The sequence below is a fragment of the Janthinobacterium sp. GW460-12-1-14-LB5 genome, from assembly GCF_059423585.1.
Window position 1 is genome coordinate 65,662 of record NZ_JBWKYD010000003.1, and the last position, 55,765, is coordinate 121,426.

A 55,765-nucleotide genomic window follows, 5' to 3' on the forward strand; every position below is an offset into this window, starting at 1 on the left:
CTGGAGCGGGAGAAGAGTCTCGAACTCTCGACCTCAACCTTGGCAAGGTTGCGCTCTACCAACTGAGCTACTCCCGCATACGAACCGCTATTTTACTGCCTTTTGCTACCGTTTACCAGTGCTGCTTTACTGCTGATCCAGTGTTCACTGGAGCGGGAGAAGAGTCTCGAACTCTCGACCTCAACCTTGGCAAGGTTGCGCTCTACCAACTGAGCTACTCCCGCAGTGGACAACATTGTATCAGAAGCTCTACTACATCGCCAGTACTACTTTTTACTGCATTTGCTGTTTTTACCTATGACACGATCCAGAAAACTGGAGCGGGAGAAGAGTCTCGAACTCTCGACCTCAACCTTGGCAAGGTTGCGCTCTACCAACTGAGCTACTCCCGCGTCATCAACAACAGGCCAGCATTATAGAGGGATTACAGGGGCTGTCAACGGGCAATATCTGGTCTTTTGCAAAATATTTGGGGTCAGACCCTTTGGGTCTGACCCCAGCTCTTGCGTTTGGGCTAAATACTTCAATGCAAGTTGCCGGCCTTTTCCTTGATCAGTGGCCATGCCAGGCGCAAGTAATAGAACATCGACCACACCGTCAGCACGCAGGCGATCCACAGCAGCTTCTCGCCCCACACATGGGTGTCGATCGCGCCGAAGATCACTTCGTGGTACAGCAGCAGGGGAATGGCCGTCATTTGCGCGGCCGTCTTGATCTTGCCGATCGAACTGACGGCCACCGATTTCGACGCGCCGATCTGCGCCATCCATTCGCGCAAGGCGGAAATGGTGATTTCTCGGCCGATGATGATGAAGGCCAGCACGGCATTGACACGGTCCAGCTGCACCAGCACCAGCAAGGCGCCCGCCACCATCAGCTTGTCGGCCACGGGGTCGAGGAAGGCGCCGAAGGCCGAGGTCTGGTTCCAGCGCCGCGCGAGGAAGCCGTCGAACCAGTCCGTGACGGCGGCAATGATGAAGACCAGGGTGGCGACCAGGTTCTGGTCGCCGTGCAGCAGCATCGACGGCGGCAGGTAAAACACGCCGACGACGAGCGGAATCAGGGCCACGCGCAGCCAGGTCAAAAGGATGGGAATATTAAAAGGCATAAGAAGCAATCGGCCGACGGGTAAATTGAGCATGAAGAAAGCGTGAAGAAAGCGCCACTAGTCTACATGGCCCCGGGGTATTAGCCTAGTCCGGTTGCCGCAGCGCTGGACCAGGCCTGTATGCATCAATGCAACTGCTTGTAGATTTCTTCCGCCAGTTGCGTGGAAATCCCCTCCACCGACATCAGATCCTCGACGCTGGCGTCGACCACGCCGCGCAAGCCGCCAAAGCGCGACAGCAGTTTCTGGCGGCGCTTGGCACCGATGCCTTCTATCTCTTCCAGACGCGAGGTCTGGCGCGTCTTGGCCCGCTTGGCGCGCATGCCCGTGATGGCGAAGCGGTGCGCCTCGTCGCGGATCTGCGCGATCAGCATCAGGGCCGCCGATTCCTTGCCCAGTTCCTGCGCCGCGCGGCCATCGACGAACAGCAGGGTTTCCAGGCCAACTTTTCTGCCCTCCCCTTTTGCCACGCCGACGATCAGGCTGATATCGAGTCCCAGTTCGGCAAACACCTGGCGCGCCATTTCGATCTGTCCCTTGCCGCCGTCGATCAAGACCACGTCCGGCATCACGCCGTCGCCATTCGCCACCTTTTCATAGCGGCGCATCAGGACCTGGCGCATGGCCGCGTAATCGTCGCCGGGCGTGATGTCGTTGATGTTGTAGCGGCGGTATTCGCCGTTCTGCATGGCGTGGTGGTGGAATACCACGCACGACGCTTGCGTCGCCTCGCCCTGCGTGTGGCTGATGTCGAAACATTCCACGCGCAGGCTGTCGAGGTCTTCCGTCTCCAGACGCAGCGCTTCGGCCAGCGCCCGCGTGCGCGACTGCTGCGAGCCCTGCTCCGACAGCAAGCGCGCCAGCGAAATCTCGGCGCCCTTTTGCGCCAGCTCAAGCCACTGGCGGCGCTGCCCCTGCGGCTGGAAGATCAGGTTGATGCGGTGGCCGCACTGCTCCATCAGCGCCACCATCAGGGCCGGCTGGTCGAATTCGATGTTCAGGATCAGGGTGCCGGGAATGAATTTTTCCGTGTAGTGCTGGGCCAGGAAGGCTGCCAGCACTTCCACCTCGATCGGTTCCTCGGCAATCGCCGCCGCGTCGCTGAGCTGGCTGGGGAAATACGCGCGGTCGCCCAGGTGGCGTCCGCCGCGCACCATGGCCAGGTTGACGCAGGCGCGCCCGCCCTGCACCAGCACGGCGATGATGTCGACGTCGGCGTCGCCCGTCGTTTCCATGCTCTGCTGGTGCAGCACGCGCGACAGCGAGGCGATCTGGTTGCGCACCACCACGGCCTGCTCGAATTTCAGCTCGGCGGCAAACGCGTGCATCTTCTTTTCCAGGTCGGCCATCACTTCGCTCTGGCGCCCGCGCAGGAAGCGCGCCGCGTTTTCCACGTCGTTCTTGTAGTCTTCCTTGCTGATCAGGTCCACGCACGGCGCACTGCAGCGGCCGATCTGGTGCAGCAGGCAGGGCCGCGTGCGGTTCGCGTACACGCTGTCCTCGCAGGTGCGGATCAAAAACACCTTTTGCAGGATCTGCATCGATTCCTTGACGGCCCAGGAACTGGGGAATGGCCCGAAATACTGGTTTTTCTTGTCCACCGCCCCCCGGTAATACACCATGCGCGGCGCATCGCCGTTGGTGATTTTCAGATACGGATACGACTTGTCGTCGCGGAACAGGATGTTGTAGCGCGGCTGCAGCGCCTTGATCAAGTTGTTTTCCAGGATCAGCGCTTCCGCTTCGCTGTGCGTGACCGTCGTTTCCAGGCGCGCGATGCGCTCGACCATCATGGCGATGCGGGGGCTGGCCAGGTTTTTCTGGAAATAGCTGGAGACGCGCTTTTTCAGGTCGCGCGCCTTGCCGACGTACAACACCTTATCGGCGGCGTCGAAATAGCGGTACACGCCGGGCAGGTTCGGCAGCTTGGCGACGGTGGCCAGCACCTGCGCGCGCGGGTCGGGTGGCGTTTCCGCCAAGGAAGATTCTGGGCTTGCTTCGGTCATTGCTGGCTCATTCTTGCACTGCTTGCTCCACGATCACGAACGCGACCGCATATTCTTCTTCATCGCTGATCGTCACTTGCGCGCTCAGCCGGTTTTTTTCCATGAATTCCGCCAGCACGCCGCTGCAGACGATCATCGGCTTGCCGCTGGGGTGGTTCAGCATCTGCGCGGCGGGCCAGGTCATCGGCATGCGCAAGCCCAGGCCGATGGCCTTGGAAAACGCCTCCTTGGCCGCAAAGCGGGTGGCCAGGAAACGCACGCCGCGCACGGCGTTCTTGGCGCTGCGGGCGCGGAATTTCTCCAGCTCCTGCGGCCCCAGTATTTTCTGCGCGAAACGTTCGCCATGGCGCGCCAGGGCCGCCTCGATGCGGGGAATCTTGCAGATATCGGTGCCGATGCCGTAGATCATGGCGCTCTCCCTTGTACGCGCTTATGCTTTACCAGCCAGGCGCGTGGCCACCATGATGGCCTTCATTTCGCGCACGGCGTTTTCCCAGCCGACGAACACGGCATGGGCGACGATGGCGTGGCCGATGTTCAATTCGGCAATATCGGGAATGGCAGCGATCGCCTGCACGTTGGTGTAATGCAAGCCGTGGCCCGCGTTGACCTTCAGGCCGCGCCCCACGCCGAACAGCACGCCAGCCTTGATGCGCTCCAGTTCAGCCTGCTGCTCGGCGCCTGCCGTATCGGCGTAGCGGCCCGTATGCAGCTCGATCACGGGTGCACCAAGCTCGGCGGCGGCGGCGATCTGCTGCTCGTCGGCATCGATGAACAGGCTCACGCGGATGCCCTCGCCCTGCAATTGCTTGACGGCAGCCTGCACTTCCTTGAAGTAGCGCACCACGTCCAGCCCGCCTTCCGTCGTCACCTCCGTGCGCTTTTCCGGCACCAGGCAGACGTCGGCCGGCTTGATGCGGCAGGCAAAATCGATCATCTCGGCCGTTACGGCCGCTTCCAGGTTCATGCGCGTGAGCAACTGCGGCGCGATGGCGATGACGTCCGCATCCTTGATGTGGCGGCGGTCTTCGCGCAAATGCAGGGTGATGGCGTCGGCGCCCGCCTGTTCGGCCAGCAGGGCCGCGCGGATCGGGTCCGGGTAGGCGGTGCCGCGCGCATTGCGCAAGGTGGCCACGTGGTCGATATTGACGCCCAGGTCGATGACGGGGCCGGAAGGCTGCAAAAAGCTCATAGTGATGGTATCCGTAAAGTGCCGTAGCGCAACAATCCAGCGCTACAGCTGCATTAAATCGATCAGTATCTGGCGCGTATTCAAGGTGGCGCCACCCAGTTGATGGGCCAGCAAAAAACGCATCAGCAGCTTGCTTTGCGCCTGCGTGGCCACGTCAAGATAATCTTCGCGCTCCATGTCGAGCAGGGTCTTGCCCGTGATTTTCGGCCAGGCGTCGCTGGCGCGCGCCGGGCGCGGTCCCCGTTCCGGGTCGACCACGTACACCTGCCCTGCCTCGACGGCCTGGCGCGTGCCCGTGCAGCGCGTCAGGTCGGCCGCCACGCCCGTTTCCTTGAGCAGCGCGCGCTCGAACTTGCGCAGCACGATGGGCGGCGGCTCATTGTGCGCCAGTTGATTCAAGGTAGCAACGTAGTGGTCGAACAGGACGGGATGCGGGTCGTCGCGCGCCAGCAGTTTGACGAGCAATTCGTTCAGATAGAAGCCGCACAGCAAGGCAGTCTTTTCCAGCGGCAACATGCCGCCCACCCATTCGGCGCCCGTCAGGATGCGCAGCTCGGATTTGCCCGTCCAGCCCGCCTGCAGCGGCTGGAAGGTCTGCAGCACGCCGCGCAACTGCGAATGGGGCCGCTTGGCGCCCTTGGCAACGAGCGCGATGCGGCCGTACTCGCGCGTAAACACGTCGACGATGAGGCTGGTTTCTTTATGCGGGTAGCTGTGCAGCACGAAGGCGGGCTGGCCCGTGATGCGGCCGTCGCGCGCGGGCGGACGGCTGCGCCGTGGCGCTGTGGGAGGTGCGGCCGGCGGCGCGATGGCCGCCGGCGTGGAGGCGGCGAGTGAAGCTGGCGCGAAATCAGGCTGCGCTGGCGTGGTGGTGCTCATGCGTGTAGCGTCGCCCCCGGGTTGCCGATTACTCGTAGCCGTAGGCGCGCAAGCCCGCCTCGTTGTCAGCCCAGCCCGACTTGACCTTGACCCAGATTTCCAGGTACACGGGGCCGCCGAACAGCTTTTCCATATCCAGGCGGGCCTGGGTGGAGACTTCCTTCAGGCGCGCGCCCTTGTTGCCGATAATCATGGACTTGTGCGTATCGCGCTCGACCAGGATGGCGGCGAACACGCGGCGCAAATCGCCTTCCTGCTCGAATTTCTCGATCAGCACGGTACTCGTGTATGGCAGTTCATCGCCGACAAAACGGAACAGTTTTTCGCGCACGATTTCCGAGGCGAGGAATTTTTCGCTGCGGTCCGTGATGTCGTCCGGGCCAAAGATGGGCTGGTTTTCCGGCAGGAAACGCTTGATTTCGTTCTGCAAGCCTTCCAGTTGGAAATGCAGCTTGGCGGACACTGGCACGATGGCGGCGAAGTCGCGCATGGCGGCGATCTTTTGCGCAAACGGCAACAATACAGCCTTATCCTTGACGCGGTCGGACTTGTTGATGACGAGGATGCATGGCACTTCCTTCGGCAGCAGATCCATCACTTGCTGGTCGGCCGGGCCGAAGGTGCCCGCCTCGATCACGTACAAAATCACGTCCGAGGAAATCAGGGTGTTCGTCACCGTCTTGTTCAGCGTCTTGTTCAGCGCGTTCGAATGACGCGTCTGGAAGCCGGGCGTGTCGACGTAGATGAATTGCGCGTCCGGCACCGTCTGGATGCCCGTGATGCGGTGGCGCGTGGTTTGCGCCTTGCGCGAAGTGATGCTGACCTTCGCGCCGATCAGCACGTTCATCAGGGTCGATTTGCCCACGTTGGGGCGGCCCACGATGGCGATATAGCCGCAGCGGAAGTTGTCGGGCATTTTGGTGGCTGTCATGCTAGTGTCGATTCTGTTTAATGTGAGCGGCGATCGCCGGGGCTGCTGGAGCTTGTGCGTCGTCGCTCTGGATGGTGGCAATGCCGGCCAGCTTGAGCTGGGCGGCGCGCGGTTTGGGCTTGCGGCTGGCGGCAGGCGACTTCAACAGTGCCTGCTCGGCCACGTCCAGCGCCAGTTTGGCGGCGGCTTGCTCACCGGCGCGGCGGCTTCCGCCACGGCCGTAGACCTGGATGTTCAATTTCGGCACCAGGCATTCGATCTCGAATTCCTGGCTGTGGGCGGCGCCATGGGTGGCCACCACGTTGTACTGTGGCAGCGAAATTTTCTTGCTTTGCAAAAATTCCTGCAGCAGGGTCTTGGCATCCTTGCCCAGGGTTTGCGGATCGACCGAGTCGAGGATGGGGATGTAGAACGCGCGGATCACCGTGCTGGCCGCGTCGAAACCCGTGTCGAGGAAAATCGCGCCCAGCAAGGCTTCCAGCGTGTCGGCGAGGATCGATGGACGGCGGAAGCCGCCCGATTTCAGTTCGCCTTCGCCCAGACGCAGGAATTGCGACAATTCCAGCTTTTGCGCGATTTCATACAGCGACTGCTGTTTCACCAGGTTGGCGCGCAGGCGCGACAAATCACCCTCGTCGATGGTCTTGAAGCGTTCGTACAGGATGGAAGCGACCACGCAGTTGAGGATGGAGTCGCCGAGGAATTCCAGCCGCTCGTTATGCAAACTGCTGTGGCTACGATGCGTCAAGGCTTGCTGCAACAGGCCAGCATCCTGGAACGTATAGCCTAAACGGGTTTGCAATAGCTGAAGATTCATTATTGTTTCTGTGTCATCTGATTGATTCGGCTGGCCGCCGCGCGGGGGATTGGCGCGGCAGCCATGGGTATTACATGCAAGAAAGACTTAATGGATGCCGCCCACTCTTTTCGGGTTGCTGAAGTTCATCCATACGAGGAAAGCCTTGCCGACGATGTTTTCGTTCGGTACGAAGCCCCAGTAGCGGCTGTCCGCGCTATTGTCGCGGTTGTCGCCCATCATGAAATAATTGCCTTGTGGCACTACACACGTAAAGCCGTCTTCGTTGTAGTTGCACGCCTCCTTGTGCGGGAAATCCTTGACTTCGCGCAAGTTCAACGTGGGAGCAGGCTCGTCGTTGAGGATGCGGTGGCTCACGCCCGTCAGGTTTTCTTCCAGCTGCTTGTGGTAGACCGTGCTTTCGTCGTCCAGGTAGTCGTCCAGCGGCGTGTACTGCACTTCCTTGCCGTTGACCGTCAAGCGCTTGTTTTCATAGGTGATTTTATCACCGGGTACGCCGATCACGCGCTTGATATAGTCTTGCGACATATCTTTCGGGTACTTGAACACCATCACGTCGCCGCGCTGCGGATCGTTGACTTCAATGATGCGCTTGTTGACGATCGGCAAACGAATGCCATAGGTGAACTTGTTGACCAGGATCAAGTCACCGACCAGCAAGGTCGGCACCATCGAGCTCGACGGGATCTTGAACGGCTCGTACAAAAACGAGCGCAGGCAGAACACGAGGGCGATGACGGGAAAGAAGCTGCCCGAATACTCGACCCAGGTCGGCTGGCGCAGCAGGGCCGCCTCGATGGTGGCACGGCTGCCGCCCGCATCGGACTTGATGCCCTCGGCGGCCAGCTTGGACTGGCGCGCATCGAACTCGGCCAGGGCGCGGTCGGCCGCCTTGCGGCGCTGCTTGGACAGATAAAACACATCCAGGCACCAGACCAGGCCCGTCAACACCATCAGCACGAACAGGATTAAAGCGAAATTTCCTAAAATCACTTGCAGGTTCATTGATCAACCATCCACTTGTAAAATTGCCAGGAATGCTTCTTGCGGGATCTCCACGGAACCCACTTGCTTCATGCGTTTCTTACCCGCTTTTTGTTTTTCCAGCAATTTCTTCTTGCGGCTGATGTCGCCGCCATAGCACTTGGCCAGCACGTTCTTGCGCAAGGCTTTCACGTTCTCGCGCGAAATGATGTTCGCGCCGATGGTCGCCTGAATCGCCACGTCGAACATCTGGCGCGGGATCAGTTCACGCATCTTGGCAGCCACCTGGCGGCCGCGGTACTGGCTGTTCGAACGGTGGACGATGATGGCCAGCGCATCGACTTTTTCGCTGTTGATCAGCATGTCGACCTTGACCACGTCGGCCGCGCGGTATTCCTTGAACTCGTAATCCATCGAGGCATAGCCGCGCGACGTCGATTTCAGGCGGTCGAAGAAGTCCAGCACGATCTCGGCCATCGGCATTTCATACACGAGCTTGACCTGGCGGCCGTGGTAGCTCATGTCCATCTGGATGCCGCGCTTGCCGATGCACAAGGTAATCACGGAGCCCACGTACTCCTGCGGCATGTACAGATTGACCGTGACGATAGGCTCGCGCACTTCCTCGATGCGCGATGGATCGGGCATCTTCGACGGATTGTCGACGTTGATCATGGTGCCGTCGCGCTGGATCACTTCGTACACGACGGTAGGCGCCGTGGTGATCAGGTCCATGTCGAATTCGCGTTCGAGGCGCTCCTGCACGATTTCCATGTGCAGCAAGCCCAGGAAGCCGCAGCGGAAGCCGAAGCCCAGCGCCTGCGACACTTCCGGCTCGTACATCAGGGCCGCGTCGTTCAGTTTCAGCTTTTCCAGCGAGTCGCGCAGCGCGTCGTACTGGTTCGCTTCCACCGGGAACAGGCCGGCAAACACTTGCGGCTGCACTTCCTTGAAGCCGGGCAATGGCGCGGCGGCAGGACGGTTGGCCAGGGTGACGGTATCGCCCACTTTCGCCGCCTTCAATTCCTTGATGCCGGCGATGATGAAGCCCACCTGGCCTGCCGACAACTGCGGCAAGGATTGCGAACGGGGCGAAAAGACGCCGATGTCTTCCACCAGCTGCACCGAATCGGTGGCCATCAGGCGGATCTTGTCTTTCGGCTTCAGGGTACCGTTGATCACGCGCACCAGCATGACCACGCCCACATAGGCGTCATACCAGGAGTCGACGATCAGCGCCTGCAGCGGCGCATCGGGATCGCCCTTCGGCGGCGGCACCTTGACGATCAGTTGTTCGAGCACGTCCAGCACGCCGAAGCCCGTCTTGGCCGAGCAATGCACGGCGTCGCCCGCGTCGATGCCGATCACGTCTTCGATCTCGGCAATCGCGCTCGGCGGGTCCGCGTTCGGCAAATCGATCTTGTTCAGCACGGGCACCACTTCCACGCCCAGGTCCAGCGCCGTGTAGCAGTTGGCCACGGTTTGCGCTTCCACGCCTTGCGATGCGTCAACCACCAGCAGCGCGCCTTCGCAAGCCGACAGCGAGCGCGACACTTCATAGCTGAAGTCGACGTGGCCCGGCGTATCGATCAGGTTCAGGTTGTAGATCTGGCCATCGCGCGCCTTGTAGTGCAGGGCCGCCGTTTGCGCCTTGATGGTAATGCCGCGCTCGCGCTCCAGATCCATCGAATCGAGCACCTGCGCCTCCATCTCGCGGTCGGACAAGCCGCCGCACAATTGAATGATGCGGTCAGCCAGGGTCGATTTACCGTGGTCAATATGGGCGATGATGGAGAAATTGCGTATGTTGTTCATTAACTAATATAAGTGCGAAGTTGACGACACTGCTTTAACAGGAATCAGGGGGATCATGTCCGGGCCAAACAGGGCCAAAACCAGGCGCCCCACTCATGATGAAAAAAGCGCTCCGAGCAGGACATCTGCATGCCCAGGCGAGCGCTTTTGAAGCGACAGAAGCTGCTGCCTCGGACAGTAGCTTTTTCGACCTCCCCATTTTACCGGATTTCAGAGCGGAAAGCCCGTCTTATGAGGCCGGCACCGGGCCAAGCCCACATTTTCGGCTGATTTCAGCACCAGAATGGTGCAATGCAGTGTCAATATTGACAGTTAAGCTACACCAGGCAGCGCCGCACGGCCGCTTCGTCGAGAAAATAATGGCATAGCTCGGGCTGCGCCAGGTCGGCAAACAGCACCGGCACCAGCTCGTCGAAACGGGCCAGCAGCGTGGCATCGGGCGAGGCGTCGATATCGATCACGTCCACCGTGAACGGTTTTTCAGGCGGCTGCAGCAAGAGCAAGGCGTCGAGCATGTCCTGGCATAAATGGCAATAACTGCGGGAATAGAGGGTGAAGTGCATGAAGAAAAGGGAAAGGCATCCCGGCCGGAGCCGGGATGCAGGTGAATCAGAAACTTACTTGGCCGACGGACGCAGCGAAACGAATTGCGCCACGTCGCCGCGGCGCACCAGCACGGCCGACGACTTCTTCGGATCGAGCTTGGCCACCAGGGCATTGAATTGCTTGGCATCTTTCACGGCAACGTTGTTCAATTGCAATATCACGTCGCCAGGCTGCAGGCCGGCCTGGGCCGCCACACCATCCGCATCCTCAACCAGCACGCCCGCGTCGATCTTCAATTCCTGCTTCTTCGCGGCCGGCACGTCGCTGACCTTCAAGCCCAGTGCATTGACGGCTTGCGCTTCCGGCTCCTTGGCGCCCTTCTTCGCCGTTTTCTCGCTTTCCAGCTCGACGACGGTGACGGGAATATCCTGCTGCGCCCCCTTGCGCCAGACGGTGACCGTGGACTTGCCATTGACGGCGGCGCCGCCTACCAGGCGCGGCAGGTCGGACGAACGCTCGATCGCAGCGCCATTGAATTTCAGGATGATGTCGCCCGGCTTGATGCCCGCCTTGTCGGCCGGACCACCTGGCTCCACCATCGACACTTGCGCGCCCTTGGCGTTCGGCAAGCCCAGCGATTCCGCCACGTCCTTGCTCACTTCGCCGATCTGCACGCCGATGCGCCCGCGCACGACCTTGCCCGTCTTTTTCAGCTGCTCGCCCACGCGCATGGCTTCATCGATGGGCACGGCAAACGAAATGCCATTGTAGGCGCCGGACAGGGTGGCGATCTGCGAATTGATGCCGATCACTTCGCCGCGCATATTGATCAAAGGACCGCCCGAGTTGCCGGGGTTGACGGCCACGTCGCTCTGGATCAGCGGCAGATAGTCGCCCGTATCGCGCGATTTGGCGGAAATGATGCCGGCCGTCACCGTGTTTTCCAGGTTGAATGGCGAGCCGATGGCGATCACCCACTCGCCCACGCGGATCTTGTTCGAGTCGCCGATGGTCAGGCGCGGCAGGTTGGCGCCTTCGATCTTCAGCAGGGCCACGTCGGTGCGGGCGTCAGCGCCGATCACCTTGGCCTTGAACTCGCGCTTGTCCGTCAGGGTCACGTAGACTTCATCGGCGCCGTCGACCACGTGGGCATTGCTGAGCACGTAGCCATCGGCCGAAATGATGAAGCCGGAACCGACACCGCGCTGCACTTCCTGTTCCTGCGGCACGGCACGTCGGCCGCCGCGCGGCGCCTGCTGGCGCGGCGTCGGCATGGCGCCGCCGAAGAAGCGGCGCAGGAATTCCTGCATTTCCTGCTCATCCTGGCCGCCCGCGCCGGGCGCAGCCATCTTCAGGCGCTCGGTGGTGCGGATATTCACGACGGCCGGGCCGACGGCGTCGACCAGATCCGAGAAATCAGGCAGTTTCACTGCCGCCACGGCGGCCTGCGCCTGTGGCGCCAGCCCCAGCATGGTGGGAGCCAGAAACACGCCAGCCGTACCGAACAATAAAGCGGAAAGTGTCTTCACTGAAAACGACTTGCTGGCGGCACACATGTTTTTTTTCATGGAAAGGATCTTTTCGAGTATGTAAACGGATCAAAACGCGGACAGGCGATTGCCTGCGTGCATGATTGGCCGTCATGAGGACATCCCAGGGGCAAACACACCTGGCTGCGCGCATGGCCAACAAAGCAACAATATATCGCAAAAGCAAGATATTGCCTGCACACAGTGTCAATCGTACCGAAGTCCAGTGTCAAGAGGGCGACAGGAACGTTAAGCCTGGCATAAGATGGTGCAGCGCTAGCGTTGCGCCAGCGGTCCCGCCTCCAGCGGCTCGGCCGCGCCCGGCGGCACGATGGCTGCGGACAGCGGGGGCAGCGGCTCCGCATGGGCAGCCGGCCCGTCAGGCGCCGCCTCGGCGGCCAGGCGGCCGGCCAGGCGCGCGTCGAATTCGGCGCTCAATGCATGGCCGCAATGCTCCGAGCGCAGCACGTCGCCGATGAGGCGATAGGCATCCCAGGCCTGGCGTCCCTCATCCGTGTCGAGGGCCGCAAAAGCCAGTTCGAGTTCGCTCGCCGCCAGCTCGCCATCGGCCAGCGCGGAAATAGTCTCGTGCAATCGTGTGTGCGTATCCATGATGGGTCCTGCCATTTCAAGAGAATCGGTGCGGAAACCGGACGCAGCCATGCCAACCTCATACTCTCCAGATTACCAGCGCTTGTCAATCGGCATGTCCAACAAGGGCTTCAATTTCTCCGCAATCACTTCGCGCGCGCGGAAAATGCGGCTGCGCACGGTGCCGATGGGACACGCCATGATCTCCGATATCTCCTCGTAGCTGAGGCCCTCGATCTCGCGCAGCACGATGGCCGTGCGCAACTCGAGGGGCAGTACATCCATGGCCGCATTGACGGTGGCCGCAATCTGCTTGCTGGCCAGCACCGATTCGGGCGTATTGTTGTCGCGCAATTTATTGCCGTCATCGAAGGATTCCGCCTGCTCGGCGTCGGCATCACTGGACGTGGCGGCGCGCCGCCCCTGCGTAACGAGATAATTCTTGGCCGTATTGATGCCGATGCGATACAACCAGGTATAAAAGGCGGCATCGCCGCGAAAATGGCGCAGCGCCCGGTATGCCTTGATAAAGGTTTCCTGCACCACATCTTCGGCCTCCGCCGGATCATGCACAAGGCGCGACACCAGGCGCATCAAGCGGCGCTGATATTTCGATACCAGCACATCGAATGCCCGTTTGTCGCCCGCCTGCACCCGCTCGACCAGCAACTGATCATACTCGCGCTCTGTCCTCACGCCCAATGTCCCTGTAGTCATGCAGCGTGGGCGCCTGTATGGATATAGAGTTGGCCCGCTGCAAGAAGTTCAGTGTTCGCCCCACTTTTATTCTTCCCTCTTCCGCGCCGCGATAGCCCGGCAAGCCACGGCCAGCGGGCGAAAGGCGGCGCAGCTCTTGCCACGCTGCACCAGCAACTGCGTGCGCCGCCCGGCGGCATCGGCCAGGCACAGCACCAGCAGCGACGGCCACAAGGTCGAGCCCGGCAACAGGCGCAGCTCCGGTGCCGTCAGGGGCTGCCGCATGGCCGGCGGCACCCGCTCGCTGGCGCCCGTCCCTGGCGCCCCGCCATGCTCCAGATATACCGCCAGCCGCAACTGGCCGACCGGCGAAATATCAAGCGCCTGCGGCTTTCTGCGCCTGCGCAGCAAAGCCAGCAAAAACACGCCGCCTGCCGCACTCAGCAACGCGGCTGGCCAGCCCAGCGCATAGCCGCCCACCAGTTGGCCAGGCACCGCCGCGGCACGCCACGCGCCGCTCAAGGGCCAGGCGGCGAGCAGGGCGCACAGTCCCAGCACCGCTTGCAGCAGGCGCAAACAGACAGGCGTGCGAATAACAGCCGCTACCGCGATCGACATACTTCATGGGAAAAAAAAAGGCGCGCCGGCAACATGCCGGGCAAATTCAGGCGCCAACGAACGTTGGCGCCGAATCAGCGCTCACTACGGTTTGACCGTAGCGAGCGCTTGAAAGTTCCTGCTTATTTCGCTTTACCGAAAATCAGCGTGCCATTCGTTCCGCCGAAGCCGAACGAATTCTTCACTGCATAATCGATCTTCATATCACGCGCCGTGTTGGCACAGAAATCAAGATCGCAAGCGGGATCCTGGTTGAAGATGTTGATGGTCGGTGGCGACACCTGATGGTGCAATGCCAGAACCGTAAACACCGCTTCCAGACCGCCCGCGCCGCCCAGCAAATGGCCCGTCATCGACTTGGTCGAGTTGACGACCAGATTCCTGGCGTGCTCGCCGAAGGTGCGCTTGATGCCCATCACTTCCGCCACATCGCCTTGCGGGGTCGACGTGCCGTGCGCGTTCAGGTACTGGATCTGATCCGCGTTCAAGCCGGCGTTGTTGAGGGCCGCGATCACCGATTTGCTGCCGCCGCTGCCATCTTCCAACGGCGAGGTCATGTGATAAGCATCTGCGCTCATCCCGAAACCATGCACTTCGGCATAGATCTTGGCACCACGGGCTACCGCGTGCTCGTACTCTTCCAGCACCATGACGCCAGCACCCTCGCCCAGCACGAAGCCGTCGCGGTCGGCATCCCACGGACGCGATGCCGTTGCCGGATCGTCGTTGCGGGTCGACAAGGCGCGTGCCGAGGCGAAACCGCCCAGGCCCAGCGGCGACACGGTCGATTCGGCACCACCGGCGATCATGACGTCGGCATCGCCGTACTCGATCATGCGCGCTGCGGCACCGATGCTGTGCAAACCGGTGGTACACGCCGTCACGATCGCCAGGTTCGGGCCCTTCAGACCATATTTGATCGAAAGGTTGCCAGAGATCATGTTAATGATCGAGGCAGGCACGAAAAATGGCGAGATACGGCGCGGACCGCGCTTTTCGTACTCGGACTTGGTTTCCTCGATCAGCGGCAGGCCGCCGATACCGGAACCGATGATCACGCCGATGCGCTCGGCGTTTTCCTCGGTCACTTCCAGGCCGGAGTCCTGCATCGCCTGGATACCCGCAGCCATGCCGTAATGGATAAAGGTATCCATATGGCGGGCTTCCTTACCGGAGATGTACTCTTCGATATTGAAGCCTTTGACTTCACCGGCAAAATGCGTGGTGAATGGCTGTGCATCGAATTTGGTAATCGTGGCAATGCCGGATTTACCTTCGACGATTGCGCCCCACGCCTCGGCAATAGTATTGCCGACAGGTGAAACGCAGCCCAGGCCGGTGACAACAACACGACGGTTTTTAGAACGGCTCAAGCGATTCTCCTGAAGTCGGTCAGACAGGCTTAGGCCTTGACGTGTGCGGTGGCGTAGTCGATCGCCTGTTGCACGGTGGTGATTTTTTCAGCTTGTTCGTCAGGGATTTCCATTTCGAATTCGTCTTCCAGGGCCATCACCAGTTCCACGGTGTCCAGGGAATCGGCGCCCAGGTCGTCGACGAAGGAGGATTCGATTTTGATGTCTGCTTCTGCAACGCCCAGTTGCTCAGCGACGATTTTCTTAACGCGTTGTTCGATATCCGACATGTTATGGCTCCAAAGTGTGTGTTACGGAAAGTGCGCGCATTTTATCAGGTTTGCGCGTCCGAATACTAATTTCGGTGTCTGCTGCTAATTCGACCGAAGCTGCTGCTAAAAGATGCGATTATAGACAAAAACGACCGTTGAATCATGCCACAAACGCCCGCCCCGTCTACCTTTCACATCAATTCATGTACATTCCGCCGTTCACGTGCAGGGTCGTGCCCGTGATATACGCCGCTTGCGGCGAGGCCAGAAAGGCCACCGCCGCCGCCACGTCTTCCGGTTTGCCCAGGCGGGACAGGGGAATTTGCGTCAACAGGGCCGCGTGCTGCTCTTCGCTCAGGGCCTTGGTCATGTCGGTATCGATGAAGCCCGGGGCGATGCAGTTCACGGTAATGTTGCGGCTGCCGATTTCGCGCGCCAGCGCGCGGCTCATGCCTTCCACGCCGGCCTTGGCCGCCGCGTAATTCATCTGCCCCGGATTGCCCGACGACGCCACCACCGACGTGATGTTAATGATACGCCCGGCTTTGGCTTTCATCATGCCACGCAGTACCGCGCGCGACAGGCGCCCGACGGCCGACAGGTTCGTCGAAATCACGCTGTCCCACTCTTCATCCTTCATGCGCATGGCCAGCTGGTCTTGCGTGATGCCCGCATTGTTGACCAGGATCGACAGGCTGCCGTAGGTTTTCTGCACTTCATCGACGACGGCAGCGCAGCGCGCCGCATCGGTCACGTTCAGGACCAGGCCCTTGCCCGCCACGCCTTCGGCGGCCAGGTAATCGGTGATCGCTTGCGCGCCGCTTTCCGAGGTGGCGGTGCCGACCACGGTGGCACCCTGCTTGCCCAGTTCGGTGGCGATGGCGCGGCCGATGCCGCGCGAGGCGCCCGTGACCAGCACGACTTGATTTGCTAAATTCATGAGTATCCTTAAAGATGGCTGACGGCAGCCACAACTGCACTGCCGTTTGCTGTTTATTTGAGCTGCGTCAAAATACGTTCCAGCGAGGCCTGGTCGACAATGGCGTCGCCCACCAGCACGGGGTCGATGCGCTTGGCCAGGCCCATCAGGACCTTGCCCGGACCGCATTCGATCACTTGCGTGATGCCATCGGCAGCAACCTTTTGCATGGTTTCCACCCAGCGCACTGGGCTGGCTGCCTGGCGCACGAGCGCGTCCTTGATGCCGGCCACATCGTTGACGATGGCCACGTCGACGTTGTTGATCAGGGCGATCTGCGGCGCGGCGAACGTCAGGCCGGCCATGTACTCGCGCAAGCGGTCCGAAGCCGGCTTCAGCAGCGACGAGTGGAATGGCGCGGAGACGGGCAGCTTCATGGCGCGCTTGGCACCCTTGGCCTTGGCCAGCTCGCAGGCGCGCTCGACGGCGGCCGTGTGGCCGGCGATGACCACTTGCGCTGGTGCATTGAAATTGACGGGCTCGACCACCAGGGCCGGGTTTTCCGCCGCCGCTTCCGCACAGGCGGCGCGCACGTCGTCGTCCGACAGGCCTAGCACGACAGCCATCGTGCCCTGCCCTACCGGTACGGCTTCCTGCATCGCTTGCGCGCGGAAACGCACGAGCGGCACGGCATCCTTGAACGAGATCACGCCGGCGGCGACCAGCGCCGAGTATTCACCGAGGCTGTGACCGGCCACGACCGTCGGCACGGGGCCGCCCGCTGCCAGCCAGGCGCGGTAGAAAGCCACGGCCGCCGTCAGCATCACCGGTTGCGTGTTGGTGGTCAGGTCCAGCTCTTCCTTCGGACCTTCGGCGATCAGTTTGCCCAGGTCGCATTGCAGGGCGTCCGACGCTTCGGCGACGGTCTGCGCCACCACGGGGTTGCCGGCGAAACCGTCGAGCATCGCAATCGCTTGCGAACCTTGGCCTGGGAAAACAAATGCAAATTGTGTCATGGTGACTCCGTTTTTTAATAGTATTGCGGGATTACATGCGCGCCAGCACGGCGCCCCAGGTAAAGCCGCCGCCCACGCCTTCCATCATGACGTTGTCGCCCTTTTTTACCCGGCCATCGCGCACGGCGATGTCGAGCGCCAGCGGGATCGAGGCGGCCGAGGTGTTGCCATGCTGGTCGACGGTGACGACCATCTTGTCCAGCGGCAAGCCGAGTTTCTTGGCCGTGCTGTTCATGATGCGGATATTTGCCTGGTGCGGGATCAGCCAGTCGATCTGGTCCGACGTCATGTTGGCGTGTTCGAGGGCTTCGTGCGCGACCTTTTCCAGCACGGACACGGCCAGCTTGAACACGGCCGGGCCATCCATGTACAGGAAGGCGCTGCCGGCCAGCGCGCCGCCGGCCAGGCTGCCGGGCACGCTGAGGATGTCCGAATGGCGGCCATCCGCGTGCAGCTTGGTGGCCAGGATGCCCGGCTCTTTCGACGCCGTCATGACGATGGCGCCGGCGCCGTCGCCGAACAGCACGCAAGTGCCGCGGTCGTCGAAATTGAGGATGCGCGAAAACACTTCGGCGCCGATCACCAGCACGTTCTTGTGCATGCCCGACTGGATGAAACTGTCGGCCGTGGCGACCGCATACACGAAACCGCTGCAGACGGCTTGCACGTCGACGGCGGCGCAATTGTTCGTGATGCCCAGCTTGTTTTGCACGATGCAGGCCGTGCTGGGGAAGCTGCCGAAGAAGTCGGGGGTCGAGCTGGCGACGATGATCAGGTCCAGGTCGTTGCCGTTCAGGCCAGCCATTTCCAGGGCCTTTTTGGCCGCTTCCACGCCCAGGTCCGAGGAATTTTGCGACGGCGCCGCGTAATGGCGCGCCGAAATGCCGCTGCGCGAGACGATCCACTCATCCGACGTCTCGATGCCCTTGGCGGCGAGCTGTTCGGTCAAATCCTGGTTCGTGACGCGCTTCTCCGGCAAGTAGCTGCCGGTACCGATAATTTTGCTGTAAGTTTTGCTAAAAACAGTCATGCAAATACCCGTCCACTAAATGGTAGAGCTTGTTGATGTAGGTTCGTCCGGTACTGGCGTGCGCGGCATCAGCTCGGCGATCAGGCTGGCCAGGTGCGCTTGCACGTCATTTTTTGCCGCATCAAAGGCGCGGCGCAAGGCCCATTCGAAGGAATAGGCATCGGCGCTGCCGTGGCTCTTGAAGACGAGGCCACGCAAGCCCAGCAGGCTGGCGCCGTTGTAACGCGAGGGATTCAAGCGGTTGCCGATGGCTTTCAAGGCACCGCGGGCGATCAGCGCGCCCAGCATGGTCAGCGGATTGCGCTTGAATTCGGAAGTGAGCACGTCTTTCACCAGGCGCGCCAGGCCCTCGATGGCTTTCAGGGTGACGTTGCCGACAAAACCGTCGCAGACGACGATATCGGTCGTGCCCTTGAAGATATCATTGCCTTCCACGTTGCCGTAGAAGTTCAGCGCGCCACGCTCGTGGTCGGCCTGCAGCAGCTTCGAGGTGAGTTTCACCACTTCATTGCCCTTGATATCTTCCGTGCCCACGTTCAGCAAGCCGATCGTCGGGCGTTCGATGCCTTCCATGGCGGAAACCAGCACGGAACCCATGATGGCGAACTGGTGCAAGTGATGCGGTTCGCAATCGACGTTGGCGCCCAGATCCAGCATATAGGTAGGACCGTTCTTTTGATTCGGCAAGATGCTGCAGATGGCCGGGCGGTCGACGCCGGACATGGTTTTCAATACATAGCGCGACACGGCCATCAGGGCTGCCGTATTACCGGCGGAAACGGAGGCTTGCGCCGCGCCGCTCTTGACCTGTTCGATGGCCACGCGCATGGAGGAATCCTTCTTGCGGCGCAGGGCCACTTCCAGGGGATCGTCCATGGTAACTTGTTCGGAGGCATGCAATACCGACAGGCGCGGATGCGTGTCGGCTTTATGTTTTTTCAGTTCGGCACGGATCACGTCTTCCAATCCAACAAGGATCAGTTCGGCTTCAGGCTCATGTTTTACGAAGGAAATTGCTGCGGGGATAGTGACTGAGGGACCGTGATCTCCGCCCATGCAGTCGATAGAAATTTTGATTGTCATTTGTTTTGATTCAGTACCGCTGTGGGCTTGCGGCAAGATGTGAATCGGACTGGAGCATATGCAGGGCGCAGCATGTCATGCACCGCCTGAGCAAGCTTGATTCAAAATGACGGGTGCGCAAGATGAATTGCAGCCGATAAAAAAGAAGAAGCGGCGCCACGCCGAATAACCACGCAACACCGCTTTCATCTTACCCAACAAAAACGTCGATTACTCGTCGTTTTTGGTCTTCAACACTTTACGGCCACGATAGAAGCCGTTAGGGCTGATATGGTGACGCATGTGTGTTTCGCCGGTAACTGGCTCGACGCTCAATTGCGGCGCGACCAGGAAGTCGTGCGAACGGTGCATGCCGCGCTTGGAAGGGGTTTTCTTGTTCTGTTGAACTGCCATGATGACTCCTAATACATAAGTTCTAAAATTTTAGCACAATCGATTAGCAAATACATGCGAATCGAGTATCCCAGCGGCAAAGACTACCCGAAAACAGTCCGTACCGACATCGTTTATTACAATTACATTTCACTACACTTGCCATACTCGATTACAACACGCGTTTGACACGTTCTTTAAGCGGAACCTCACAAACCTACGGTTTTTGAGGCCCCCTACAAATACCACTACTACTTAACTTATTCTCTTAACTTATTCTGGCTTCAAGTCTTTCAGTGCCGCAAACGGCGACTTCTTTTCAGTCTTGAGAGCATCGAGCTGCGCCGTATCGGGGCAGACATCGTGTTTGGGTACCTGCGGCAGGGCCAGCAAGGCTTCATCTTCGATCAGGGCCGCGGCATCCATGCTGCGGCTGCCGACGATCACGTCGATCGATTCATCGTTGATGATTTCTTCGATCTCGTCCGCGTGCTCGTCATCCTTGCCCAGCATCAGAACAGTCGAAGAATCAATTACGTAAGCATACGGAGTCAGGCAGCGCTGGCAAACCAGCTGAACGGTGCCGTTGACCGACAAGGTCAGTTGTGGGTAGCCCAGCTTGCTGGTGCCGCCGACGATCTTCCAGGCGATGTCGCCGGAAGCATCTGCACAATCCTTGGTCAACCGGGTCATTTCAGCGACAGGAGTTACACCCTCGCGGCTCCCGCTGATACGACAAAAATCAAAGGCGTCGATCACAAAAGCATTCATTGGTAGAAAATTTCCCCGGAAAACCTGCGATAATAACAGGGTTTTTAGCACCGAGTCAAAGCCTAAGCATCTTTTTTGACGCAATCATTGCCATCAACATGACAACTTCATCAACACCGTCATGCCGCATGGAGCCTCAGTTATGGACTCCGCGCCCGGGAATTTGCGTGAAATTCCACTGACATCGACCAGCGCGGCCATGCCGGCCGCCATCTACTACCGAATGATACCAACTTCCGCCCCATTGCGCTTGATTCTTGCATCGAGTTCGACCTACCGCAAGGAATTGCTGGAACGCCTGCGCCTGCCTTTCGAGGTGGCCGTGCCCGATCTCGACGAAAGCCCCCTGCCAGGCGAAAGCCCCAGCGCCACGGCCCTGCGCCTGGCCCAGGCCAAGGCGCAGGCCGTGCTCGACCGCTATCCTGGCAGCCTCGTCATCGGCTCCGACCAGGTCGCCACCCTGGACGGCGCGCAGATCGGCAAGCCCGGCAACCATGACTATGCCCTGCTGCAACTGCAAACCATGCGCGGGCGCCAGACCGTGTTCCACACGGCACTATGCCTGCTGGATGGCCGCCAGGCGTTGCCTGTGGCGCAAGTGGAAGATGTGCAAACCCTCGTCACCGTGCGCGACTTGCCCGATGCCGAGCTGGACGCCTACCTGCGCATCGAGCAGCCCTACGACTGCGCCGGCAGCGCCAAGAACGAAGGCCTGGGCATCGCCCTGCTCGAACGCATCGACAGCACCGACCCGACCGCCCTCACCGGCTTGCCGCTGATCGCCCTCACCGGCATGCTGCGCAAGGCGGGCGTGGCGTTTTTTACCATTTAATTACCGACAAGAAGAATATGACCGGCACCCTGTACCTGATCCCCAACCACCTCGGCCTGTCCGATGGCGCCATCGACCCGCTGGCAAGCATCATTCCCGAGCAGGTGCGGCACCTCACCTCGCAGCTCGACTATTTCGTTGCGGAAAACGCCAAGACGGCGCGCGCCTTCCTGAAACTGATCGGCAACCAGCATCCGCTGGCCAAGCCCTTGCAGGAAATCACGATTTCCGAACTCAACGTCAATACCCCCGCGCAGGCGCTGGCCGGCTTGCTGGCACCGCTGCTGGCGGGACGCGATGCCGGCCTCGTGTCGGAAGCGGGCGTGCCCGCCGTGGCCGATCCCGGCGCCGACCTCGTGCGCCTGGCGCACCAGCACGGCATCAAAGTACGCCCGCTGGTGGGCCCGTCGTCGATCCTGCTGGCCGTGATGGCCAGCGGCTTGAACGGCCAGAGCTTCGCCTTCAACGGCTACCTGCCCACGGATGCGGCCCTGCGCGCCAAGCGCATCAAGGAACTGGAAAGCCGGTCACGCAATGAAAAGCAAACCCAGCTGTTCATCGAAACCCCGTACCGCAACGCCGCCATGCTCGAAGCGCTGGTAGCCCAATGCGCGCCATCGACCCTGATCTGCGTCGCCACCGACCTGAGCCTGGACTCGGAAAGCGTGCAAACGTGGAATGGCGCGCAGTGGAAGAAACAATTGGCCGCCGGCAAGGCACCTGACTTCCACAAGAAACCGACCGTGTTCTTGCTGCTGGGGCAGTAAACGACAAACGCCACGGGCAATTACCCGTGGCGTTTTTTATTGCAGCACTAACCGAGGACGACTATACGCGCCGTGTACCGGTGTTCTTTTGGCCGCCTTTACCCGTCTCCAGCACAAACTTCGCGCCATCGTCGCGGCCCAATACTTTCACGAGGTACGGCATGACTTCGCGCAACATCGGCTCCAGCGTGTACGGCGGGTTCAAAATGAACATGCCGCTGCTGTGCAAGCCGAAACCGTCCGGCGACGGGGTATTCACCGTCAACGTCACGTGCAGCCAGTCCGAGCTGGGCAGCTGCTTGAGCTTGTCGGCGAACTGGCGCGATTCCATGCGCTGCAGCACCGGATACCAGACGGCGTACATGCCCGACGGGAAGCGCACGAGGGCGTCGGCCAGGGTATCCTTGACCTTGCGGTAATCCATCTTGTCTTCATACGGCGGGTCGATCAGCACCAGCGCGCGGCGCGATGGCGGCGGCAGCAGGGCCTTCAGGCTCTGGAAGCCGTCCGCCTTGGTGATGATGACGCGCTTGCCGCGCACGGTGGGACGCTCGCCCTGGGCCAGCGCATGCGCCTCGACCTTGCGGAAGTTGTCGGCCAGAATCTTTGCATCGGCAGGATGCAGCTCGAACAGGCGCAGACGGTCTTGCTCGCGGCTGACCTTGTCGGCGCAGTACGGCGAACCCGGGTAGTAGCGCATCTTGCCGCTCGGATTCATTTCCTTGATCAACTTCATGTACTCGGCCAGCGAGGCCGGCAAGTCCGTGCGGTCCCACAGCGGTGCGATACCCGTTTCGTACTCGGCATTTTTCGACGCATAACCGCCGTCGAGCGCATACACGCCCGCGCCGGAATGGGTATCGATATAACTATAGGCGGTATCTTTTTGATTCAGATATTGCAACAACTGAATCTGCACATAATGTTTCAACACATCGGCGTGATTACCCGCGTGAAAGGCGTGGCGGTAACTCAACATAAGCTGGCTAATTCCATAATAAAATATAAATAAAGGCGGGAGCGCTGACACCGGGCAGGGCATGAAAACAGACTGGAGGGGTCAGGCTGCGGGGCCAGGAAACAGCATGGACCAGCGTAATCAGCGCGCAATTATCAGCATTATCCACCAGAAAGGTGTATTGCATCAAAAAAACACCGATAAACAAGCTCATGCATTCTCGGGACCGCGGGGGCCGGGCGCGGTAGAATACGCGCATCGGGCGCCCGGCGCCCATCCGCCCTACTCTATACATACGACCATGCACAGCCTGACCCTCACGACCGATAACCGCGCCGACGTCGCGGCAGCCCTGGCCGGCCCGCGCTGGACGGTGGCCTGCCTGTGCGCGCTGTGGTGCGGCACTTGCGGCAGCTACCGCGCCACGTTCGAGGAACTGGCCGCGCGCCACCCGGACACCGTCTTCGTCTGGATCGACATCGAAGACCAGGCCGACGTCGTGGGCGACCTCGACATCGACAACTTCCCCACCCTGCTGATCCAGCACGAAGACCAGGTCGCCTTCTTCGGCACGGTGCTGCCCGACGGCGGCCTGGCGCACCGCATGGTGCAGGCGCAGCAGGCGCTCAGCGCAGCCGACCTGGCGGCGCTGGCCGGCAGCACGCAGGAGCGGCGCGACTGGCAGCGCGACTGCAATCTGCGTCATTTACTGGCCGCCACCCTGGCCCAGTAAACATCACCCCAGGCGCAGAGGCAGGCTGCGCAGCCTTTTCCCCGTCAAACTGAACACGGCGTTGGCTACGGCGGGCGCAATCGGCGGCGTACCGGGCTCGCCCACGCCTTCCGGGTGCTCGGCGCTGGCGATGATGATGGTTTCCACCTCGGGCGTTTGCCCCATGCGCAGCACGGGATAGTCGTGGAAGTTGCTCTGCTCGACTTTGCCATCCTTGAAGGTGATCTCGCCGCCCAGCGCCGCCGACAGGCCGAACAGCACGGCCGACTCCATCTGCTGGGCGATGATGTTCGGATTGACGGCGATGCCGCAATCGATGGCGCACACCACGCGCTGCACGCGGATCTCGCCGTTTTCCACGGATACCTGCGCCACTTGCGCGACGATGCTGCCGAACGACTGGTGCAGGGCCACGCCGTGCGCATGGCCAGGTGGCGGGCTGCCCGCCCTGCTGACGGCCGCGTCGAGCACGGCCAGGTGGCGCGGATGCTGCGCCAGCATCGCGCGGCGGAAAACGATGCCGTCCTGCCCCGCCGCGTGCGCCAGTTCATCGATAAAGCTTTCCTTGAAGAAAGCGTTGTGCGAATGCCCGACCGAGCGCCAGTAGCCGACGGGCACGGCACTGTCGGCGATCACGTGGGCGATGCGCTGGCTGGCGATTTCATACGGCATGTCGAATTCGCCTTCGGCCGTGGTCTTGTCCGGCCCCGCGCCGGGCAAGCCGAAATTGCGCTGCAAAAACTGGTGCGTGATGGAGCCGCTGACGGATTTATTGTCCCAGGAAGCAATGCGGCCGTGCTCGTCCAGGCGTGCCGCAAACCGCGCCAGCGCGGCGGGACGGTACATATCGTGCTGCGTGTCCTGCTCGCGCGTCCATACCAGCTGCACGGGCGCGCCATTGCATTGCAGCGCGATGGCCACGGCTTGCGCCACCATATCCACTTCCAGGCGGCGGCCGAAACCGCCGCCGAGCAGCAGCACCTCGATGGCCACATCCTTCGCATCGACGCCGGCCACTTTCGCCGCCACATCGACGGCGATGCCGGGCGCCTGCGTCGACACCCACAACATCACCTTGCCATTGCTCACCTGCGCGGTGCAGTTGACGGGTTCCATGGCGGCGTGCGCGAGGAACGGCGCGCGGTATTCGGCCTTGACGCTGCGCAAACCCTGCACGGCTTTGCTTTCCACCTCGCCGCTGGCGTGGTAGACATGGCCCGCCTCGGCATCCAGCAGGCGGGCAAACTCCGCATACACGCCGGCACTGGACAAGTTCGCCTGCGGCCCGGCCTTCCACTGCGCCGGCAAGGCGGCGGCCGCCTGTCGGGCGCGCCACCAGGTGTCGGCCACCACGGCGGCGCACGAGGTGACCGATGTGCTGCGCTGGGGCAAGTGCGGCGTCAGGTCCACCACCTTTTTAACGCCGGGCATGGCCAGGATGGGCGCCGCATCGAACGCGGCCAAAACATCGCCCAGGCGCGGCGGCAGCTGCAGGGCCGCATACAGCATGCCGGGCGGGCGGGCATCGATGCCGAAACGCGCGCTGCCGTTGACTTTGGACGGCGTGTCGCGGCGCGGCGCCGGCTGGCCGATCAATTTGAAATCCTTGGGGGATTTCAGCACGGGCGTGCCCGGATCGATGGCGGCGGCGCGCTGCGCCAGGCTGGCGTAGCTGGCGCGCCGGCCGTCCGGGTGGAGCACGGCGCCGTTTTCCGTGCGGCATTGCGCGGCCGGCACCTGCCACTGCGCGGCGGCGGCTTGCAGCAGCATGGCGCGCGCGCAGGCGCCGGCCTCGCGCATGGGACCCCAGCCATCCTTCACGCTCGACGAGCCGCCCGTGACGATCACGCCCAGTTCGCGCGCGGCCTTGGCCACCGTCCACTGCGCCAGCGCTTTTACGCGGCCCTGGTCGTCCGGGTGGAACGGCAGGCTGTCCTTGAGCATGGCCACGTTGCCAAAGATTTTATCCATGGGCGCCTGGATCAGTTTGACGCTGCTCAAAGGCACGTCGAGTTCCTCGGCCACCAGCATGGGCAAGGCCGTGTGCACGCCCTGCCCCATCTCGCTGCGCGGCATGGCCAGCATCACCGTGCCGTCTGATTGAATCGCCAGCCAGCCATTCAAGGCCACGGCGCCATCGTGCAGCGGCAGCGGCGCGCTGCCGTGCAGGCGCTGGCGCGGCGGCAGCATGCCCCAGCCCAGCACCAGGGCACCCACGCCGGCCACGCCGAGGCCAAGGCCGCCGAGCAGGAAACGGCGGCGCGACGGGGAGGATTCTGCGGCCATGGGCTGTCCTTTATAGTGGTGAGTGATCGATCCAGCGCTCCAGCATATCCTGTGCCAGCACCGGACGGCTATAAAAATAACCTTGCGCCAGCTTGCAACCATGGCGCAGCAGGAAGGCGGCCTGCTCTTCCGTCTCCACGCCTTCGGCGATCACCGACAATTGCATGCTCTTGCCCAGCTGGATGATGGCAATCGCGATCGCCTCATCGTTGACGTCCGTCGAGATATCCTTGATGAAGGAGCGGTCGATCTTCAGGGTTTGCACGGGCAGCTGTTTCAGGTAGGCGAGCGAGGAATAGCCGGTGCCGAAGTCGTCGATGGCCAGGCCCACGCCGATGGCATGCAAATCGTTGATGAAGCCCAGGGCGTCGCCCGTGTTCATGATCACCGATTCCGTTACTTCCAGCTGCAGCCGCTGCGGCTCCAGGCCCGTTTCCTTCAAGATATCGGCCACCATGCCGGCGATGCTGCCCCGTTCGAACTGTTTGACGGACAGATTGACGGCCATCTTCGGCACGTGCAAGCCCTGCGCCTGCCAGCGCATCATCTGGCGGCACGCTTCGTCGAGCACCCATTTGCCCAGCTGGTTGATGAAACCGCTGTCCTCGGCCAGCGGAATGAAGCGCACGGGCGGCACCAGGCCCAGTTCCGGGTGGTTCCAGCGCACCAGCGCCTCGACGCCGACCAGGCGGCCCGTGTCGATTTCCACCTGCGGCTGGTAATTCAGGAACATCTCGTTCTTTTCCAGCGAGCGGCGCAAAAAGGTTTCCAGGCGCAGGCGCTCGACGCCCTCGCCCGTCATCGACGGCGCATAGAAGCGGTAGCCGTTGCGCCCGCGCGCCTTGGCCTGGTACATGGCCACGTCGGCATTGCGGATCAGCATGTTCAAGTCCAGCGCATCGTCCGGATACAGGCTGATGCCCACGCTGCAGGTGACGAACAATTCGTGGTCGGCCACCGTGAACGGCTGGTCGAACATGGTCATCAGCTTTTCCGCCACCTGCGTCGCGCCGTACTCGCCGTCTATGCCTTCGAGCAACACGATGAACTCGTCGCCGCCCAGGCGCGCCAGGGTATCGCCTTCGCGCAGGCGGGCCGCCAGCTGGCCGGCCACCTTTTGCAGCAATTCGTCGCCCACATGGTGGCCCAGGGTGTCGTTGACATTCTTGAAACGGTCGAGGTCGATGAACAGCACGGCCAGCTGCTCCTGGTCGCGCGCGGCGCGCAGCAGCGCGTGCTGCAGGCGGTCGTGGAACAGCAGGCGGTTCGGCAGCGCCGTCAGCGGGTCGTGGTGGGCCATGTGGTCGAGCTTTTCCTGCGACTGCTTGATCAGGGTGATGTCGCTGAACACGCCCACGTAATGGGTGGTGACGGCGCGCGTGTCGCGCACGGCGCTGATGGTCAGCCACTCGAGGTAAATTTCACCGTTCTTGCGCTGGTGCCAGACTTCGCCGCGCCAGAAGCCGCTGGCGATCAGCTCGTCCCACAGCGCCTGGTAGAACGCCGCGTCGTGGCGCGCCGAGCGGTTCAGCGAGGAATGCCGGCCCAGCGCCTCCGCTTCGCTGTAGCCGGTGATCTGCGTAAACGCCGGGTTGACGGTGACGATGATGCCGTTCGCGTCGACCACCATCACGCCGTCGGCGATGTGTTCGAGCACGGTGGCCGACAGGCGCAGCTTTTCCTCGGCTTCCTTGCGCGCCGTGATGTCGGCATACACCCAGATGCTGCCTTCGTTGGGACGCAGCGGATCGAGTGCGCAGCCGCTCACCAGCGCCCAGAACAGGCTGCCGTCGCGGCGCTGGTACTGGCGCTCTTCGCTGAAGTCGCCCCCCTGGGCCAGGGCCGGATACTGGCGCTCGCCCGCCTCTTCGAAATCATACGAGGAAGTGAAGACGATGGCGGTCGAATTGCCCATCATTTGACCGGGATCATAGCCGAACAACTCCTCGCAGCGGCGGTTGACGGAAATGATGCGGCGGTGGCGCACGAACATCACGCCGAACATCACGTTGTCCAGAATCGCGCTCTGCTCCGTCAGCAGCGCCTCGATGCGCATCTCGTGGTGCTTGCGCTGGCTGATGTCGGCAATGATGCCGTCGACCCAGATGACGCCCTGCTCGCCCGCCTGAGGCTGGCCATTCTCGGCCACCCAGCGCTCGATGCCGAAAGCGTCGATGATGCGGTATTCCAGCGCATACGGCCGCACCTCGGCCACTGCCTGGCGCACGGCGCGGCGGTGCTCGCGGCGGTCTTCCGGGCAGATCAGGTCGGCCCAGGCGTGCGTGCTGCCGCGCATGAACTGGCGCGCCGAATAGCCGGAAATCTCTTCGATGGCATCGCTGACGAAATCGATGGGGCCGTCGGGCCGGTAGCGGAAGACGGCGCCCGGCACCTGCGTGACGATGGTGCGGAAACGTTCTTCGCGCTGGCCCACGTCCTCGAACAGCTGGCCGATGGCCGCGCGCATTTGCTCGAGCTGGGCCGTCAGGCGCCCCAGCTCGTCATTGCTGTGCGAGGCCAGGGGCGTATCGAAATCGCCGTGCGACAGGCGGTCGGAAAAGCGCGTCAGGCGGCGCAGGGGCTTGAGCAGGCGGCGGTTCAGGAACAGCACGATCAGCGCCATCGACACGGCCAGCTGCGCGCCCAGCACGAAAATGTAGGAGATCTGCTTTTCGCGCAGCTCCTGCTGGCTGCGCGCATCGTCCATCTCGACGACGACATGGCCGATGCGCTCGCCGCGCACGAGGATGTCGCGCTCGGCACGGTACAGATTGCCCACGGGCCGCTGCGGCGCCTGCAGGCGGATGAATTCCGTGTCGCCCTGCCCCAGCACCTTCACCAGCAGCACGGAGCGGTCGCGCATCACCGATTCGACCAGCGAATGGGCCGATTCCGCATTCATGTTCCACAGCGACTCCTGCATGCCCAGCGCCAGGATGTCGGCATTGCGCTGCAAGGCCTCGTTCAGGCTGGTGCGCGCAGACTGGCGTTCATGCACGCCGACCAGCACATAGCTGCCGAAGAGGGCGGGCACGACCAGGCCGCCAAACACCACCAGCAGCAGGGCGCCATAGATCGACGAGCCGTACAGCACACGCAGGCTGGTGCGCAGGCGCTGGTAAGGTGAATTAAACATGCGGCAACAGGGCAACAGGGATCAGGCGGGCGATCATCGAGCTTTACGGGGGAAACTGGGTGGACGGGGCGGGAAGAAACTTTTTCAGGAGCAATTATGCATGGAAAAAGCGGGAAAAGTCACCAATAAACACGCGCCAGCGGCGACGTCATGCCATATAGACAGGGCCGAAAAACCACACGCGCGCCGGCGCGCCCGGCCCGCGCCAGCAGAAAAGCGCGCAGCTTGCTATCATCGCGCCACTTTACCTAGAGGAACCACCATGACCTTCTCCATCTACTCCGCATCGATCCCCGTCTTCAAACAGATCCTGGGCAGTCTGGCCGCCATCCTGGACAAGGCGGAAACGCACGCGCAAGACAAGAAAATCGACCCGAACGCCCTGCTGCAATTCCGCCTGTTCCCGGACATGCTGCCGTTCGTGCGCCAGATCCAGATCGCCACCGACTTCGCCAAGGGCTGCGGCGCGCGCCTGGCCGGCGTGGCCGTGCCTCCATATGAAGACAGCGAACAGAGCTTTGCAGAACTGAAAGCGCGCATCGTGAAAACCATCGCCTTCCTGGAAAGCCTGCCGCAAGCGGACATCGACGGCAGCGAAACGCGCGCCATCACCACCGGCAGCGGCGAAAAGACCAAGCACTTCACGGGCCAGACCTACCTGTTCCACTACGCGCTGCCGCACTTCTTCTTCCACGCCACGACGGCGTACGACATCCTGCGCCATAACGGCATCGAAGTCGGCAAAAAAGACTTTATCGGCAGTTACTGAGACGCATAAGCAAATCTACTGCGCGGCGCGCTTTGCGGCCTGCGATGCTCGCCGTACTTGAGTACGGCTGCGCTTCTTAGCCGCAAATCATCGCCGCTCGCTACGATTTGCTTAAGCGTCGACGCTTTAGAGTAATACCGCTTGATATTGCTCTATTGCGTCGCTATTTAAGTATTCCGGCGCGGATACCCTTGCGAAAGAATCCGCACCCACACCACTTCCTTCTCTTCATCCGTCATCGACACCCAGTGGGCCACTTCCACCACGCTGCGGCCGCAGCCGCGGCAGATTTCATCGAAGGTCGTCGAGCACACGGCCACGCAGGGTGTGTCTGGACGCAGCGGCAATTCCTTGTCCGCCATCAAGACACCTTCGGCAAGCCGAGTTTTTCCCAGCCTTCGGTGCCCAGCGCTTCCAGTGTGGCAATATTCTTGTCGAAAATTTCCGATGCTTCCGGGAACGCCTCGACGGCGCGCTCGATGCTGTCTTCGCGCAGCAGGTGCAGGGTCGGGTACGGCGAACGGTTCGTGTAGTTGCTGATGTCGTCCTCGAACGTCTCGGCAAACTGGTAGTTCGGGTGGAAACTGGCCACCTGCAGTTCGCCGGCCAGGTGCATGTCTTCCACGGCCGCATCGGCCACGTCGAGAAACTCGTTGTAATCGAGGAAGTCGTTCAGGGTGTACGGATGGATCAGCAAGGTCGTGTCGATCTGCTCCGGGTCCGTGTCGGCCAGGGTTTGCAGCTCGTCCATCAGCAGCGCCAGCAGATCTTCCGGGTTCTCAGACTCGCACACCACATAACGGATCTGCTTCTTGACGTGCACGGCCTTGGCGAACGGGCACAGGTTCAGGCCGATCACGGCCTTTTCCAGCCAGGCGACGGTATTGGCGATGATGACGGCGTTGTCGTCGTCGTGGCGCGGCGGGGTGTTCATATGCTTGACTCTCTATCAATAAGGCGGCCGGCAGCCGAATGGCCGGCCAAAGCCAAATTGTACGCACTCTTTGCGCAGTCTCATACCGGACGGCTGCCACGCTTGCGCCAGCCTCCCCGCCATGTATGCTATAACAGCGGCCGAATCACGCATCGGGCAAATTAAATTTGCAATAATGACAGCATTTGCGAATGGAAACTCAGCCGTTACCCGCTTATTGCCGCTTATTTCCTGTCATCATGCTGACATAATTCTTGACTCCTGCATGTGGATATACGTACACTCGCACCTGAATCATGGGTCTGTCCGATGTTTCTCCGACGACAACAATGGAACACTATGCACGAAAACTCCTTTAAATCTACCGTCCTGGCGGCGTTGGCCCTGGCGCTTGCGCCCGCCCTCAGCCAGGCGTACGAAGCCGGTGTTGAGAGCGATAACGCGCCAGTCGCCGCCGCCGCACCTGCCCTGATCCCGATGACCGCCCAGGTCACGGCGAAACTCCCCACCCTCGACAACCGCCTGCAAAAGACCGACCGCCTGCTGAAAAACCTCAGCGACAATTCCGATCCGCTGCGCGAAGCCGACGTCTGGGGCCGCATCCGCAGCGGCTATGCGATTCCCGACATTAACAACCAACTGGTGGCCAACCACGTCAACTGGTACGCCACCCGCCCCGACTACATCGCCCGCACCACGGCGCGCGCCTCGCGCTACATCTTCCACGTGGTGCAGGAACTGGAAAAGCGCGGCATGCCGACGGAACTGGCCTTGCTGCCGTTCATCGAGTCCGCCTTCAATCCGCAAGCGTTCTCGAGCGCCAATGCGGCCGGCATGTGGCAATTCGTGCCCGCCACGGGGCGCGATTTCAACCTCAAGCAAAACATGTTCAAGGACGAGCGCCGCGGCGTGCTGGCCTCGACCGATGCGGCCCTGACGTATCTGCAGCGCCTGTATGACATGTTTGGCGACTGGCAACTGGCCCTGGCCGCCTACAACTGGGGCGAAGGCTCGGTGCAGCGCGCCATCAAGAAAAACCAGGCGCTGGGCAAGCCGACCGATTTCGAAAGCCTGGCCGACCTGATGCCGGCCGAAACGCGCAACTACGTGCCGAAATTGCAAGCGGTCAAGAACATCATCGCCAATCCGGCCCAGTTCGGTCTGACCCTGCCCGTGGTCGACAACCAGCCCTATTTCACGGCCATCGACAAGACCAGCGACATCGACATCACCGTCGCCGCCCAGCTGGCCGAACTGTCGATGGATGAATTCAAGGCCTTGAATCCGCAATTCAACCGCCCCGTCATCATCGGCGGCGAAAAGACGAAGATTCTGTTGCCACAGGAAAACGCCGCCAAGTTCACCACCAACCTGGCGCAATGGGGCCATGCCTTGTCGAGCTGGACCACGCACAAGATCACGAATGCGCGCGAACGCATCGAAACCCTGGCGTCGAAATTCGGCACCACGGCCGACGTGCTGCGCCAGGCCAACAACATTCCGCAGCGCACCAGCCTGCGCGCCGGCTCCACCATCCTCGTGCCAAAGACTTCGGCGACGATGAACAAGGACATCACCCAGGAAATCGCCGACAGCGCCACCATGCTGCTGGAAGCGGACCGTCCGGAACGGGCCGCCAAGGCACTACGCCGCGCCGCCAAGGGCGGCAAGGCGCAAACGGCGCCAATTTCCCTGGTGAAACCGCGCATCCAGCGCGGCGGCGGCAACAGTCGCGCCAAGGCCCGTCACTGATCGCCTGAGCTGTATTGACCTACCTCACCGGCCGCCACAGCATTGCTGTCGCGGCCGGTTGCACATCCGCCTTACCCGCCCACCTACCCAGACAGGAGTCGTCATGGCTTTCTTGCAAGGCAAAAAAATCCTCATCACGGGCTTGCTGTCGAACCGCTCCATCGCCTATGGCATCGCCAAGGCTTGCCACCGCGAAGGCGCCACCCTCGCCTTCACCTATGTGGGCGAACGCTTCAAGGAGCGCATCACGGAGTTCGCGGCGGAATTCGGCAGCGAACTGGTGTTCGACTGCGACGTTTCCAGCGATGAACAGATCGCGGCCGTCTTCCGCGACCTGGCGCAGCACTGGGAACACCTCGATGGCCTGGTGCACGCCATCGGCTTCGCCCCGCGCGAGGCGATCGCCGGCGACTTCCTCGACGGCCTGTCGCGCGACAGCTTCCGCATCGCGCACGATATTTCCGCCTACAGCTTTCCCGCCATGGCCAAGGCCGCCCTGCCCCTGCTGCATCCGGGCGCCTCGGTGCTGACCCTGACCTACCTGGGCGCCGTGCGCGCCGTACCCTACTACAACACCATGGGCCTGGCCAAGGCATCGCTGGAAGCGTCCGTGCGCTACCTGGCCGAATCGCTGGGCCCGCGCGGCATCCGCGCCAACGGCATCTCGGCCGGCCCCATCAAGACCCTGGCCGCCTCCGGCATCAAGGATTTCAGCAAACTGCTGGGCTTTGTGGCCGAGCACGCCCCGCTGCGCCGCAACGTCACCATCGAAGAGGTCGGCAACACGGCCGCCTTCCTGCTGTCCGACCTGGCTTCCGGCATCACGGGCGAGATTACCTACGTCGATGGCGGCTTTTCGCAAGTGATGGCCGTCAATCCGGAAGTAGAGTAATTGGCACTTGGTCGACGTGGCGCAAGCGGCCCGGCAAATCAACCTGGCCAGGGAAACGCGACAGGCGCCGCCGCTGCCCGCCGACATCGTGGCCATGCTCCATTAAACGGAAGAAAACTACGTATTCTTACTGATTTCACATAGGAAACATGATCAAAACGTGGTAGGACTGTCGTTTCTTCCCATTTAGGCCGTGCAAAACGGCGGCAAATACGGTATAGTGTCGTTGTGCGCTGCAATATGTTTCCTTGAAGCGATGGCAACACCGCAGTTACATGCACTACAAACTTAGCAGCTTCGCAAGCCTTAGCGCATCCACAGGATGCCGCTTAATAAAGCCCTCCCGCCTTGTGTGTCGCACCTGACACCGTCCCGGCGCAAAGCTTTTGTGCCGAAATTTCTTTCTAGTTGAGTCATTTCGTTTTGGTTGGCGTTGCTATTTTGCGTTCTGCTTTTTGCAAGAACGCTGATTTTCACGAAAGAAAAAGAATGACATTTGAATCCTTAGGCCTGCATCCGTCCATCCTCGCCGCTCTGACCGAATCGGGCTACACCGCGCCAACCGCGGTACAGTCGCAAGCGATTCCAGCCGCGATCGAAGGCCGTGACCTGCTGGTCTCGTCGCAGACCGGTTCGGGCAAGACGGCAGCTTTCATGCTGCCATCGCTGCACAAACTGGCCAGCGCCGAACAAAGCGCCGCCGGCAAGACGCCAAACCAGGAAATGCAAGCATCGCGCGCCCGCGGCGAGCGTCCACGTTTCAAGGCTGCCCAGCCAAAAATGCTGGTGCTGACGCCAACGCGCGAACTGGCCCTGCAAGTAACGACCAACACCGACAAGTACAGCACCGGCATCCGCCGCATCAAGGCTGTGTCGATCCTGGGCGGCATGCCTTACCCTAAACAGATGCAATTGCTGGCCAAGAATCCTGAGATTCTGGTCGCGACCCCTGGCCGCCTGATCGACCACATGGATTCGGGCAAGATCGACTTCTCGCAACTGGAAATCCTGGTGCTGGACGAAGCCGACCGCATGCTGGACATGGGTTTCATCGACGACATCGAAAAGATCGTCGAAGCGACGCCGGAAGGCCGCCAGACCATGCTGTTCTCGGCAACGCTGGATGGCGTGGTCGGCAACATGGCGCGCCGCATCACGAAAAACCCGCTGGTCATCCAGGTGGCAAGTTCGAGCAACAAGCATGAAAACATCACGCAGCGCGTCCACTTCGTCGACGACCTGTCGCACAAGAATCGCCTGCTGGACCACCTGCTGCGCGACGAAACCTTGGACCAGGCTGTTGTGTTCACCGCCACCAAGCGTGACGCCGACACCATCGCCGACCGCCTGAACATCGCCGGTTTCTCGGCTGCCGCCTTGCACGGCGACATGCATCAGGGCGCGCGCAACCGCACCCTGGACGGCATGCGCCGCGGCCAGGTCAAGGTGCTGGTCGCCACCGACGTTGCCGCCCGCGGTATCGACGTGCCAACGATCACCCACGTGTTCAACTACGATCTGCCGAAGTTCCCGGAAGACTACGTCCACCGCATCGGCCGTACCGGCCGCGCTGGCCGCAATGGCCTGGCCATCTCGCTGGTGAACCACGCTGAAGGCATGAACGTCAAGCGCATCGAACGCTTCACCAAGCAATTGATCCCGGTCAATGTCATCGAAGGTTTCGAGCCAAAGAAAACGGCATCGGCACCACGTTCGAGCGCCCGTCCAGGCGGCTGGAAACCAGGCGACAACCGTGGCGGCGCGAAGCCAGGCCAACGCACGTTCAGCAAGCCGGGCGCACCGCGTAAAGACGGCGCTCCTAGCACCGGCGGCGGCTACAAGGGTTCCAACCCGCGCAGCACCGACGGCGCACGCCGCAGCTACGGCGACCGTTAATCACGGCGCCATGCCGCCAACGGGCGGCAAGCAATAAAAAAAACGGCCACCAGATCGCTCTGGCGGCCGTTTTTTTATGTCGATTGCCTTTACTTCTTCGACACCTTCTGGCGCGACAGCTTGCGCAGCTTGGCCTGCTCGAAGCGCACCTGCTGCTCCGGCGTTTCCAGCGCCAGCGGCGGCACGGCCACGGGCTTGCGGTTGGCGTCCACGGCCACCATGGTGAAATAGCAGCTGTTGGCGTGGCGCACCAGGCGCTGCTGGATGTTTTCCGTCACCACGCGGATGCCCACTTCCATCGACGTCGTGCCCGTGTAGTTGATCGAGGCCAGGAACGTCACCAGTTCGCCCACGTGGATAGGCTGCAGGAACATCACCTGGTCCACCGACAGGGTCACCACATAGCTGCCCGAATAGCGGCTGGCGCAGGCGTAGGCGACGCTGTCGAGGTATTTCAGGATGGTGCCGCCGTGCACGTTGCCGGAAAAGTTGGCCATATCGGGCGTCATCAGGACCGTCATCGTCAGTTCGTGGGCCGACCAGTTCATCGCGCTGTCCAAAGTGTTCTCCAAGGGGAAATAATAGGGGGATGTGAAAACCGGCCCCAGGGGCCGGTTGCCGGGACAGGCTGTTACAGTCCCAGGGTATCGATATCGGCCAGCGAGTCGCGGCCCTTGTCGGAAATGTCGTGACCCTCGCCTTCGGCGCGCGCCACGATGTGGGCTTTCTTGCCCAGGAAATAGGCCACGTCCGTATCCAGCTTGGTCAGCGGATCGGCGGCCACGGCGCGCAGCCCCATGATGCAGCGGCGCAGGAACAGCAGTTGTTGTGCCTTATCCGTGATGGACAGACGGCCGTCGCGTGCATAGCTGAGCAGCTTCAGGCCGGACAGGCGCTTGGCATTGCGGGCAACGCAAGCACTGGGGCGCTCGGTCTTGATGCCGCGTGCAACTTGCTCCAGCGCGTCATATTCATCGGTTGTTAATTTCTCGTTCTTCATTACTTTTCCATAAAAGGCCAGGTGTTCGGCCCCCATGGTACGCGCCCCGCTGCGCATCGGCAACAGGCAACGTGATTCAGTCGCCGCCCGCCCCACGGACGGCGTGCTGAAAAGGCGCGTGGAGTACGCTTATTTGTAGGTGCGCAGCAGCAACCACGCCAGGCCGCAACCGGCCACGGCACCCGCCAGGGCCAGCGCCGCGAGGTTCTTGCTGGTGATCACAGGGCGACGGCCCAGGTAAATTTTGTTATGCAAGGAATTGCCCATGATGGTCTCCTGTACAAGAATTTTTATGATGTCTCATTATAAGAACAGAATCGTGACGGCCGCATGACACACAGCAGTTAGCGCTTGATTTGTATCCACTCGGCAACGTTTATTGGCATTTTTGTTGTTTAAATGGCGTGGCTACCCGGCCGGCCGCGCAATCCATTTCCGGCTAGAAATAAACAGCGCGCGGCAGCGGGTCGGCCGCTCAGGTGGGCGACGACTTGCTCTCAGCCCATCTTGACGGGCGGCGGCGGCGGCGTCGGCTCCTCGACCGGCACGGGATCCGTGTGCGGCGGCTTTTCCGGCGGCGGCGTCAGCGGATCGCCTTCGGGCGGCGGCGGGATATCCGGTTCAGGCGTGCTGTGCGCACGCAGCGGGGCATGGCGGGATCGTGGTTGCATGGTGACCTCCTTTGCCCCCACTGTAGCCCATGGCGGGAAAGACTGGCGCCCGCAAGCCGCGCCATAGGCGGACTAAAACGTCGACTTTTTTTACACAAGCGTGAAAAATGGCCAAGCTTTTTTTATAAGCCATTGAATTTAAATGAAAATATTACATGGTACAAATTCTGCTTCAAGGGCGTATGAGGTTATCTGAGGCAGCCGCCACAGTGACCTGGTCCGATCAACCCTTACGCTGAAGGAAATGTCATGAAACCGCTGTCCTCACTCCTGCGTCTCGCTGTCTCCGTGGTCGCCATCGGCGCCGCGCTGATCAGCGCTCCCGCACTCGCGGGTCCGTTGTTTACCGTCAATGAAGGTTCCGTCCCCGGCTCCGCCGCCAATCAGGTGGTGGCCGACCGCATCAGCTTTGAATATCACGCGCGCGTCGAACAAACCATCGTTGGCGGTTTAGGTGGCGGCAACGATCCCTTCACTGAAACAGGCTTTTTGACCAAGGCCGCTTTCGGCAGCCCCAATGGCGGCAGCGTGCCATCGCAACTGAACGCCCTCAATGGCTATGGCATGTATGGCCTGTTTACCATCACCGGCCAGTCCGATACGCTGGCTGGCGGGATCCATGCCAACTTTCAAACCCTGACCATGACCTTGTACATCGACCCCAACCAGGACACGGCACTGTCGATCAGTAACGTGGCAGGTTCGCCGGTGAACGTGGGCGGCGTCTCCGGCGATGATTTTGCCATCGTCACCTACACGCTCGACGTGGGCGAAGCGCACATTTTCGCCGGCCTGGCCCAGGGCGACTTCAAGGCCTTGCTGAACGCCTCGCTGACGCCGCAAGGACAATTGTTTTTCATTAACCCCGACCCGTTTTTCCCGCTGGAGTCCCTCAGCGGCAATACGAACAGCTTCATAGGCGGCAGCCTGACCGACAGTTTCGTCGCAATGGCCGATGGTGGCGGCCTGGAATTATTTCTGGCAGTTCCTGAGCCAGGCACTATCGCCCTGCTCGGTATCGGCCTGTTTGGCCTGGGCATGACCGCACGCCGCCAGCAAGGCGGGCAGCGCCAGGCTTGACGTGCGCAGCATCGAGCCTGAAAGCCGCTGATGGCCTCAGCGGCTTTTTTCGCTGCGGCAGCCGGCAAACGCCTGCCGTTCACGCAGGCGTCTTGCCGTCGGCCGGCACCACCAGCAACTCTTGCAGCGGCCGGCGCAAGGAGCGCGCCTGGGCCGCCGGGCCGGCGCCGATGCGGCCCAGGAACACGGCCCGCTCAAACGCCGCCGCCCCCAGCACGTCCTGGCATTGCCCCGCCAGTTCCTGCGCCAGTTCCTGCATGCCGTCGGTGCGCGAAAAGGCCCGCCGTTCGCGCACATAGCGGGCAAAGATCAGCGGCGTCAGTTCCGGCTGCAATTGCAGGCCCAGCTGCGTGGCCGTCAGCCAGAAGCGCTGCATGGCGCGGCCGGCCGCCACGTAATCGTCGATATGGCGCGGCGAGGCCTCGGCCAGCAGCGCAAAATGCGCGGCGCAATACAGGCCGGGCAGCAAGTCCATCTGCAGGCGCGGCGCCACGGTGCCGGCCAGCCAGGTATTGAAGAAATCCACGCGGCGCCAGCTCTGCATGACCCAGCGCATCAGCCGCGCCGTCATCGGATCGACACCCAGCGCCTGTTCCGGGATGCGGTCGGCGCTGAAGCGCGCGCCCCATTCGATGACGTCGCGGTGCACCTTGTGCGCCTCGGGCATGGTCAGGCGCAGGCGGGCATTGTCGAACATCAGGCGCGCGCAGGCCAGGCGCGCGCGCCCGCCCTCGTACCACTGCACCTTGTAGCCGGACGGCAAACTCCCCTCCAGCGCGGCCTTTTCGCTGGCGCGCAGCTGGCGCGTGCTGAGCCGGCGCCGCTGCACGCTGCGCTGCGGCAGGAAGGCTGCCAGCGGGTCGGGCAGCAGGCCGGGGCTGTCGACAAAACGCACATCGAAGGTGGGCAGGGTATCGGGCATGGCCGTGCGCCGGCGCGCCTCCATGCGCAAGCCGTGGCTGCTGGCCGCCAGTGCCATGCTTTCGAGCAAGGCGCCCAGCGACAGCTGGCTGGGATGGCCGTCGAGGTCGTACACGCAGTGGCTGCGCGTATCGAAGCCATGCACGACGACGTGGCGCGGCTCGATGGCTTCAAAGCGCCACGGCTGCGTGTTGTCGCCGCTGGGCGCCCAGCGCGCCTGGTCGAGGATGTTTTCCAGTATGGGATCGAGCTGCGGTGCTTGCGCCATTTATGCCCCCTGCGCCGCACGCCGGCGCTTGATGATGGCCATTGCCAGCCGTTGCAGCGGGTGGCGGTTGCCGCCCGGACGCCAGGTATGCACGAGCTTGTTCCGGTAGGCGTCGAAATGCACGCCATGCGGCGCCGCCATGACCTTGCCCCGTTTCAACAGGATCTTCAGGGCTTCCGTGGCGGCCGCGCCGGCGCACAGCTGGCAGCCCATGATGGTCGACGGCCCGCGCCGCTCTTTCAGGTTGATGGCGGACGGGTCGACCAGATACGGGCCGTGCAGGCCGGCCGGCGCCAGGCCGACGAGAAAGCGCAGGGCTTTTTCTTCTTCCGGCAAGTCGCCCCAGCCAAAATACTCTTCGAACGTCATGCCGCCCGGCATGAAACTGAGCACGGCCGTGCCCATGCCCAGCGGCGCGGCCGTGATGGCGGGAATGCCCAGGCGCGCGCAGGTGGCAAAGGTGGCCTGGCGCGCAGGAAAGGCGAAGAAATCCAGGCCGTCCACGTACAGGTCGACACCGGCAAAGAACTCCGCCAGGTTGCTCTCGTGTATGCCGTCGGGAAACTGTTTGATCTCCAGTTCGGGATTGATGTCCGTCGCCATCTGCGCCAGCACGGCCACCTTCGGCTGGCCCAGGGTGGAGACCATGGCGCCGGCCTGGCGGTTGAAGTTGGCGATGTCGAAGGTGTCGAAATCGGCGATGTGAAAGGCGCCGATGCCCAGCCGCGCCAGGGTCAGCAAGTGCACGCCGCCCACGCCGCCCATGCCGGCAATGGCCACGCGCTTGCCGCGCAGGCTATCCTGCTCCGCCTGCGTGACCCAGCCCAGGTTGCGGGCGAACGCCGCGTGATAGGAGAAACCGTCTGTCATGCTCACCTCGTGTAGACGTCCCCAAGGGACCAAGGAAGGTTGGACAGACGGCCAGATGAAAAGTTCCTTCAACGATGAAGGAACCTGTGTTGCGTCTACATGGGCGCCAAGGCTAGCGCGGCAGGCGCGCCTGCGCCGCCATGCCGGCGGCACGCGGTACCGCTGCCGTGGCGCCCACCTTGAACACGCTGACGATCTGCGCCAGGCCCGCCGCCTGCTCGTTCATGGCTTGCGCCGCCGCCGAGGCCTGCTCGACCAGGGCCGAGTTTTGCTGCGTCATGTTGTCCATCTCGACGATGGCCTGGTTGATTTGTTCGATGCCGGCGCTTTGCTCGGCGCTGGCCGAGGAAATCTCGGCCACGATATCGGTGACGTGCCGCACGCTGGAGACGACTTTTTCCATCGTCTCGCCCGCCAGCGCCACGAGTTTTTCACCGGCGCCCACCTGTTCGGCGGAACTGTCGATCAATTGCTTGATCTCCTTGGCGGCCGCGGCCGAGCGCTGGGCCAGGTTGCGTACTTCGCTGGCGACGACGGCGAAGCCACGGCCCTGCTCGCCCGCGCGCGCCGCTTCCACGGCTGCATTCAAGGCCAGGATATTCGTCTGGAAGGCGATGCCGTCGATGACGGCGATGATGTCGCCGATCTTTTTCGACGAGGCATTGATGGCGCCCATGGTCTCGACCACCTGGCCCACCACGCCGCCCGCCTGCGTCGCTACTTGCGAGGCGGAAATGGCCAGCTGGTTGGCCTGGCGCGCATTGTCCGCATTCTGCCGCACGGTCGAGGTCATCTCTTCCATGGTCGAGGCTGTTTCTTCCAGGGAACCCGCCTGCTGCTCCGTGCGCGCCGACAGGTCGTGGTTGCCCGAGGCGATCTCGCCCGACGCCGTGGAAATGGATTCCGCATCGTTGCGCACCTGGCTCACCAGATGCGCCAGGTTGTCGCGCATGGCCTTGATGGCCATCAACAGACTGGACGTATCGCCGGGACGCGTATCGATCTGCGTCGTCAGGTCGCCCTGGGCGATCTGCGCCACGATGGCCGCTGCATAGTCGGGCTCGCCGCCGAGCTGGGCCAGGATGCGGCGCAGCATCAGGGCCGCCAGGCTGCCCACCACCAGCATCAGCGCGCCGCCGATGGCCAGCAGCACGCCCGCCTGGGCCCAGAACTTGTGATTGATGTCATCGATATACGTGCCCGTGCCGACCACCCAGTCCCACGGCGCAAATTTCACCACGGCATACATCTTCGCCACCGGGTCCTTCACGCCGGGACGCGTGCCGTCCGCCTGCACCATGCCGATGCGGCTGTTGGCCAGGGCCGCGCGGTAGCGGTCGCCCGACTGCTTCATGTTCTTTTGCGGCGTGCCGATGCGCGCAGGATTCGGGTGCACGTACAGCAAGTCGGTGCTGAAATCGCGCACAAAGTAATACATCTCGTCCTTGACGAAGCTGCCGATGGCCAGCTTGGCCTGCTGCTGCGCCTGCTCACGCGTGAGCTTGCCCGACTGTTCCAGCGCATACGCCTTTTCCACCGAGGCATTGGCCAGCTCGACCAGCACCGTCAATTGCTCGACCCTTTCCGCCATCATGGTCTGGCGCAGGGAATACAGGGAAAAGGATGCGATGAGGACGATGCCCAGCAAGGTGCTGAAACACAGGAGGAGAATGCGCGAACGGAGAGTCATGGGAGCCTGGGTAAAGAATAAAATGTGGAATTATAAACAATTTCCATGTGGAAATCTTTTCAGAAAAGCAAAGCGGGCGGCGCTACCAGGCTGATGCCCGGCAGGCACCGCCCGCATATGTCTTGCTGAAGTCTGACTGAAGGTCAGGCCAAGGCTTCCTTGGCCGCCTCTTCCGGCGTCAAGCCGTCATAGAACTGATCGGTAAACCACTCTACCTGCTCTTCGATATGGTCTTGCGCCTGCGCCACGGTGGCGCCGCCGGCCACGAGGAAGCCTTCGACCTCGATACACCAGTTGATCAACTCCAGGGTTTCCGGATCGAGTTCTTCTTTCTTAGCCATCGTATTTCCTTGCTTGTTAAATTGCGATCACATCCATTAGCAGCATTTTAACAGCTTCGGCACACTGGCGCCCCGGCAACGCCAGCATGAAGATTACTTCACTGCAACATTTTTACGTTCCGGGTACAGCACCACCTGCACATAGTTATCCATGTTCAGATAGCGCTGCGCCGCCAGTTTGACGGCTTGCGGCGTGAGGGCGCGCACGCGCTGCTCGTAACGCAGGATGTGCGCGGGGTCGCGTCCCTGCGTCACCGAGCCCATCAGCTGGCTCATCCAGTAGCGGTTTTCGCGCAAGGACTTTTGCTGGCGCGTGATCCAGTTCAGCTTGACCTTTTCCAGGTCGGCCGCGGATGGCCCGTCCGCCTTCATCCTGTTGATTTCGGCAAAGGCGGCGGCGATCACCTTGTCCACGTTTTCCGGCCCCGTCGGCAAGTTCAAGGCCACGGAATAATGGCCATACGGATGCTGGCCCATCGACGTTTCGAAGCCGCCGCCATAGATCATGCTCATCTTTTCGCGCAGCACTTCGATGACTTTCAGGTTCAGCACCTCGCCCAGCGCCTGCAGGGTCAGCTTTTGCTCGTCCGAATACGCGGCATCGCCATTGAAGGTGATGGAAATCGTGCTTTTGGGCTCGCTGCCCATGTAGACATTCTTCTTGACCACCCCGCTGACGGGGCGCATGCCCACGTCGCGGTAGGCGTGCGCCACGTCGGCCACGGGCAAGGTGCCCAGGTAGCTGGCGATCAGGGGCTTGATCTTGTCGAGCTCGAAGCTGCCCGCAAAGATGAAGGTCATGCCGCGCGCGCTGGAAAAGCGCTGGCGGAAGATTTCCAATGAACGGTCCAGGCCCACCTTGTCGAAGTCGGCCGCGCGCGGCACGCCATCGACGCGCGGGTTGTCGCCATACATGGCATGCTGGACGGCATCGTAGAACACGGCTTCCGGCTGCGCCATGCTGTTTTTCGCCAGGTCCTGCTGCTTGCCGATGAAGGACTGGTACAGGCCCGCATCCTTGCGCACGTCATGGAAATACAGATACACCAGTTGCAGCATGGCTTCCACATCCGCGCTGCTGGCCGAGCCGCCAAAGCCTTCGCTCAGCTCGCCCAGCGAAGCGCCCACGTTGACCGTCTTGCCGGCCAGCACTTTCTGCAAGTCCAGCGGCGCCATATCTTTCAGCCCCATGCTGCCGACCACGGCGCTGGCATAGCGGGCATTGTAGATGTCGGCATCGCCGAACAGCGACTGGCCGCCGAAACGGGTCGAACCCATCAGCACCTGGTCGTTCTTGAAGTCCGTCGGTTTCAGCAGCACGCGCACGCCATTGCCCAGGGTCAGTTCCGTCACGCCGATGGCGCTGTTCAGTTTTTCCGAGACGATGCTGCCGCCGGCCGGCGGGCCGTCCATCAGCTTACTGGCAAGCACTTTTTCCGTGCGCGGCTCGACGGTTTGCCGCTCCGCCTGCGCCACCGCGTCGAGCAATTGCTGCTGCGTCGGTACGGTCGAGGCCGCATCGCCCGCCTTCGGCTCGGCGCCCATGAAGACCACCAGTTTCTTTTGCTGGTCGGGAATCACCTTGGCCACCGTTTCGTTGATTTCCTGCAAGGTTACCTGCGGCAAGAGTTCCTGCGCGTACAGCAATTCATTGGCGATGCCGGGAATGGCTTCCTGCTCCAGGAAGTTGCGCGAATACTCGGCCACGAAACCGGCCGAATCGGACTTGTCGCGTTCGCTGTAGGCGCGCTCGTAATTGCGCAACATATCCTTGCGCGCGCGGTCCAGCTCAGCCTGGCTGAAACCGAAGCGGCGCGCCCGCTCGTCTTCCTGCACCAGCGCATCGACGGCCGGCTGCACGCCGCCCTTGCCCAGCAAGGCATACGCGCTGAACGATTCATAGCCGCGCACCAGCTTGCCCATGCTGCTGCCGCCCTGGATGAACGGCGGGTTGGCTTGCTGCGTCAATTCCTGCATGCGGGCGCTGAGCATTTGCCCATACAGGTTTTCGATCATCTGGCGGCGGTAGTCGGCAATCGTGACGGGTTCCTGCGCGGCGCGGATCGGGTAGCGGATGAAGACGCTGTCGTCGGGCGCTTCCTTGTCCGTGATCACCAGCGCTTCCGTTTGCGAGCGCTGCGGCACTTCCGCATACAGGCGCGGACGCGGTTTCGCGGGGTTTTTCAGCTTGCCGAAATGCTGACGGATCAGCTTTTCAGCCTGGCCCGGCTCCACGTCGCCCACCACCATCACGGCCATCAGGTCGGGACGGTACCAATCCTTGTAGAAACGCTTGATGGCTTCCGGCTTGAAGGTCTTCAGCACGGATTCCTTGCCGATCGGCATGCGCTGCGCATAGCGCGAACCGTTCAGCAGCTTCGGATACAGCACCTTGTTCATGCGGTCGCTGGCGCCCTTGCCCAGGCGCGCCTCTTCCAGCACGATGCCGCGCTCGCTGTTGATGTCGGCCGGATTGAATTTCAAGCCATGCGCCCAGTCTTCCAGCACGAGAAAACCCTTTTCCAGGTTTTCCTTCTTGTTCGTCGGAATCGGCAACACGTAGACGGTTTCATCGAAACTCGTGTAGGCATTCAAGTCGGCGCCGAACTTCACGCCGATCGATTGCAAGTAGGAAATCAGCTCATTGCGCTTGAAATGCGTGGAACCATTGAAGGCCATGTGTTCCGTGAAATGCGCGAGACCTTGCTGGTCGTCATCTTCCAGGATGGAGCCGGCTTTCACCACCAGCCGCAATTCCACTTTCTGGGCGGGACGGGCATTTTTCTTGATGTAATAGGTCAAGCCGTTCGGCAATTTTCCTACGGTAACTTCTGGTGCCAGCGGCAGGGGATCGGTCAAACGGATTTCCGCCTGGGCCATGCAGGCGCAGGCCAGCAAGACGGCGCCCGAGATCAGGCGTAATTTACTCAGCTTCATGTATTCTCAACGGTAAGATTCAGTAGCCATACCTTACACTGAAATTCTGTTTCCGCCATTAAAAACAGCTTAGGAAAAACCGCTTTTCCCAGGCAACTTTGCCGAATGACAAACTCAACGGTGTCCTGCCAGGTTTTTTCAATTGTGCTAAAGTATTGCCGCCGGTCATGTGGACCGGCACAACAATACGTCTTCGGGGCGGGGTGCGATTCCCCACCGGCGGTAAGACCGGCAACGGTCAAGCCCGCGAGCGCTTTCCAGGCACCGCCTGGTGAGGTCAGCAGATCTGGTGTGACTCCAGAGCCGACGGTATAGTCCGGATGAAAGAAGATGTGCAGTAGTGTGATGTCCCATCGACCTGTCGATGCGGCCAGTTGCGTCTATTCGCTTGCCCTGCAGCGTTTTTCGCCTATGCGAGGAGCGTTTCACCATGTTAGTCAACAGCTATACCCTGCTTTCCAACGACCTGGAAGGTCGCATCCAGTCCGCCCTGGCCGCCATGCGCGCCGGCATCCCCGTCATCCTGCTCGACGATTTCGACCGTGAAAACGAAGCCGACCTGATCCTGTCTGCCGAAAAATTGACGAACGAAACCATGGCTTTGCTGATCCGCGAATGCAGCGGCATCGTCTGCCTGTGCCTGCCGACGGACGTCGTCAGCAAGCTGGAATTGCCGCCCATGTCGTCCGACAACGGCAGCCGCTACGGTACGCCGTTCACCGTCTCCATCGAGGCGCGCGACGGCGTCACGACGGGCGTGTCGGCCGCCGACCGCGTCACCACCATCCGCGCCGCCATCGCGCCAAATGCCAAGCCCGCAGACCTGGTGCGCCCCGGCCACGTGTTCCCCCTGCGCGCCGCGCCCGGCGGCGTGCTCGAGCGCCGTGGCCACACGGAAGGCTCTGTCGACCTGTCGCGCATGGCGGGCCTGAACCCGGCCGCCGTGCTGTGCGAACTGATGAACCCGGATGGCACCATGATGCGCGGCGACGATATCGAGCGCTTCGCCGAACTGCACGGCATGCCGATCCTGACCATCGAGGAACTGGTGGAGTGGCGCAGCAAGCACGCGCAATAATCCGTCAAGCGGCAGCTACCGCCTTCGGCAAATGCACGTGCCGGTAGACGAGGCCCGCCGCCAGGCCATACGCGGCGGCGATCGTCGCGTAAGCCAGCGGCAGGCGCAGCGACCAGTCGGGCAGCACGTGCAGGATGCTGCCGATCAGCGCCACGCCCACCAGCGCGCCGATCTGCCGGTTCGCATTCAGGGCCGCCGCCGCGCTGTTCGCATGCCGCTTGCCGGCCACCCGCATCACGGTGGCCGTCATGGCGGGAATGGCGATGCCGATGGCCACATTCATGACGGCCGTGCCCAGCGCCAGCCAGCCATACGGCGTGCCCGGACGCAAGCCCATCAGCAGCAAGGCCATGACGGCACCCACCAGCAAGCCTAGCAGCATGGGCAGGCGCGTGCCATGACGCGCCGCAATATTTCCCGCCATAAAGTTTCCCACCGTATAGGCCGCCATCATGGGCAACAGGCGCAAGCCCGACTGCAGGGCATCGGCACCGCCCGACTGCTGCAAAAACAGGCTCAATAAGAACAATTGCCCGAACACGCAGAAATTGATCAGAAACCCCACGCCATTGGCCGCGCCAAAGCTGCTGCTGTGAAACAGTTCACGCGGCAACAGCGGATGGCTGCCGCTGCGCTCGCGCCGCAGCAATTGCCAGGCCGACAGCACCGTCAATGCGCCCGCCGCCAGCACGCCGGGCGACAGCCAGCCCAGCACGGGGCCTTCGATCAGCACGAAACTCAGGCCCGCCAGCGCCGCCACACCGAGCGCATGGCTGAACAGCGACAAATCGCGCGGCTGGCGCGCCGGCGCCACCAGCAGCAGCTGCGCCATGACGATGGCCAGCACGCCCAGCGGCACGTTGACCCAGAAGACGCTGCGCCAGCCGAACTGGTGCACGAGGATGCCGCCGATCAGGGGGCCGGACGCACCGGCCACGCCCACCAGCGCCGACCAGGCACCGAGCATGCGCGTGCGCTCGCGCTCGTCTTCGAAGCTGTGCGTGAGCAGGCTGAGCGAACTGGGCATGAACAGGGCCGCGCCCGCGCCCTGCAGCAAACGCGCCGCCGTCAAGAAATGTCCGTCGGGCGCGGCGCCGCACAGGATAGAACCGAGGATGAAGACGCCGAGGCCGCCCTGGTACACGGCTTTCGGCCCGTAGCGGTCGGCCAGCGCGCCGCCGGCCAGCAGCAGCGCGGCAAACGTCAAGGTGTAGCCATCAACCACCCAGACCAGGCCCGTCAGCGGAATATTCAAGTCCAGCGCGATATCGGACAGCGCCACGTTGACGGCCGTGACGTCGAGCATGGCCATGACGAAGCCGAAGGCCAGGGTCAGCAGGATCAAGCCGCTGGCGCGGTGCGGTGTGGGGGCAGTCATGGTACTCCTTGCAGTAACAGGGGGCAGCCATTATGCGAGCGTTGCGCGATGCGGTAAACAGGCATAAACTCGGCACACTGATGCAAAAATGCATCACCATATAAAACAGGAGAAGCAGCTTGGATTGGGATAACGCGCGCATCTTTCTGGCCATCGGCCGGGCCGGCACCCTGCGCGGCGCGGCCGCCCTGCTGTGCATCGACCAGGCCACGTGCGGGCGCCGCCTGGCCGCGCTGGAAGCGTCGCTGGGCGCCACCCTGTTCCTGCGCACGCCGTCGGGCTACGTGCCCACGCCGGCCGGCGAACTGGCGCTCACGGCCGCCGAAGCGATGGAGCGGGCGGCCGACAAGCTGCAGCGCGAGATGCAGGGCGTCGACAACCGTTTAAGCGGCCTGGTGCGCGTGGCCACGACGGACACCATGGCCAGCCATTTCGTCATCCGCGCCATGCAGCGGCTGCACGCGGCCCACCCGGACATCCGCATCGTGCTCAACGTGGCGCCCGCGCTGGCCAGCCTGACGCGGCGCGAAGCGGACCTGGCCGTGCGCGGCGTGCGCCCCACCGACCCGGACCTGATCTCGCGCCACCTGGTCAAGCGCAGCCTGGGCCTGTATGCATCGAAAACCTATCTGGCCGAACGGGGCGAACCCGTGCGCGGCACGGCGCTGGCCGGCCACGACATCGTCATCTACCACCATTCCGTGACGCCGCGCCATGGAGAGAAAATCGCCGGCGAGCCCGTCGCCAACGCCCGGGTCGCCATGGAAGTCAATTCGGCGGCGATGCTGCAGGAAGCCACGCGCGCGGGGCTGGGCGTGGCCGAGCTGGCCACCCACCTGGGCGACATCGACCCGCAGCTGGTGCGCATCTGGCCCGAGCGGGCGGAAAGCTACGACGTGTGGCTGGTCATGCATGCGGATCTGAACCGCTCGGCCCGCGTGCGCGCGGCGGCCGACGCCATCATCGCCAGCGTGGGCACCGCCAGCGCCGTCTGACAGGGGCGCACAATAGTGCCGAAAAGAAACTTTCTTTTTGATAAGTCTGATAAAATCCGCCCCCCCGCCGCGCGCAGCCGCCGCCACCCGCCGCGGGATCCCTCAATCCCCCTGGAGAATTCTTATGCTTATCTGGCAAGGCTTCGGCATACTCGCCCCCCTCATCTGTTTGATCGTTGTCATGGCCGCACAGGCGCTGTTTGGCGCCACCCTGGGCGAGGCATACACGAAGAGCCACGCCTGGCCCCTGGCGCTGGCCTTCCTGCTGGCAGCGGCCGCCAGCTGGTATGCGGGCGTGCGCCTGAACAGCGCGCCAGGCCGCGAACTGATCGACCCGGCCACGCAGGAAAGAGTGATCCTGCGCAAGCGCCACACCCTGTTCTGGATCCCGATGCAATACATCGCCGTGCTGATGGTCGTCATGGCCGGCTTCGCCCTGTTCGAATAGGCGCGCACGCCTGACGTGCCCGGCGGGCGGGCTGATGTTAAGATGCCATGATGACCCTATCCGTCTCCCTCATCATCAGCCTGCGCCGTTTGCACCGGGCCACCATGGCCTGGCTGGTCAGCTGGTGGCGCATGCTGCATTTCGCCATTCTCGTGTTTTCGCTGGCCCTGTCGCCGTCGAGCTATAACCGCGACAACCGCCCCATCCTCGCGCACCGCCTGGTAACGAACACGGCGCCCAATCTCGTGTGGTTCAGCGTCGCCTGCGCGCTCGTCAGCCTGGTGCTCATCCGCATCGTCGTCGTCAGCGCGCAAAGCTACGGCCTGTCGCGCTATGCGCTGGAAATGGTGGTGCGCGTGCTGGTGCTGGAACTGATACCGCTGACGGCCGCCCTGTTCGTCGCGCTGCGCCTGACCCTGCCCGACGGCATTGCGTTTGCGCAAATGCGCTCGTCCGGCATGCTCGACACCATGCAGCGCCAGGGCGTCGACCTGCTGCGCCGAGAATACTTTCCACGCGTCATGTCCGGCATCTTCGCCGTGTGGATGCTGGCCATCGTCAGCTGCGTCAGCTCGCTGATCCTCGCCTACCTGACGATCTATGGCTTTACGCCGTGGGCGCTGCAAGGCTACACGCGGGTGGTGGGGCAAATCTTCAATCCGGCCGTGGCCCTGATCCTGATGCTCAAGGTGATCTTCTTCAGCTTTGCCGTGGCCCTGATCCCGCTGGCGTCCTCGTATTATCCGGAAGAGCCGCACGGCCGGCGCAACCGCCTGTGGGCCGCGCACGGCCTGTCCGAAATGCTGCGCCTGTTTTCCGTCATCCTGCTGATCGAAGTGGCTTCGCTGATGGGCAATTACTACTGATGCCCCGCCCGCCACCGCCAGCGATCCCCGAACCACCCATACGAGAGCCAGAATCCATGAGCCAGAGCCAGCCCCCCAATCCCGACCAGGTCGACGTCACGGCGCCCGCCGGTGCCACGCCAGACGCCGTGCTGCCCGCCCCGCCGCCCGTGCGCCATGCCGAACTGAAGGCGGCCATCCTGCTCGTCTTCATGTTCGTGCTCGTGGTCGGCTCCGTCGTCTACCTGATGTATGCGCGCGGCGCCTTTGAGGCAACGCAAACCCTGGTGCTGACGACCGACGATTCGGACGGCGTGGGCGTGGGTGCCGACCTGACCTTTTCCGGTTTTCCCATCGGCCGCGTGCAGCGCATCGAACTGGCGCCGGACGGCAAGGCCCGCGTCATCGTCGACGTGCCGCGCAAGGATGCGCACTGGCTGCGCAGCAGCTCCATCTTCACCCTCGAGCGGGGCATCGTGGGCGGCGCCAAGCTGCGCGCCTACAGCGGCATCCTGACGGACCCGCCGCTGCCCGACGACGCCACGCGCGACTTGCTGGTGGGCGACATGGCGGCGGAAATCCCCCGCCTGCTGGCCGCCGCCAAGGATTTGCTCAACAACGTGGCCAGCCTGACGGGCAGCGATTCCGCCCTCGACGGCACCTTGCGCAACGTGCAGGCCGTGACGGGCAAGCTGAGCGGCCCGGGTGGCGCCATGGGCTTGCTGACGGGCGACGACAAGCAGTCGCGCCTGCTGGTCGAGCGGGCCAACGCCCTGTTGCTGACTGCGGACCAGCTGGCGCGCCGCACGGATGGCCTGGTGGCCAACGCCGATACGCGCGTGTTCGGCGACAAGGGCGTCATGACGGATGCGCAGGCCACCATCGTGCAGCTGAACGCCCTGCTGGCCGACACGCGCGCCAGCCTGAAAAAAGTCGACGCCGTGCTGGTCGAGGCGCAAGCCGTGGGCGCCAACGCCAGGGCGGCGACGGCCGACCTGGGCCCGCTGCGCGCGGACGTGGAAAGCAATCTGCGCAAGGTCGAGCAGCTGGTCAATGAAATCAACCGCAAATGGCCGTTCAAGCGCAATCCGGAGATCAAACTGCCATGATAAATATCAAGTTCCTCTTGCCTGCCCTGCTCGTGACGGCGCTCGGCGCCTGTTCCAGCGGCCCGCCCGTGCCCGACTGGAAGATGAATGCGCAAAGTTCCGTCGAACGCTTCCAGGCCGCCTACCTGGGCGGCAACGCCCTCGTCGAGCAGACGGAATTCCGCCGCGCCCGCAGCCAGGTGGCGGGCACGGGCAAGCTCGAACTGGTGGCGCGCATCGAGCTGCTGCGCTGCGCCACGCGCGTGGCCAGCCTGGCCTTCGAGGATTGCGGGGGCTTCGACGCCCTGCAAGCGGACGCGAACGACGCCGACCGCGCGTATGCGGCCTGGCTGGCCGGCAAGGCGCAGGCGGCCGACGTCGCCCTGCTGCCCGAGGCGCAGCGGGCGGCAGCCGGTGCCGGCTCCGACACGGCCGCCGCCAGCGCCGTGGCGGCCATCAAGGACCCGCTGTCGCAGCTGGTGGCGGCCGGCGTGCTGCTGCGCTCGGGCCGCGCCACGCCGGAATTGCTCGACACGGCCGTCGCCACCGCCTCGGACCAGGGCTGGCGCCGTCCGCTGCTGGCCTGGCTGGGCGTGCAGCGCCTGCGCGCCGAACAGGCGGGCGACACGCAAACGGCGCAGCGCATCGCGCGGCGCATGGCGATCGTCGAACAGCCGCCGGCCCCCTGAACGCCGATGGCGGCCCACGGCAGGCAGAATCAGGCATAATTCAGCCAGGATGACAGCTATGCCGTACAGGCAGCGAGGTGTGACGATGCAGTTCGAGGATTTCGACCTTTCCACTCCCGATACCGGCCGGCATGGCGGGGCGGCGCCTGGCGATGAAGAGCCGGCGGCCACGGCCGTGCGCCTGCAATACCTGCTCGACAATACACCTTCCATCATCTATTGCACCGTGCCCAGCGGCGACTTCAAGATGACCTTTGTCAGCAACAACGCCCTGAACGTGCTGGGCTACCAGCCCGAAGACATGGTCGCCGACCCCAACTTCTGGTTCGACCACATCCACCCCGACGATGCGCCCGGCATCTTTTCCAGCCTGGCGCAGATCTTCGTCGAAGGCGCGCGCGCCTATGAATACCGTTTCCGCGTGCGCGACGGCAGCTACCTGTGGATGCACGACAGCCTGCGCCTGGTGCGCGACGAGCATGGCGTGCCGTTCGAGGTGATCGGCTCGCTGACGGATATTACCGAACGCAAGCGCATGGAAGCGATGCTGCAGGCGCGCGGCGAAGAGCAGCAACTACTGATCAGCAAGTTGCAGGAAGCGCACGACCAGCTGCTGCAATCGGAAAAAATGGCCTCCATCGGCCAGCTGGCAGCCGGCATCGCGCATGAAATCAACAACCCGATCGGCTTCGTCAATTCGAACATGAGTTCGCTGCAAGGCTATGTCGGCACCCTGTTCGACGTGATCGGACAATATGAAGCGGCGATGCGCGAGACGCCCGACGGCCCGGCCCTGGCCGCCCGCGTGGCCGAGGTGCGCGCGCAGGCCGACCTGGCCTTCCTGCAGGACGACATGGTGGACCTGGTGCGCGAATCGATGGATGGCTTGAAGCGCGTGCGCGACATCGTGCAGGCGCTGAAGGATTTTTCGCACGTGGGCGAGACGGACTGGCAAGTGGCCAGCCTGCACGCAGGGCTGGACAGCACCCTGAATATCGTCGCCAACGAATTGAAATACAAGGCGCGCATCGAAAAACACTATGGCGAACTGCCGCCGATACTGTGCCTGGCGTCGCAGCTGAACCAGGTCTTCATGAACCTGCTCGTCAATGCGGGCCAGGCCATCAGCGGCGACGGCGTGATCAGCATCCGCACGGGCCACGCGGGCGACTGGGTGTGGGTGGAAATCGGCGACACGGGCGCCGGCATCGCCCCCGAGCACCTGAACCGCATCTTCGAACCCTTCTTCACCACCAAGGCCGTGGGCAGCGGCACGGGCCTGGGCCTGTCGCTGTCGTACGGCATCGTCAACAAGCACGGCGGCCGCATCGAGGTAGCGTCCGAAGTGGGCCAAGGCACGCGCTTTACCGTGCACCTGCCGCTGCAGCCGCCCGCCGCCGCGAACGCCTAGGCTTCCTTCACGGGCGCGTACACGCGGATGCTCAGGCGCCCGCCATTCTTGCCCTCGAAATCGAGCAGCTGGGCGATCACGCGGGCCGTCAGCACGTGTTCGGCCGCCAGCAGCATCAGGCCGTCGCGGCTGATCAGGTCGCGCGACAGCGTCATGCCCGGCTCCAGCTGGCCCGACAGCACGGTCAGGTCGCGCGCCGGCGGCTCCGTCTCTTCCATGATGCTGCGGAAAGCGGCCACCACAGCCGGGTCGTAGCGCTTGCCGACGCTGTCGTAGATCAGCGTGCGGGCTTCCTCGGCGCGCAGGCTGCGCTGCACCATGGCGCCGATCTGCAAGCCGTCATAGTCGGACGCCAGCGCCAGGATGCGCGCGCCCATGGGAATGGCCAGGCCCACCAGGCCATCGGGAAAGCCGCCGCCGTCGAAGCGCTCGAGCTGCGAGCGCAGGATCACGGAGACGGCGCGCAGCTCGTCGAGCGCCATCAGCAGCTGTTCGGCGCGCAGCGGATGCTTGCGGAAGGCGGCCAGCTGTTCGCCCGTCCAGGCGCTGGCCGGCAATTCCAGCACGTCGTCGCTCAGGCTGAGCTTGCCGATATCCTTGAGCAGGGCCGCGATGAACACGTCGCGCGCCTCCTGCCCTTCCAGGCCCAGCGCCTGCGCCAGCTTGCGCGCCAGCTCGGCCACCCTGCGCGCATGGCCGGCCAGCTTGCCGCCGCGCATCTCGATCAGGTTGGAAAATACCTTGATGGTCGTCACGAACGTGGCTTTCAGCCGCTCGTTGGCCGCCTGCACCTCGTCGTGCGACTGCTTCAGCTGCTGCGTGCGCGTGGCCACCTTCGCTTCCAGGCTGGCGTTGAGCGCCTGCAGCTCCACGTTCTGGCTGGCCGTCAGCGCTTCCAGGCGCAGCTTTTCCTGTTCCAGCGCGCGCCGTTCCAGCGCGTGGCGCACCACCAGCACGATATCGTTCTCGTCCCAGGGCTTGGTCACGTAGCGGTAGATCTCGCCCTGGTTGATGGCGTCGAGGATGGACTGGATGTCGGCATAGCCGGTCAGCAGCAGGCGGACGGTGCCGGGCCAGCGCTGGCGCACCTGGGCCAGGAACTGCGCGCCATCCATGTGCGGCATGCGCATGTCGGAAATGACCAGGTCCACCGTCTCGCTCTCGAGCAGGGCCAGGCCCGCCGCGCCGCCGTCGGCAGTCAGCACGCGGTAGCCGTGCGGGCGGAACAAGCGCCGCAGCGACGACAGGATATTCGGTTCGTCGTCGACGCACAGGATGGTGGGCGGCGCGGCCGCGGCGCTGGCGCTGGTACTGGTGTTCATGCTCATGCTGTCCTGTTCGGTCATGGTGCAACGGCCTGCGCCTGGCGCACGGGCAAGGTGATGCGGAAGGTGGTGCCGCGGCCGATGATGCTGCGCACGTCGATGCGGCCATGGTGTTTCTGCACCGTCGTGTAGGCCAGCGACAGGCCCAGCCCCGTGCCCTTGCCGACGGCCTTGGTGGTAAAGAAGGGATCGAAGATGCGCGACAGGTGTTCGGGCGCGATGCCGCCGCCCGTGTCCTCGACCTCGATCCACACTTCCGTGGCATTGTCGCTGCCCGTGCGCAGGGTGATGCGCCCGCGCGCCTCGCCCATGGCGTGGGCCGCGTTGACGACCAGGTTCATGATCACCTGGTTCAGCTCGGAAGGCTGGCATTCGATGTCGGGAATGTCGCCATATTCGCGCACCACGTCGGCCTTGTACTTGACCTCGTTATTCACGATGTTGAGCGTCGTATCGATGCCCTGGCGCAAATCGGCCCAGACCCACTCCTGGTGCGCATCCGTGCGCGAAAAATCCTTCAAGTCCTGCACGATGCGGCGCACGCGCGAAATGCCCTCCTTCGACTCGCCCATCAGCATGGGAATGTCCGTGCGCAGGAAATCGAGGTCGATCTGTTCGCGCAGCGCGCGCAGGCGCGCCGCCACCACGGGGTCGGCGACGGCCGGTTCGGCTTCCTCGTAGGCGTCGAGCATGGAAAACAGGTCATCCAGATAGCCTTCCAGGGTGCCGACATTGGAAAACACATAGCCGATGGGGTTGTTGATCTCGTGCGCCACGCCGGCGGCCAGCTGGCCGATCGAGGCCAGCTTTTCCGACTGCAGCAGCTTTTGCTGGGCCAGCGACAGCTTGCTGTTCAATTCCGTCAGGGCAAGATTGCGTTCGCGCAATTCGAGATCGGCGATCTGGCGCTGGCGGATGTCGTCGGCCAGGCGCTCGTTCATTTCGGCCAGCTGGGCCGTGCGCTTGGCCACCAGGTGTTCCAGGTTGTCGTGCGCCTTGCGCAGCGCCAGTTCCGCCAGGCGCCGCTCGCTCACGTCGCGCAGGGTTTCGATGGCGCCCACCAGGCGTCCCTGGCGGTCGCGCAGGGGCGCCGCCGTGAAGTGCAGCCAGTGGCCGTCGGGGCCGATATCGGCAAAGAAATCCTCGGCTTCGTAAGCGCCGGGGATCACGGGGGAGCGCTTCAGCTTGCCAAGATAAAGGTCATTTTCACCGAGCGCGATATCGTCGGCCACCAGCAGGTCGGCCAGG

General features: G+C 62.6%; 55 protein-coding genes, 3 tRNA genes and 1 riboswitch (1 of these 59 cut by a window edge). Of the genes, 15 read left to right on the plus strand and 43 right to left on the minus strand.

Annotation, left to right across the window (positions count from 1 at the left end; translation table 11 throughout):
- Nucleotide 1 precedes the first annotated feature (1 nt).
- The 25 genes from AC07X6_RS03425 to AC07X6_RS03545 all read right to left on the minus strand — a co-directional run bounded on the left by AC07X6_RS03425 (nt 2) and on the right by AC07X6_RS03545 (nt 20,527).
- Nucleotides 2–77: transfer RNA gene (locus AC07X6_RS03425), tRNA-Gly, on the minus strand.
- Between the two features lie 71 nt (nt 78–148).
- Nucleotides 149–224 (minus strand) — tRNA-Gly (locus AC07X6_RS03430).
- A gap of 92 nt (nt 225–316) precedes the next feature.
- A tRNA-Gly gene (locus AC07X6_RS03435) sits at nt 317–392 on the minus strand.
- Between the two features lie 131 nt (nt 393–523).
- Nucleotides 524–1,108 carry a CDP-diacylglycerol--glycerol-3-phosphate 3-phosphatidyltransferase gene (gene pgsA, locus AC07X6_RS03440; protein WP_215408951.1) on the minus strand — a complete coding sequence of 195 codons (585 nt, stop codon included), beginning with the start codon at nt 1,106–1,108 and terminating at the stop codon, nt 524–526.
- A 125-nt stretch (nt 1,109–1,233) separates the two neighbouring features.
- Complete coding sequence (gene uvrC / locus AC07X6_RS03445; RefSeq protein ID WP_494790115.1) at nt 1,234–3,114, minus strand: excinuclease ABC subunit UvrC; 1,881 nt, start codon at nt 3,112–3,114, stop codon at nt 1,234–1,236.
- Nucleotides 3,115–3,121: 7 nt separating this feature from the next.
- Nucleotides 3,122–3,523: a holo-ACP synthase gene (gene acpS, locus AC07X6_RS03450; RefSeq protein WP_230540637.1), complete on the minus strand. Its 402-nt coding sequence runs from the start codon at nt 3,521–3,523 to the stop codon at nt 3,122–3,124.
- A 21-nt stretch (nt 3,524–3,544) separates the two neighbouring features.
- Nucleotides 3,545–4,306 (minus strand): pyridoxine 5'-phosphate synthase, encoded by a 762-nt coding sequence (gene pdxJ, locus AC07X6_RS03455; RefSeq protein ID WP_230540636.1) that lies wholly within the window; start codon nt 4,304–4,306, stop codon nt 3,545–3,547.
- Between the two features lie 42 nt (nt 4,307–4,348).
- Nucleotides 4,349–5,185: a DNA repair protein RecO gene (recO, locus tag AC07X6_RS03460; protein ID WP_494790116.1), complete on the minus strand. Its 837-nt coding sequence runs from the start codon at nt 5,183–5,185 to the stop codon at nt 4,349–4,351.
- A 28-nt stretch (nt 5,186–5,213) separates the two neighbouring features.
- Nucleotides 5,214–6,116: a GTPase Era gene (gene era / locus AC07X6_RS03465; protein WP_034749612.1), complete on the minus strand. Its 903-nt coding sequence runs from the start codon at nt 6,114–6,116 to the stop codon at nt 5,214–5,216.
- Nucleotide 6,117: 1 nt separating this feature from the next.
- Nucleotides 6,118–6,933: a ribonuclease III gene (gene rnc / locus AC07X6_RS03470; RefSeq protein ID WP_494790117.1), complete on the minus strand. Its 816-nt coding sequence runs from the start codon at nt 6,931–6,933 to the stop codon at nt 6,118–6,120.
- An 87-nt stretch (nt 6,934–7,020) separates the two neighbouring features.
- A complete protein-coding gene (lepB, locus tag AC07X6_RS03475) occupies nt 7,021–7,938 on the minus strand; it encodes a signal peptidase I (protein ID WP_494790118.1) in 918 nt (305 codons plus the stop codon).
- A 3-nt stretch (nt 7,939–7,941) separates the two neighbouring features.
- Nucleotides 7,942–9,732, minus strand: a complete 1,791-nt coding sequence (gene lepA / locus AC07X6_RS03480) for a translation elongation factor 4 (RefSeq protein WP_034749621.1) — start codon at nt 9,730–9,732, stop codon at nt 7,942–7,944.
- 317 nt (nt 9,733–10,049) lie between these two features.
- The gene (locus tag AC07X6_RS03485; protein ID WP_474292002.1) at nt 10,050–10,295 is read right to left on the minus strand and encodes a glutaredoxin family protein; all 246 of its coding nucleotides are present in this window, start codon (nt 10,293–10,295) and stop codon (nt 10,050–10,052) included.
- A gap of 54 nt (nt 10,296–10,349) precedes the next feature.
- The gene (locus AC07X6_RS03490; RefSeq protein WP_230540632.1) at nt 10,350–11,846 is read right to left on the minus strand and encodes a DegQ family serine endoprotease; all 1,497 of its coding nucleotides are present in this window, start codon (nt 11,844–11,846) and stop codon (nt 10,350–10,352) included.
- Nucleotides 11,847–12,083: 237 nt separating this feature from the next.
- Nucleotides 12,084–12,419 (minus strand): sigma-E factor negative regulatory protein, encoded by a 336-nt coding sequence (locus AC07X6_RS03495; RefSeq protein WP_474292003.1) that lies wholly within the window; start codon nt 12,417–12,419, stop codon nt 12,084–12,086.
- A 72-nt stretch (nt 12,420–12,491) separates the two neighbouring features.
- Nucleotides 12,492–13,115 (minus strand): RNA polymerase sigma factor RpoE, encoded by a 624-nt coding sequence (rpoE, locus tag AC07X6_RS03500; RefSeq protein WP_230540630.1) that lies wholly within the window; start codon nt 13,113–13,115, stop codon nt 12,492–12,494.
- A gap of 66 nt (nt 13,116–13,181) precedes the next feature.
- The gene (locus tag AC07X6_RS03505) at nt 13,182–13,712 is read right to left on the minus strand and encodes a hypothetical protein (RefSeq protein ID WP_494790119.1); all 531 of its coding nucleotides are present in this window, start codon (nt 13,710–13,712) and stop codon (nt 13,182–13,184) included.
- Between the two features lie 122 nt (nt 13,713–13,834).
- Nucleotides 13,835–15,085: a beta-ketoacyl-ACP synthase II gene (gene fabF / locus AC07X6_RS03510; RefSeq protein ID WP_230540628.1), complete on the minus strand. Its 1,251-nt coding sequence runs from the start codon at nt 15,083–15,085 to the stop codon at nt 13,835–13,837.
- 29 nt (nt 15,086–15,114) lie between these two features.
- Nucleotides 15,115–15,354 (minus strand): acyl carrier protein, encoded by a 240-nt coding sequence (acpP, locus tag AC07X6_RS03515; RefSeq protein WP_008449912.1) that lies wholly within the window; start codon nt 15,352–15,354, stop codon nt 15,115–15,117.
- 178 nt (nt 15,355–15,532) lie between these two features.
- Nucleotides 15,533–16,276: a 3-oxoacyl-ACP reductase FabG gene (gene fabG, locus AC07X6_RS03520; protein ID WP_141170041.1), complete on the minus strand. Its 744-nt coding sequence runs from the start codon at nt 16,274–16,276 to the stop codon at nt 15,533–15,535.
- Nucleotides 16,277–16,329: 53 nt separating this feature from the next.
- Nucleotides 16,330–17,271 (minus strand): ACP S-malonyltransferase, encoded by a 942-nt coding sequence (gene fabD / locus AC07X6_RS03525; protein ID WP_070223879.1) that lies wholly within the window; start codon nt 17,269–17,271, stop codon nt 16,330–16,332.
- A gap of 31 nt (nt 17,272–17,302) precedes the next feature.
- Nucleotides 17,303–18,301, minus strand: coding sequence for a beta-ketoacyl-ACP synthase III (locus AC07X6_RS03530; protein ID WP_230540619.1), 999 nt, complete (start codon nt 18,299–18,301; stop codon nt 17,303–17,305).
- Between the two features lie 15 nt (nt 18,302–18,316).
- Nucleotides 18,317–19,384 (minus strand): phosphate acyltransferase PlsX, encoded by a 1,068-nt coding sequence (gene plsX / locus AC07X6_RS03535; RefSeq protein WP_230540617.1) that lies wholly within the window; start codon nt 19,382–19,384, stop codon nt 18,317–18,319.
- A gap of 210 nt (nt 19,385–19,594) precedes the next feature.
- Nucleotides 19,595–19,777, minus strand: a complete 183-nt coding sequence (gene rpmF, locus AC07X6_RS03540; protein WP_034749653.1) for a 50S ribosomal protein L32 — start codon at nt 19,775–19,777, stop codon at nt 19,595–19,597.
- Between the two features lie 252 nt (nt 19,778–20,029).
- A complete protein-coding gene (locus AC07X6_RS03545) occupies nt 20,030–20,527 on the minus strand; it encodes a YceD family protein (protein ID WP_230540742.1) in 498 nt (165 codons plus the stop codon).
- 223 nt (nt 20,528–20,750) lie between these two features.
- On the opposite strand from AC07X6_RS03545, the gene AC07X6_RS03550 reads away from it, so the two are divergent.
- Both AC07X6_RS03550 and AC07X6_RS03555 read left to right on the plus strand, forming a co-directional pair.
- Nucleotides 20,751–21,359 (plus strand): Maf-like protein, encoded by a 609-nt coding sequence (locus AC07X6_RS03550; RefSeq protein WP_230540741.1) that lies wholly within the window; start codon nt 20,751–20,753, stop codon nt 21,357–21,359.
- 17 nt (nt 21,360–21,376) lie between these two features.
- Nucleotides 21,377–22,126: an SAM-dependent methyltransferase gene (locus tag AC07X6_RS03555; protein WP_230540608.1), complete on the plus strand. Its 750-nt coding sequence runs from the start codon at nt 21,377–21,379 to the stop codon at nt 22,124–22,126.
- Nucleotides 22,127–22,187: 61 nt separating this feature from the next.
- On the opposite strand, the gene AC07X6_RS03560 is transcribed toward AC07X6_RS03555, so the two are convergent.
- Together AC07X6_RS03560 and AC07X6_RS03565 are read right to left on the minus strand one after the other, a co-directional pair.
- A complete protein-coding gene (locus tag AC07X6_RS03560) occupies nt 22,188–23,105 on the minus strand; it encodes a 23S rRNA (adenine(2030)-N(6))-methyltransferase RlmJ (RefSeq protein WP_070255356.1) in 918 nt (305 codons plus the stop codon).
- Nucleotides 23,106–23,112: 7 nt separating this feature from the next.
- Complete coding sequence (locus AC07X6_RS03565) at nt 23,113–23,298, minus strand: hypothetical protein (RefSeq protein WP_494790120.1); 186 nt, start codon at nt 23,296–23,298, stop codon at nt 23,113–23,115.
- A gap of 87 nt (nt 23,299–23,385) precedes the next feature.
- On the opposite strand from AC07X6_RS03565, the gene AC07X6_RS03570 reads away from it, so the two are divergent.
- On the plus strand, nt 23,386–23,817 hold the full coding sequence (locus AC07X6_RS03570; protein WP_494790121.1) for a thioredoxin family protein: 432 nt from the start codon (nt 23,386–23,388) through the stop codon (nt 23,815–23,817).
- A 3-nt stretch (nt 23,818–23,820) separates the two neighbouring features.
- On the opposite strand, the gene AC07X6_RS03575 is transcribed toward AC07X6_RS03570, so the two are convergent.
- Together AC07X6_RS03575 and AC07X6_RS03580 are read right to left on the minus strand one after the other, a co-directional pair.
- The gene (locus AC07X6_RS03575) at nt 23,821–26,103 is read right to left on the minus strand and encodes a xanthine dehydrogenase family protein molybdopterin-binding subunit (protein ID WP_494790122.1); all 2,283 of its coding nucleotides are present in this window, start codon (nt 26,101–26,103) and stop codon (nt 23,821–23,823) included.
- A gap of 10 nt (nt 26,104–26,113) precedes the next feature.
- Nucleotides 26,114–29,239: a sensor domain-containing protein gene (locus AC07X6_RS03580; protein WP_474292009.1), complete on the minus strand. Its 3,126-nt coding sequence runs from the start codon at nt 29,237–29,239 to the stop codon at nt 26,114–26,116.
- 262 nt (nt 29,240–29,501) lie between these two features.
- Between AC07X6_RS03580 and AC07X6_RS03585 the strand changes: the two genes are divergently transcribed.
- Nucleotides 29,502–30,008 carry a DUF1993 domain-containing protein gene (locus AC07X6_RS03585; protein ID WP_034779265.1) on the plus strand — a complete coding sequence of 169 codons (507 nt, stop codon included), beginning with the start codon at nt 29,502–29,504 and terminating at the stop codon, nt 30,006–30,008.
- A gap of 167 nt (nt 30,009–30,175) precedes the next feature.
- On the opposite strand, the gene AC07X6_RS03590 is transcribed toward AC07X6_RS03585, so the two are convergent.
- A complete protein-coding gene (locus AC07X6_RS03590) occupies nt 30,176–30,370 on the minus strand; it encodes a DUF1289 domain-containing protein (RefSeq protein WP_077406743.1) in 195 nt (64 codons plus the stop codon).
- Nucleotides 30,370–30,942, minus strand: coding sequence for a DUF1415 domain-containing protein (locus AC07X6_RS03595; protein WP_494790123.1), 573 nt, complete (start codon nt 30,940–30,942; stop codon nt 30,370–30,372). The genes AC07X6_RS03590 and AC07X6_RS03595 overlap by 1 nt, the downstream gene beginning before the upstream one ends.
- 339 nt (nt 30,943–31,281) lie before the next feature.
- On the opposite strand from AC07X6_RS03595, the gene AC07X6_RS03600 reads away from it, so the two are divergent.
- The 3 genes from AC07X6_RS03600 (at nt 31,282) to AC07X6_RS03610 (ending at nt 35,482) form a co-directional block, all read left to right on the plus strand.
- Nucleotides 31,282–32,694, plus strand: a complete 1,413-nt coding sequence (locus tag AC07X6_RS03600; RefSeq protein ID WP_230540592.1) for a transglycosylase SLT domain-containing protein — start codon at nt 31,282–31,284, stop codon at nt 32,692–32,694.
- Nucleotides 32,695–32,797: 103 nt separating this feature from the next.
- Nucleotides 32,798–33,586 carry an enoyl-ACP reductase FabI gene (fabI, locus tag AC07X6_RS03605; RefSeq protein WP_230540585.1) on the plus strand — a complete coding sequence of 263 codons (789 nt, stop codon included), beginning with the start codon at nt 32,798–32,800 and terminating at the stop codon, nt 33,584–33,586.
- A gap of 489 nt (nt 33,587–34,075) precedes the next feature.
- The gene (locus AC07X6_RS03610) at nt 34,076–35,482 is read left to right on the plus strand and encodes a DEAD/DEAH box helicase (RefSeq protein ID WP_071322891.1); all 1,407 of its coding nucleotides are present in this window, start codon (nt 34,076–34,078) and stop codon (nt 35,480–35,482) included.
- A gap of 89 nt (nt 35,483–35,571) precedes the next feature.
- On the opposite strand, the gene AC07X6_RS03615 is transcribed toward AC07X6_RS03610, so the two are convergent.
- From AC07X6_RS03615 to AC07X6_RS03630, 4 genes are all read right to left on the minus strand, one after another.
- Nucleotides 35,572–36,030: an acyl-CoA thioesterase gene (locus AC07X6_RS03615; protein ID WP_071326331.1), complete on the minus strand. Its 459-nt coding sequence runs from the start codon at nt 36,028–36,030 to the stop codon at nt 35,572–35,574.
- 83 nt (nt 36,031–36,113) lie between these two features.
- A complete protein-coding gene (locus AC07X6_RS03620; protein ID WP_092714661.1) occupies nt 36,114–36,482 on the minus strand; it encodes a hypothetical protein in 369 nt (122 codons plus the stop codon).
- A gap of 129 nt (nt 36,483–36,611) precedes the next feature.
- A complete protein-coding gene (locus AC07X6_RS03625; protein ID WP_166674638.1) occupies nt 36,612–36,749 on the minus strand; it encodes a hypothetical protein in 138 nt (45 codons plus the stop codon).
- A gap of 230 nt (nt 36,750–36,979) precedes the next feature.
- Entirely contained in the window at nt 36,980–37,153 is a 174-nt protein-coding gene (locus AC07X6_RS03630) for a hypothetical protein (protein ID WP_230540583.1), read from the minus strand.
- A 249-nt stretch (nt 37,154–37,402) separates the two neighbouring features.
- Between AC07X6_RS03630 and pepA the strand changes: the two genes are divergently transcribed.
- A complete protein-coding gene (gene pepA / locus AC07X6_RS03635) occupies nt 37,403–38,233 on the plus strand; it encodes a flocculation-associated PEP-CTERM protein PepA (RefSeq protein ID WP_230540581.1) in 831 nt (276 codons plus the stop codon).
- Between the two features lie 79 nt (nt 38,234–38,312).
- Here the strand turns inward: pepA and AC07X6_RS03640 are convergent, their stop codons facing one another.
- The 5 genes from AC07X6_RS03640 to AC07X6_RS03660 form a co-directional block, all read right to left on the minus strand.
- Entirely contained in the window at nt 38,313–39,422 is a 1,110-nt protein-coding gene (locus AC07X6_RS03640) for a nitroreductase family protein (RefSeq protein ID WP_494790124.1), read from the minus strand.
- Nucleotides 39,423–40,292: a ThiF family adenylyltransferase gene (locus AC07X6_RS03645; RefSeq protein ID WP_230540564.1), complete on the minus strand. Its 870-nt coding sequence runs from the start codon at nt 40,290–40,292 to the stop codon at nt 39,423–39,425. It lies immediately after the preceding gene.
- A gap of 112 nt (nt 40,293–40,404) precedes the next feature.
- Nucleotides 40,405–41,982 carry a methyl-accepting chemotaxis protein gene (locus AC07X6_RS03650; protein ID WP_494790125.1) on the minus strand — a complete coding sequence of 526 codons (1,578 nt, stop codon included), beginning with the start codon at nt 41,980–41,982 and terminating at the stop codon, nt 40,405–40,407.
- A gap of 143 nt (nt 41,983–42,125) precedes the next feature.
- Nucleotides 42,126–42,323 (minus strand): hypothetical protein, encoded by a 198-nt coding sequence (locus AC07X6_RS03655; protein WP_010399555.1) that lies wholly within the window; start codon nt 42,321–42,323, stop codon nt 42,126–42,128.
- Nucleotides 42,324–42,416: 93 nt separating this feature from the next.
- Nucleotides 42,417–45,260, minus strand: coding sequence for a M16 family metallopeptidase (locus AC07X6_RS03660; RefSeq protein ID WP_494790126.1), 2,844 nt, complete (start codon nt 45,258–45,260; stop codon nt 42,417–42,419).
- A 185-nt stretch (nt 45,261–45,445) separates the two neighbouring features.
- Nucleotides 45,446–45,596, plus strand: a riboswitch (FMN riboswitch).
- A 94-nt stretch (nt 45,597–45,690) separates the two neighbouring features.
- On the opposite strand from AC07X6_RS03660, the gene ribB reads away from it, so the two are divergent.
- Entirely contained in the window at nt 45,691–46,338 is a 648-nt protein-coding gene (gene ribB, locus AC07X6_RS03665; protein ID WP_474292015.1) for a 3,4-dihydroxy-2-butanone-4-phosphate synthase, read from the plus strand.
- 4 nt (nt 46,339–46,342) lie between these two features.
- Here the strand turns inward: ribB and AC07X6_RS03670 are convergent, their stop codons facing one another.
- Nucleotides 46,343–47,716 (minus strand): MFS transporter, encoded by a 1,374-nt coding sequence (locus AC07X6_RS03670; protein ID WP_494790127.1) that lies wholly within the window; start codon nt 47,714–47,716, stop codon nt 46,343–46,345.
- Nucleotides 47,717–47,835: 119 nt separating this feature from the next.
- Between AC07X6_RS03670 and AC07X6_RS03675 the strand changes: the two genes are divergently transcribed.
- The 6 genes from AC07X6_RS03675 (at nt 47,836) to AC07X6_RS03700 (ending at nt 53,192) form a co-directional block, all read left to right on the plus strand.
- On the plus strand, nt 47,836–48,711 hold the full coding sequence (locus AC07X6_RS03675; protein WP_494790128.1) for a LysR family transcriptional regulator: 876 nt from the start codon (nt 47,836–47,838) through the stop codon (nt 48,709–48,711).
- Nucleotides 48,712–48,835: 124 nt separating this feature from the next.
- Complete coding sequence (locus AC07X6_RS03680; RefSeq protein ID WP_230540550.1) at nt 48,836–49,159, plus strand: hypothetical protein; 324 nt, start codon at nt 48,836–48,838, stop codon at nt 49,157–49,159.
- A 50-nt stretch (nt 49,160–49,209) separates the two neighbouring features.
- Entirely contained in the window at nt 49,210–50,025 is an 816-nt protein-coding gene (locus tag AC07X6_RS03685; RefSeq protein WP_230540740.1) for an MlaE family ABC transporter permease, read from the plus strand.
- 56 nt (nt 50,026–50,081) lie between these two features.
- Nucleotides 50,082–51,113, plus strand: coding sequence for an MlaD family protein (locus tag AC07X6_RS03690; RefSeq protein ID WP_230540548.1), 1,032 nt, complete (start codon nt 50,082–50,084; stop codon nt 51,111–51,113).
- On the plus strand, nt 51,110–51,781 hold the full coding sequence (locus AC07X6_RS03695; RefSeq protein ID WP_494790129.1) for a hypothetical protein: 672 nt from the start codon (nt 51,110–51,112) through the stop codon (nt 51,779–51,781). Before AC07X6_RS03690 ends, AC07X6_RS03695 begins: the two co-directional genes overlap by 4 nt.
- Nucleotides 51,782–51,866: 85 nt before the next feature.
- Nucleotides 51,867–53,192, plus strand: a complete 1,326-nt coding sequence (locus tag AC07X6_RS03700; protein WP_230540739.1) for an ATP-binding protein — start codon at nt 51,867–51,869, stop codon at nt 53,190–53,192.
- Here the strand turns inward: AC07X6_RS03700 and nosR are convergent.
- Both nosR and AC07X6_RS03710 read right to left on the minus strand, forming a co-directional pair.
- Entirely contained in the window at nt 53,189–54,514 is a 1,326-nt protein-coding gene (gene nosR / locus AC07X6_RS03705; protein ID WP_494790130.1) for a response regulator c-di-GMP phosphodiesterase, NosR family, read from the minus strand. The two genes, AC07X6_RS03700 and nosR, sit on opposite strands and share 4 nt — an antisense overlap.
- A 20-nt stretch (nt 54,515–54,534) precedes the next feature.
- A protein-coding gene (locus AC07X6_RS03710) for an ATP-binding protein (protein ID WP_230540538.1) crosses the window boundary here: on the minus strand, nt 54,535–55,765 show its 3' portion. It continues 233 nt past the right edge of the window; only the last 1,231 of its 1,464 coding nucleotides appear in the window; the start codon falls outside the window, past its right edge — the gene reads right to left on this strand; the stop codon is at nt 54,535–54,537.

Bases quoted from the DNA above. Each gene is read 5' to 3' on its own strand.
- AC07X6_RS03700 (WP_230540739.1), top strand. From the start codon at position 51,867: ATGCAGTTCGAGGATTTCGACCTTTCCACTCCCGATACCGGCCGGCAT.
- AC07X6_RS03690 (WP_230540548.1), top strand. From the start codon at position 50,082: ATGAGCCAGAGCCAGCCCCCCAATCCCGACCAGGTCGACGTCACGGCG.
- era (WP_034749612.1), bottom strand. From the start codon at position 6,116: ATGACAGCCACCAAAATGCCCGACAACTTCCGCTGCGGCTATATCGCC.
- AC07X6_RS03630 (WP_230540583.1), bottom strand. From the start codon at position 37,153: ATGCAACCACGATCCCGCCATGCCCCGCTGCGTGCGCACAGCACGCCT.
- AC07X6_RS03590 (WP_077406743.1), bottom strand. From the start codon at position 30,370: ATGGCGGACAAGGAATTGCCGCTGCGTCCAGACACACCCTGCGTGGCC.
- pepA (WP_230540581.1), top strand. From the start codon at position 37,403: ATGAAACCGCTGTCCTCACTCCTGCGTCTCGCTGTCTCCGTGGTCGCC.
- acpS (WP_230540637.1), bottom strand. From the start codon at position 3,523: ATGATCTACGGCATCGGCACCGATATCTGCAAGATTCCCCGCATCGAG.
- AC07X6_RS03660 (WP_494790126.1), bottom strand. From the start codon at position 45,260: ATGAAGCTGAGTAAATTACGCCTGATCTCGGGCGCCGTCTTGCTGGCC.
- AC07X6_RS03670 (WP_494790127.1), bottom strand. From the start codon at position 47,716: ATGACTGCCCCCACACCGCACCGCGCCAGCGGCTTGATCCTGCTGACC.
- AC07X6_RS03615 (WP_071326331.1), bottom strand. From the start codon at position 36,030: ATGAACTGGTCGGCCCACGAACTGACGATGACGGTCCTGATGACGCCC.
- AC07X6_RS03580 (WP_474292009.1), bottom strand. From the start codon at position 29,239: ATGTTTAATTCACCTTACCAGCGCCTGCGCACCAGCCTGCGTGTGCTG.
- AC07X6_RS03610 (WP_071322891.1), top strand. From the start codon at position 34,076: ATGACATTTGAATCCTTAGGCCTGCATCCGTCCATCCTCGCCGCTCTG.
- fabI (WP_230540585.1), top strand. From the start codon at position 32,798: ATGGCTTTCTTGCAAGGCAAAAAAATCCTCATCACGGGCTTGCTGTCG.
- AC07X6_RS03695 (WP_494790129.1), top strand. From the start codon at position 51,110: ATGATAAATATCAAGTTCCTCTTGCCTGCCCTGCTCGTGACGGCGCTC.
- AC07X6_RS03570 (WP_494790121.1), top strand. From the start codon at position 23,386: ATGCACAGCCTGACCCTCACGACCGATAACCGCGCCGACGTCGCGGCA.
- AC07X6_RS03655 (WP_010399555.1), bottom strand. From the start codon at position 42,323: ATGGCTAAGAAAGAAGAACTCGATCCGGAAACCCTGGAGTTGATCAAC.
- AC07X6_RS03530 (WP_230540619.1), bottom strand. From the start codon at position 18,301: ATGACTGTTTTTAGCAAAACTTACAGCAAAATTATCGGTACCGGCAGC.
- acpP (WP_008449912.1), bottom strand. From the start codon at position 15,354: ATGTCGGATATCGAACAACGCGTTAAGAAAATCGTCGCTGAGCAACTG.
- rpoE (WP_230540630.1), bottom strand. From the start codon at position 13,115: ATGACTACAGGGACATTGGGCGTGAGGACAGAGCGCGAGTATGATCAG.
- AC07X6_RS03565 (WP_494790120.1), bottom strand. From the start codon at position 23,298: ATGAGCTTGTTTATCGGTGTTTTTTTGATGCAATACACCTTTCTGGTG.
- lepA (WP_034749621.1), bottom strand. From the start codon at position 9,732: ATGAACAACATACGCAATTTCTCCATCATCGCCCATATTGACCACGGT.
- AC07X6_RS03490 (WP_230540632.1), bottom strand. From the start codon at position 11,846: ATGAAAAAAAACATGTGTGCCGCCAGCAAGTCGTTTTCAGTGAAGACA.
- pgsA (WP_215408951.1), bottom strand. From the start codon at position 1,108: ATGCCTTTTAATATTCCCATCCTTTTGACCTGGCTGCGCGTGGCCCTG.
- AC07X6_RS03645 (WP_230540564.1), bottom strand. From the start codon at position 40,292: ATGACAGACGGTTTCTCCTATCACGCGGCGTTCGCCCGCAACCTGGGC.
- fabD (WP_070223879.1), bottom strand. From the start codon at position 17,271: ATGACACAATTTGCATTTGTTTTCCCAGGCCAAGGTTCGCAAGCGATT.
- plsX (WP_230540617.1), bottom strand. From the start codon at position 19,384: ATGACAATCAAAATTTCTATCGACTGCATGGGCGGAGATCACGGTCCC.
- AC07X6_RS03575 (WP_494790122.1), bottom strand. From the start codon at position 26,103: ATGGCCGCAGAATCCTCCCCGTCGCGCCGCCGTTTCCTGCTCGGCGGC.
- AC07X6_RS03555 (WP_230540608.1), top strand. From the start codon at position 21,377: ATGACCGGCACCCTGTACCTGATCCCCAACCACCTCGGCCTGTCCGAT.
- AC07X6_RS03625 (WP_166674638.1), bottom strand. From the start codon at position 36,749: ATGGGCAATTCCTTGCATAACAAAATTTACCTGGGCCGTCGCCCTGTG.
- AC07X6_RS03495 (WP_474292003.1), bottom strand. From the start codon at position 12,419: ATGGATACGCACACACGATTGCACGAGACTATTTCCGCGCTGGCCGAT.
- lepB (WP_494790118.1), bottom strand. From the start codon at position 7,938: ATGAACCTGCAAGTGATTTTAGGAAATTTCGCTTTAATCCTGTTCGTG.
- AC07X6_RS03585 (WP_034779265.1), top strand. From the start codon at position 29,502: ATGACCTTCTCCATCTACTCCGCATCGATCCCCGTCTTCAAACAGATC.
- AC07X6_RS03640 (WP_494790124.1), bottom strand. From the start codon at position 39,422: ATGGCGCAAGCACCGCAGCTCGATCCCATACTGGAAAACATCCTCGAC.
- nosR (WP_494790130.1), bottom strand. From the start codon at position 54,514: ATGAACACCAGTACCAGCGCCAGCGCCGCGGCCGCGCCGCCCACCATC.
- pdxJ (WP_230540636.1), bottom strand. From the start codon at position 4,306: ATGAGCTTTTTGCAGCCTTCCGGCCCCGTCATCGACCTGGGCGTCAAT.
- AC07X6_RS03620 (WP_092714661.1), bottom strand. From the start codon at position 36,482: ATGAAGAACGAGAAATTAACAACCGATGAATATGACGCGCTGGAGCAA.
- AC07X6_RS03545 (WP_230540742.1), bottom strand. From the start codon at position 20,527: ATGAATGCTTTTGTGATCGACGCCTTTGATTTTTGTCGTATCAGCGGG.
- recO (WP_494790116.1), bottom strand. From the start codon at position 5,185: ATGAGCACCACCACGCCAGCGCAGCCTGATTTCGCGCCAGCTTCACTC.
- fabG (WP_141170041.1), bottom strand. From the start codon at position 16,276: ATGAATTTAGCAAATCAAGTCGTGCTGGTCACGGGCGCCTCGCGCGGC.
- AC07X6_RS03560 (WP_070255356.1), bottom strand. From the start codon at position 23,105: ATGTTGAGTTACCGCCACGCCTTTCACGCGGGTAATCACGCCGATGTG.
- AC07X6_RS03650 (WP_494790125.1), bottom strand. From the start codon at position 41,982: ATGACTCTCCGTTCGCGCATTCTCCTCCTGTGTTTCAGCACCTTGCTG.
- AC07X6_RS03600 (WP_230540592.1), top strand. From the start codon at position 31,282: ATGCACGAAAACTCCTTTAAATCTACCGTCCTGGCGGCGTTGGCCCTG.
- rpmF (WP_034749653.1), bottom strand. From the start codon at position 19,777: ATGGCAGTTCAACAGAACAAGAAAACCCCTTCCAAGCGCGGCATGCAC.
- AC07X6_RS03680 (WP_230540550.1), top strand. From the start codon at position 48,836: ATGCTTATCTGGCAAGGCTTCGGCATACTCGCCCCCCTCATCTGTTTG.
- rnc (WP_494790117.1), bottom strand. From the start codon at position 6,933: ATGAATCTTCAGCTATTGCAAACCCGTTTAGGCTATACGTTCCAGGAT.
- AC07X6_RS03505 (WP_494790119.1), bottom strand. From the start codon at position 13,712: ATGTCGATCGCGGTAGCGGCTGTTATTCGCACGCCTGTCTGTTTGCGC.
- AC07X6_RS03550 (WP_230540741.1), top strand. From the start codon at position 20,751: ATGATACCAACTTCCGCCCCATTGCGCTTGATTCTTGCATCGAGTTCG.
- AC07X6_RS03485 (WP_474292002.1), bottom strand. From the start codon at position 10,295: ATGCACTTCACCCTCTATTCCCGCAGTTATTGCCATTTATGCCAGGAC.
- AC07X6_RS03595 (WP_494790123.1), bottom strand. From the start codon at position 30,942: ATGAACACCCCGCCGCGCCACGACGACGACAACGCCGTCATCATCGCC.
- ribB (WP_474292015.1), top strand. From the start codon at position 45,691: ATGTTAGTCAACAGCTATACCCTGCTTTCCAACGACCTGGAAGGTCGC.
- uvrC (WP_494790115.1), bottom strand. From the start codon at position 3,114: ATGACCGAAGCAAGCCCAGAATCTTCCTTGGCGGAAACGCCACCCGAC.
- AC07X6_RS03685 (WP_230540740.1), top strand. From the start codon at position 49,210: ATGACCCTATCCGTCTCCCTCATCATCAGCCTGCGCCGTTTGCACCGG.